At 68.4% G+C, this 57,671-nt stretch carries 46 protein-coding genes, 1 tRNA gene and 2 riboswitches (1 of these 49 running past the window's edge); of the genes, 21 read left to right on the plus strand and 26 right to left on the minus strand.

Annotated elements, in window-relative coordinates:
* The 6 genes from BTE28158_RS18230 to flhD all read right to left on the minus strand — a co-directional run.
* Positions 1-848: Hpt domain-containing protein (locus BTE28158_RS18230; protein ID WP_174919992.1), on the minus strand; the 848-nt coding region annotated here is incomplete at its 3' end.
* Positions 849-881: 33 nt separating this feature from the next.
* On the minus strand, positions 882-1,259 hold the full coding sequence (locus BTE28158_RS18235) for a response regulator (protein WP_151052560.1): 378 nt from the start codon (positions 1,257-1,259) through the stop codon (positions 882-884).
* Positions 1,260-1,283: 24 nt separating this feature from the next.
* On the minus strand, positions 1,284-2,303 hold the full coding sequence (gene motB, locus BTE28158_RS18240; RefSeq protein ID WP_151052558.1) for a flagellar motor protein MotB: 1,020 nt from the start codon (positions 2,301-2,303) through the stop codon (positions 1,284-1,286).
* Between the two features lie 13 nt (positions 2,304-2,316).
* The gene (gene motA, locus BTE28158_RS18245; protein ID WP_059601938.1) at positions 2,317-3,177 is read right to left on the minus strand and encodes a flagellar motor stator protein MotA; all 861 of its coding nucleotides are present in this window, start codon (positions 3,175-3,177) and stop codon (positions 2,317-2,319) included.
* Positions 3,178-3,368: 191 nt separating this feature from the next.
* On the minus strand, positions 3,369-3,923 hold the full coding sequence (gene flhC / locus BTE28158_RS18250; protein ID WP_059601940.1) for a flagellar transcriptional regulator FlhC: 555 nt from the start codon (positions 3,921-3,923) through the stop codon (positions 3,369-3,371).
* Positions 3,924-4,017: 94 nt separating this feature from the next.
* Complete coding sequence (gene flhD, locus BTE28158_RS18255) at positions 4,018-4,338, minus strand: flagellar transcriptional regulator FlhD (protein ID WP_059601943.1); 321 nt, start codon at positions 4,336-4,338, stop codon at positions 4,018-4,020.
* A gap of 666 nt (positions 4,339-5,004) precedes the next feature.
* On the opposite strand from flhD, the gene BTE28158_RS18260 reads away from it, so the two are divergent.
* The gene (locus tag BTE28158_RS18260) at positions 5,005-6,069 is read left to right on the plus strand and encodes a glycosyltransferase family 4 protein (protein WP_124628654.1); all 1,065 of its coding nucleotides are present in this window, start codon (positions 5,005-5,007) and stop codon (positions 6,067-6,069) included.
* 110 nt (positions 6,070-6,179) lie between these two features.
* Here BTE28158_RS18260 and BTE28158_RS18265 read toward each other — a convergent pair whose 3' ends face one another.
* Positions 6,180-6,476 (minus strand): H-NS histone family protein, encoded by a 297-nt coding sequence (locus tag BTE28158_RS18265; RefSeq protein WP_124628670.1) that lies wholly within the window; start codon positions 6,474-6,476, stop codon positions 6,180-6,182.
* Between the two features lie 298 nt (positions 6,477-6,774).
* Here BTE28158_RS18265 and aqpZ point away from each other — a divergent pair, with 298 nt between their 5' ends.
* Entirely contained in the window at positions 6,775-7,515 is a 741-nt protein-coding gene (gene aqpZ, locus BTE28158_RS18270; RefSeq protein ID WP_124628656.1) for an aquaporin Z, read from the plus strand.
* A 105-nt stretch (positions 7,516-7,620) separates the two neighbouring features.
* Here aqpZ and BTE28158_RS18275 read toward each other — a convergent pair whose 3' ends face one another.
* Complete coding sequence (locus BTE28158_RS18275) at positions 7,621-8,454, minus strand: Cof-type HAD-IIB family hydrolase (RefSeq protein ID WP_151052334.1); 834 nt, start codon at positions 8,452-8,454, stop codon at positions 7,621-7,623.
* A gap of 147 nt (positions 8,455-8,601) precedes the next feature.
* Complete coding sequence (locus BTE28158_RS18280; RefSeq protein WP_174919994.1) at positions 8,602-9,483, minus strand: glucosamine kinase nucleotide-binding domain-containing protein; 882 nt, start codon at positions 9,481-9,483, stop codon at positions 8,602-8,604.
* A gap of 141 nt (positions 9,484-9,624) precedes the next feature.
* On the opposite strand from BTE28158_RS18280, the gene BTE28158_RS18285 reads away from it, so the two are divergent.
* Positions 9,625-10,230, plus strand: coding sequence for a DNA-3-methyladenine glycosylase I (locus BTE28158_RS18285; protein WP_059601954.1), 606 nt, complete (start codon positions 9,625-9,627; stop codon positions 10,228-10,230).
* Positions 10,231-10,565: 335 nt separating this feature from the next.
* On the opposite strand, the gene rpsU is transcribed toward BTE28158_RS18285, so the two are convergent.
* Positions 10,566-10,778: a 30S ribosomal protein S21 gene (rpsU, locus tag BTE28158_RS18290; protein WP_006401410.1), complete on the minus strand. Its 213-nt coding sequence runs from the start codon at positions 10,776-10,778 to the stop codon at positions 10,566-10,568.
* 547 nt (positions 10,779-11,325) lie between these two features.
* Between rpsU and BTE28158_RS18295 the strand changes: the two genes are divergently transcribed.
* The 3 genes from BTE28158_RS18295 (at position 11,326) to fliT (ending at position 14,102) form a co-directional block, all read left to right on the plus strand.
* Positions 11,326-12,144, plus strand: coding sequence for a flagellin domain-containing protein (locus BTE28158_RS18295; RefSeq protein WP_151052362.1), 819 nt, complete (start codon positions 11,326-11,328; stop codon positions 12,142-12,144).
* A gap of 184 nt (positions 12,145-12,328) precedes the next feature.
* Positions 12,329-13,762 (plus strand): flagellar filament capping protein FliD, encoded by a 1,434-nt coding sequence (gene fliD, locus BTE28158_RS18300; protein ID WP_151052360.1) that lies wholly within the window; start codon positions 12,329-12,331, stop codon positions 13,760-13,762.
* A gap of 40 nt (positions 13,763-13,802) precedes the next feature.
* Positions 13,803-14,102 carry a flagellar protein FliT gene (gene fliT, locus BTE28158_RS18305; RefSeq protein WP_151052358.1) on the plus strand — a complete coding sequence of 100 codons (300 nt, stop codon included), beginning with the start codon at positions 13,803-13,805 and terminating at the stop codon, positions 14,100-14,102.
* Between the two features lie 166 nt (positions 14,103-14,268).
* Here fliT and BTE28158_RS18310 read toward each other — a convergent pair whose 3' ends face one another.
* The 4 genes from BTE28158_RS18310 to BTE28158_RS18325 all read right to left on the minus strand — a co-directional run bounded on the left by BTE28158_RS18310 (position 14,269) and on the right by BTE28158_RS18325 (position 21,805).
* Positions 14,269-16,758 carry a tetratricopeptide repeat protein gene (locus BTE28158_RS18310; RefSeq protein ID WP_151051963.1) on the minus strand — a complete coding sequence of 830 codons (2,490 nt, stop codon included), beginning with the start codon at positions 16,756-16,758 and terminating at the stop codon, positions 14,269-14,271.
* Positions 16,759-16,798: 40 nt separating this feature from the next.
* Complete coding sequence (locus BTE28158_RS18315) at positions 16,799-19,309, minus strand: tetratricopeptide repeat protein (protein ID WP_151051961.1); 2,511 nt, start codon at positions 19,307-19,309, stop codon at positions 16,799-16,801.
* 27 nt (positions 19,310-19,336) lie between these two features.
* Entirely contained in the window at positions 19,337-21,202 is a 1,866-nt protein-coding gene (locus BTE28158_RS18320) for an O-linked N-acetylglucosamine transferase, SPINDLY family protein (protein WP_151051959.1), read from the minus strand.
* A gap of 527 nt (positions 21,203-21,729) precedes the next feature.
* Positions 21,730-21,805: transfer RNA gene (locus BTE28158_RS18325), tRNA-Arg, on the minus strand.
* Positions 21,806-22,057: 252 nt separating this feature from the next.
* On the opposite strand from BTE28158_RS18325, the gene BTE28158_RS18330 reads away from it, so the two are divergent.
* Positions 22,058-22,957 (plus strand): c-type cytochrome, encoded by a 900-nt coding sequence (locus tag BTE28158_RS18330; protein ID WP_174919996.1) that lies wholly within the window; start codon positions 22,058-22,060, stop codon positions 22,955-22,957.
* 90 nt (positions 22,958-23,047) lie between these two features.
* Here BTE28158_RS18330 and BTE28158_RS18335 read toward each other — a convergent pair whose 3' ends face one another.
* On the minus strand, positions 23,048-25,135 hold the full coding sequence (locus BTE28158_RS18335; protein WP_059601965.1) for a UvrD-helicase domain-containing protein: 2,088 nt from the start codon (positions 25,133-25,135) through the stop codon (positions 23,048-23,050).
* A gap of 392 nt (positions 25,136-25,527) precedes the next feature.
* Between BTE28158_RS18335 and BTE28158_RS18340 the strand changes: the two genes are divergently transcribed.
* Together BTE28158_RS18340 and BTE28158_RS18345 are read left to right on the plus strand one after the other, a co-directional pair.
* Positions 25,528-26,967 (plus strand): glycosyltransferase family 2 protein, encoded by a 1,440-nt coding sequence (locus BTE28158_RS18340; protein WP_151052268.1) that lies wholly within the window; start codon positions 25,528-25,530, stop codon positions 26,965-26,967.
* A gap of 100 nt (positions 26,968-27,067) precedes the next feature.
* Positions 27,068-27,862 carry an FkbM family methyltransferase gene (locus BTE28158_RS18345; RefSeq protein WP_059601969.1) on the plus strand — a complete coding sequence of 265 codons (795 nt, stop codon included), beginning with the start codon at positions 27,068-27,070 and terminating at the stop codon, positions 27,860-27,862.
* Between the two features lie 21 nt (positions 27,863-27,883).
* On the opposite strand, the gene BTE28158_RS18350 is transcribed toward BTE28158_RS18345, so the two are convergent.
* Complete coding sequence (locus BTE28158_RS18350; RefSeq protein WP_174919998.1) at positions 27,884-28,591, minus strand: SGNH/GDSL hydrolase family protein; 708 nt, start codon at positions 28,589-28,591, stop codon at positions 27,884-27,886.
* A 243-nt stretch (positions 28,592-28,834) separates the two neighbouring features.
* On the opposite strand from BTE28158_RS18350, the gene BTE28158_RS18355 reads away from it, so the two are divergent.
* From BTE28158_RS18355 to BTE28158_RS18395, 9 genes are all read left to right on the plus strand, one after another.
* Positions 28,835-29,887, plus strand: coding sequence for an oxidoreductase (locus BTE28158_RS18355; RefSeq protein ID WP_151051395.1), 1,053 nt, complete (start codon positions 28,835-28,837; stop codon positions 29,885-29,887).
* Between the two features lie 201 nt (positions 29,888-30,088).
* Complete coding sequence (locus BTE28158_RS18360; RefSeq protein WP_124902749.1) at positions 30,089-30,457, plus strand: hypothetical protein; 369 nt, start codon at positions 30,089-30,091, stop codon at positions 30,455-30,457.
* 123 nt (positions 30,458-30,580) lie between these two features.
* Positions 30,581-30,687, plus strand: a riboswitch (glycine riboswitch).
* A 32-nt stretch (positions 30,688-30,719) separates the two neighbouring features.
* A riboswitch (glycine riboswitch) is annotated at positions 30,720-30,852 on the plus strand.
* Positions 30,853-30,936: 84 nt separating this feature from the next.
* The gene (gcvT, locus tag BTE28158_RS18365; protein WP_124627961.1) at positions 30,937-32,055 is read left to right on the plus strand and encodes a glycine cleavage system aminomethyltransferase GcvT; all 1,119 of its coding nucleotides are present in this window, start codon (positions 30,937-30,939) and stop codon (positions 32,053-32,055) included.
* 127 nt (positions 32,056-32,182) lie between these two features.
* Entirely contained in the window at positions 32,183-32,563 is a 381-nt protein-coding gene (gcvH, locus tag BTE28158_RS18370; protein WP_057926424.1) for a glycine cleavage system protein GcvH, read from the plus strand.
* 59 nt (positions 32,564-32,622) lie between these two features.
* Entirely contained in the window at positions 32,623-35,550 is a 2,928-nt protein-coding gene (gcvP, locus tag BTE28158_RS18375) for an aminomethyl-transferring glycine dehydrogenase (RefSeq protein ID WP_124902753.1), read from the plus strand.
* Positions 35,551-35,702: 152 nt separating this feature from the next.
* Positions 35,703-36,839 carry an alginate lyase family protein gene (locus tag BTE28158_RS18380; protein WP_059601981.1) on the plus strand — a complete coding sequence of 379 codons (1,137 nt, stop codon included), beginning with the start codon at positions 35,703-35,705 and terminating at the stop codon, positions 36,837-36,839.
* Between the two features lie 30 nt (positions 36,840-36,869).
* Positions 36,870-38,258, plus strand: a complete 1,389-nt coding sequence (locus BTE28158_RS18385) for an L-serine ammonia-lyase (RefSeq protein ID WP_124902755.1) — start codon at positions 36,870-36,872, stop codon at positions 38,256-38,258.
* A gap of 138 nt (positions 38,259-38,396) precedes the next feature.
* Entirely contained in the window at positions 38,397-40,100 is a 1,704-nt protein-coding gene (locus BTE28158_RS18390; protein WP_151051393.1) for a thiamine pyrophosphate-binding protein, read from the plus strand.
* On the plus strand, positions 40,097-41,191 hold the full coding sequence (locus tag BTE28158_RS18395; RefSeq protein WP_151051391.1) for a glycosyltransferase family protein: 1,095 nt from the start codon (positions 40,097-40,099) through the stop codon (positions 41,189-41,191). Before BTE28158_RS18390 ends, BTE28158_RS18395 begins: the two co-directional genes overlap by 4 nt.
* Positions 41,192-41,251: 60 nt before the next feature.
* Here BTE28158_RS18395 and BTE28158_RS18400 read toward each other — a convergent pair whose 3' ends face one another.
* The 3 genes from BTE28158_RS18400 to exaC form a co-directional block, all read right to left on the minus strand.
* Positions 41,252-42,286: a helix-turn-helix domain-containing protein gene (locus BTE28158_RS18400; RefSeq protein ID WP_059601994.1), complete on the minus strand. Its 1,035-nt coding sequence runs from the start codon at positions 42,284-42,286 to the stop codon at positions 41,252-41,254.
* Between the two features lie 185 nt (positions 42,287-42,471).
* Positions 42,472-43,014 (minus strand): hypothetical protein, encoded by a 543-nt coding sequence (locus BTE28158_RS18405; protein ID WP_151052507.1) that lies wholly within the window; start codon positions 43,012-43,014, stop codon positions 42,472-42,474.
* Between the two features lie 325 nt (positions 43,015-43,339).
* Positions 43,340-44,866 carry an acetaldehyde dehydrogenase ExaC gene (gene exaC, locus BTE28158_RS18410; protein ID WP_059602002.1) on the minus strand — a complete coding sequence of 509 codons (1,527 nt, stop codon included), beginning with the start codon at positions 44,864-44,866 and terminating at the stop codon, positions 43,340-43,342.
* 317 nt (positions 44,867-45,183) lie between these two features.
* On the opposite strand from exaC, the gene BTE28158_RS18415 reads away from it, so the two are divergent.
* Positions 45,184-45,609: a pyridoxamine 5'-phosphate oxidase family protein gene (locus BTE28158_RS18415; RefSeq protein WP_151052509.1), complete on the plus strand. Its 426-nt coding sequence runs from the start codon at positions 45,184-45,186 to the stop codon at positions 45,607-45,609.
* 272 nt (positions 45,610-45,881) lie between these two features.
* Here the strand turns inward: BTE28158_RS18415 and BTE28158_RS18420 are convergent, their stop codons facing one another.
* A complete protein-coding gene (locus BTE28158_RS18420; protein WP_174920000.1) occupies positions 45,882-47,486 on the minus strand; it encodes an MFS transporter in 1,605 nt (534 codons plus the stop codon).
* A gap of 151 nt (positions 47,487-47,637) precedes the next feature.
* Here BTE28158_RS18420 and BTE28158_RS18425 point away from each other — a divergent pair, with 151 nt between their 5' ends.
* The gene (locus BTE28158_RS18425; protein ID WP_151052679.1) at positions 47,638-48,522 is read left to right on the plus strand and encodes a LysR family transcriptional regulator; all 885 of its coding nucleotides are present in this window, start codon (positions 47,638-47,640) and stop codon (positions 48,520-48,522) included.
* A 13-nt stretch (positions 48,523-48,535) separates the two neighbouring features.
* Here BTE28158_RS18425 and eutC read toward each other — a convergent pair whose 3' ends face one another.
* From eutC to BTE28158_RS18445, 4 genes are all read right to left on the minus strand, one after another.
* The gene (gene eutC / locus BTE28158_RS18430) at positions 48,536-49,327 is read right to left on the minus strand and encodes an ethanolamine ammonia-lyase subunit EutC (protein ID WP_059602012.1); all 792 of its coding nucleotides are present in this window, start codon (positions 49,325-49,327) and stop codon (positions 48,536-48,538) included.
* Positions 49,324-50,721, minus strand: coding sequence for an ethanolamine ammonia-lyase subunit EutB (locus BTE28158_RS18435; protein ID WP_124627941.1), 1,398 nt, complete (start codon positions 50,719-50,721; stop codon positions 49,324-49,326). The genes eutC and BTE28158_RS18435 overlap by 4 nt, the downstream gene beginning before the upstream one ends.
* A 106-nt stretch (positions 50,722-50,827) precedes the next feature.
* Complete coding sequence (gene eat, locus BTE28158_RS18440) at positions 50,828-52,240, minus strand: ethanolamine permease (protein WP_151052214.1); 1,413 nt, start codon at positions 52,238-52,240, stop codon at positions 50,828-50,830.
* A 241-nt stretch (positions 52,241-52,481) separates the two neighbouring features.
* Positions 52,482-53,945 (minus strand): mechanosensitive ion channel, encoded by a 1,464-nt coding sequence (locus tag BTE28158_RS18445; protein WP_151052212.1) that lies wholly within the window; start codon positions 53,943-53,945, stop codon positions 52,482-52,484.
* A gap of 278 nt (positions 53,946-54,223) precedes the next feature.
* On the opposite strand from BTE28158_RS18445, the gene BTE28158_RS18450 reads away from it, so the two are divergent.
* Complete coding sequence (locus BTE28158_RS18450) at positions 54,224-55,054, plus strand: AraC family transcriptional regulator (RefSeq protein WP_151052210.1); 831 nt, start codon at positions 54,224-54,226, stop codon at positions 55,052-55,054.
* Between the two features lie 81 nt (positions 55,055-55,135).
* Here the strand turns inward: BTE28158_RS18450 and BTE28158_RS18455 are convergent, their stop codons facing one another.
* Positions 55,136-55,507, minus strand: a complete 372-nt coding sequence (locus tag BTE28158_RS18455; RefSeq protein WP_174920002.1) for a zinc ribbon domain-containing protein — start codon at positions 55,505-55,507, stop codon at positions 55,136-55,138.
* 10 nt (positions 55,508-55,517) lie between these two features.
* Positions 55,518-57,671: the 3' portion of a heavy metal translocating P-type ATPase gene (locus tag BTE28158_RS18460; protein ID WP_151051973.1), read on the minus strand. It continues 414 nt past the right edge of the window; 2,154 of the gene's 2,568 nt are visible here — the last part of the coding sequence; the start codon falls outside the window, past its right edge; it ends in the stop codon at positions 55,518-55,520.

Genomic DNA, 57,671 nt, shown 5'->3' on the forward strand with positions numbered 1-57,671 from the left:
GCTTGCGCGAATACCTCGACGCGTGCGGCCGGCTCCGGCGCCGCGGCCGGTTCGGGCGCGGCCGGCGCGACGGCAGGCGCCGGTGCGGCCGGCGCGGTGCCGCGCGCGATGCGGATCTGGCTGTCGTCGATCACGAAACAGCACACGGCGACGATGTCGTCGGACGGCACGTCCGATTCGAGCCACAGCGTCAGGTCCGCGCCCGCTTCCTCGCGGCCGACGATCCGGCCGAGATTGCCGAGCTCCTCGGTGAGCAGCGCCTGGTCCTTCGCATCGACGCCGACGAGCGTGATCTTCAGGTGCGGGCCGCCCGCGACGGCGTCGTCCGCCGGATGCGCGGCCGCGACGGCCTGTTCGACCACGTGATCGGGCACGCGGTCGTCGGTGGAAGGCGCCGGCGCCGGTGCGGCCGCTTCGGCTGCTGCGGCCGGCACGACGGCCGCGGCCGCATCCGCGCCGCTCTCGGCCTTCAGGCGTTCGAGCTTCGCGCAGATCGTCGCGGCAGCCGCCGCGTCCGGTTCCGCGCTCGCGCGATAGTCGACCAGCTGGTCGGACAGCACGTCCTTGGTCTCGAGGAACGCGTCGACCATTTCCTTGGTCAGCGTCAGCTCATGGTTGCGCGCGCGGTCGAGCAGCGACTCGAGGATGTGGGTCGTCTCGGTCAGCGCGGAAAAGCCGAAGGTCGCCGCGCCGCCCTTGATCGAATGCGCGGCGCGGAAAATCGCGGCCAGGTCCTCGGGGTCGGGCGAGCCGACGTCGAGGTTCAGCAGCAGCTGCTCCATCTGCGCGAGCAACTCGTCCGCTTCGTCGAAAAAGGTCTGGTAGAACTGCGTGATGTCGAGAGTCATGCCCGGTCACCGGTTGGATTCGTCGCGTTCATGTCAGGAGGCGGTCTGTTCGGACAGCGTCGCGACCAGGTCGATCAGCACGGCCGGGTCGATCGGCTTCTCGATCCAGCCGGTCGCGCCCGCGTCGCGCGCGGCGTCCTTGAAGGCATCGCTGCCTTCGGTGGTCAGCACGAGGATCGGCGTGTCCGCGTATGCCGTCAGCTTGCGCAGCGAGGCGATCACCTCGAGCCCGCTCTTGCGCGGCATGTTCTGGTCGGTCAGCACCAGGTCGTACGGCACGGTGGCCGCCATGTCGAAGCCGGCTTCGCCGTCCGGCGCCACCGTCACGTCGTAGCCGGCCTGCGCCAGTGTCGCCAGCAGCAGCGCACGCATGGTCGCCGAGTCGTCGATGGCGAGAATGGTTCGGATCATGTCTGTCTCGAAATCTGGGAAACGTCAGGGTTTCGGTGCCACGGCGACGGCGCTCGCCAGCGCCGGTCGCGCGGGCTGCGCCGGGCCGCCGAGCTGCTGGGCCAGCAGCTTCGAGCCCGCCGCGTCGGCCGACAGCGTCGTGGTCGTCGCGTCGTCGCGCATCAGCGCGTCTTCGGATTTGCGGTTCAGCACGATCACGCTGATCCGGCGGTTTTCCGGATCGAGCGGATCGGCCTTGTTCAGGTTCTGCGTCGACGCGAGGCCGAGCACGCGCAGCACCTTCGCCTCGTCCATGCCGCCCGCGATCAGTTCGCGGCGCGACGCGTTCGCGCGGTCGGCCGACAGCTCCCAGTTGCTGTAGCCGCCCTCGCCGCCCGCGTACGGCACCGCGTCGGTGTGGCCCTGGACGATGATCCGGTTCGGCACGTCGTTCAGCGTCTTGCCGATCTCGCGCAGGATGTCGCGCATGTACGGCTCGACGTGATCGCTCGACATCGCGAACATCGGCCGCTTCTGCGAATCGACGATCTCGATGCGCAGCCCCATCAGCGTCGAATCGATGCGGATCTGCTGCCTGAACTGGCGCAGCGTCGGGTTCGCCTCGATCGCCGCCATCAACTTGATCTGCAGGTCGTGCAGGCGCGTCTGCTCGAGCCGGTCCTGCGCGCCCTGCGACTGCGAGCGCGTCTTGTCGTCGCCGGCTTTCGCGACGCGGTCGGCGAGCGACGTCGTGCCGTCGGTGCGGCGCAGCGTGCCGGCGTCGAGGCTCGACAGGTCGCGGCCGCCGCCGTTGATGATGCTCGAGTCCTGCGAGCTGCGATCGCCACTGCCGAACAGCGCGGCCTTCAGCGGCGTGTTGAAGTACTCGGCGATCCCCTTCAGCTGCACCGGCGTGACCGAGCTCAGCAGCCACATCAGCAGGAAGAACGCCATCATCGCGGTCATGAAGTCCGCATAGGCGAGTTTCCATGCGCCGCCGTGGTGGCCCTTCTTCTGCGGGGCCACCCGTTTCACGACGATCGCGCGATCCTTGCTCTTGCTCATCGAACGCTCCGCGTCACTTCGCCTTCACGCGGCGCACGTGCTCTTCGAGCTCCGTAAACGACGGCCGCTCGGTCGAGTACAGCACCTTGCGGCCGAACTCGACCGCGATCGCGGGCGCATAGCCGTTCAGGCTCGCGAGAATCGTCACCTTGATGCACTGGAACATCTTGGTCGACTCGGCCACGCGCTGCTCCGCGAGGCTCGCGAGCGGCCCGATCAGCCCGTACGACAGCAGGATCCCGAGGAACGTGCCGACCAGCGCCTGCGCGATCATCGCGCCGAGCACCGCGGGCGGCTTGTCGGCGGATGCCATCGTATGCACGACGCCCATCACCGCCGCGACGATCCCGAACGCCGGCATCGCGTCGCCGACGCGCATCAGCGCGTGCGCCGGGCCCTCGCCTTCCGCGTGGTGCGTCTCGATCTCCTCGTCCATCAGGCTCTCGATCTCGAACGCGTTCATGTTGCCGCCCACCATCAGGCGCAGGTAGTCGGTCAGGAATTCGACGATGTGGCGATCGGCGAGGATCTTCGGGTATTGCGTGAAGATCGGGCTCTTGTCCGGATCGTCGATGTCGGCCTCGAGCGTCAGCGTGCCTTCCTTGCGCGCCTTCGCGAGCAGCACGTACAGGAGCGCCATCAACTCCATATAGACGTCCTTGGTGTACTTCGAGCCCTTGAAGAGCGTCGGCAGCACACGCAGCGTCCCCTTGATGGTCTTCATGCCGTTGCCGAGGATGAACGCGCCGACGCCCGCGCCCGCGATCATCAGGATCTCGACCGGCTGGATCAATGCGCCCAGATGCCCGCCTGCCAGCGCGTAACCGCCGAAGACGGACAACAGCGTCACGAGTGTTCCCACGATAATCAGCACTGCCTGTCCCTCACGAATGACCGGCGGGGAGACCGCCGTTAATCAGGTTTACGGCAGTCGGCAGGAAAACTTTCGCGGCCGCGCCGCGGCGGCGCGGCGGTGTTTACCAGCAAGCCCCGCGCGGTTCGCGCGGCGAGCGGAAGCCGTGAGGCGTCCGCTCGCGCCCCGCCCGGCCCTGCCCGGCCCGGCGCTCAGGCCGCGGCGGCGGACAGCTCGGCGCGCGCGGCGGCGGCCTTGCGGGTCTTGCCCGCGCGCGACGGCGGCTGGCACAGGCCACACACGAAACCTTGATGCGGATCATGCGCATGCGCGACGAAGTGGCCGCCGCAGCGCGTGCACGGGGTCATCTGCAGCATCCCCGAGTCGAAGAAGCGCACCAGCGTCCACGCGCGCGTGAGGCTCAGCGCGGCCTCGTCGCCGGACAACTTCACGTGCTCCTGATAGAGCCGGTACGCCTTCACGATCGACTGGATCGGCTCGCAGCGGCCGTGGTCCTGCATGAACCGGTAGATGTTGTAGAACAGCGACGAGTGGATGTTCGGCTGCCACGTCATGAACCAGTCGGTCGAGAACGGCAGCATCCCCTTCGGCGGCGACGCGCCCTTCAGCTCCTTGTACAGCTTGATCAGGCGATCGCGCGACAGGCTCGTCTCGGCCTCCAGCAGTTGCAGCCGGGCGCCCAGTTCGATCAGTTCGATGGCGAGGGTGATTTCCTTCACCTCGATCACGACGCTTTTGCTTGCCATGGTGAATAATCGTCCGCTTGACGTTGTTCGGATGAGTGGCCAAGACGCCGCCTGCCGGCGCGGCGCGCCGGGACGAACGCAAGGCGGGGAAGGATCAGCGGACGCTTTCGACCGGCTGGCCGGCCATCAGGATGGCCGAATGCGCGTGCGTGACGACGTCGCTGCGCCCCTTGTCGGCGAGCGACGACAACAACGCGTGATCGTCGAAGCGGAAGCGGCACAACATCTGGTTCGATGCGGCGAGCTTCACGGTCTGGGCGAGCGTGAGGTTCGCGAGCACATCGGCCAGTTCCTGGGACACTCCCATGCGGAACATGCCCATCGCTTTGTCTTCCCGCAGCAGGCGCTGCGCGAGGAGGAGGTACGACAGGTTGACCTCTTTGATCTCACTGAGCATTTCGCTGTTGGCGCTCATGATTCCCCCGTTAAGAGCTTTGCTTTGGCCGTTCATGTTATGAAAACGTTTGCTCGATCAGGCCCCGCTGGGCGCTCCGTCGGCACGTTTATATTCTTACAGGGCGAATTTTGGCCAAACGGCATTTATGCCGGTATCAGCGAAGTGGCGTATGCCGCGCAGGATTTGTCTGTAAACCGTGTAGGAATTTTTCCGACAAGGCGAATTGAAAGGAAACAAACGGCGGGGGGAGTGACGCGCGAATTCGTCGACGATGCGGTCCGACACGGGACGAATCCGGCTGAAGGCCTTCCGGCAAGGCTGCCGGAAAGTGAATCGGGAAAAATTATAGTGGTTTTTCACGATAGCGCAACAATTCTCGTTGCCATATCGCTTTGTGTTTCCGCACCCCTTTTATCGGGGTTTTCGCGTATTTCACGGTGTAACAAGCCTTAAGTGTTTGAAAAAACACTCGAACCCCTGAAGGCGATATCGATAATGGACTCCAATGGGCGGCGGCGTGAGCCGCGCCGGCCCGCCCCGCAGCTTGCCGCCCGGCCTCCCGCGCACCGCGCCCCGGACCGGGCCACGTACCGCAGAGCGCGTGCGTCGGCGAGTTCCGCAACCCTGCATCGGACCAGCATGCGCACTCGAGCGCCCCTCGCTGGTCGACACCGGAGAACGCCCATGCGTATTGCCCAGATCGCGCCCCTTTACGAAGCTGTCCCGCCGAAACTCTATGGCGGCACCGAGCGTGTCGTGTCCTACCTCACCGAGGCGCTCGTCGAGCTCGGCCACGACGTGACGCTGTTCGCAAGCGGCGACTCCGTCACGTCCGCGCGTCTCGAGGCGGCATGGCCGCGCGCACTGCGCCTCGACCCGTCGATCCGCGATTCGATGGCGCCCCATATGCGCCTGATCGAGCAGGTCGCCCGTGTCGCGCACGAATTCGACGTGCTGCACTTCCACCTCGACTACCTGCCGTTCTCGCTGATGTCGCGCCTCGATACGCCTTATGTGACGACGCTGCACGGCCGCCTCGACCTGCCGGAGCTGCAGCCGGTGTTCGACGCATTCCCGGACGCGCCGGTCGTATCGATCTCGAACAACCAGCGCAAGCCGCTGCCGCAGGCCGCCTGGGCCGGCACCGTGTATCACGGGCTGCCCGACACGCTGCTCACGCCGCAACCGGACGTGAAGCCCGAATACCTCGCGTTCCTCGGCCGGATCTGTCCCGAAAAGCGAGTCGACACCGCGATCCGGATCGCCGCGCAGAGCGGGCTGCCGCTGAAGATCGCCGCGAAGGTCGACAAGGCCGACGCCGACTACTTCAAGGAAGTGATCGAACCGCTGCTCGGCGAGGCGCACGTCGAATTCATCGGCGAGATCAACGAGGCGCAGAAGCCGGCGTTCCTGTCGGGCGCGAAGGCGCTGCTGTTCCCGATCGACTGGCCGGAGCCGTTCGGCCTGGTGATGATCGAGGCGATGGCCTGCGGCACGCCGGTCGTCGCGTTCAACCGCGGCTCGGTGCCGGAAGTGATCGAGGATGGCGTGACCGGCTTCATCGTCGAGGACGTGCAGGGCGCCGTCGGTGCGCTGCACCGGATCGACAGCCTGTCGCGCGATGCGATCCGCGCGCGTTTCGATACGCGTTTCAGCTCGAAAGCGATGGCGCGGCGTTATGTCGAAACTTACGAATCGCTTTGCACGGCGGCAAAACGGCCGACCTTGCGCCAGGTCGCGGGCGCCTGACGCCGAAATTCGTCAGGAAATACCCGGTAAAATTCGCGCCGAAATCGGCGTGAAAATCCCGAAAACGCCAAAGAGCCGCATCCTCGATGCGGCTCTTTATTTTTGCGCGGTCATTCGATCAGGAAACGATCGCGGTTTTTCCCGACGATCCAATTGGGCGGCTTGCCGCGCCCGCTCCAGGTTGCACCCGACTTCGGATCGCGATATTTCGGGGGCAGCGGCGCCTTTTTCGGCGGACGGCCGCGCCGCGCTCGCTCCGCGAAGCCCAGGTCCTCGGCCGTCAGGCCATATTCGGCAATCATTCGCTGGACGTCGGCAATCACCGCCGCCACTTCCTGGCGACGCACGTCCTCCGCCTGAGCCTGCAAGTCGGCGATTTGCGCCTTGAGTTTCGCGTATTGAGACATTTTTCGACTCCCCTTTTCCATGATGCGGCTCCGGCGAGTTCGGCCGGAACGCCAACATCCGTTACGTCATCGTACCGCCGCCCTGCTCTTCGAAATTAATGCTGTCATCTTTAACCGATTCGTCGATATCGAGAATGCGGACTTATTCTAATAAAAGCCATTCGCCAGCCATTCAGATTTAACAATCGTTGACCCTCTCGAACCCGATTCATTTCCTATAATCCAGACCAATTCCGGGTGTCGGAATAACTCATCCGGTCGTCCGTTTGTCTTCAACCCACTTGAACGAGGTCCTTACATGAATCTTTCTCAGCGTCTGGCTGCAGAGGCATTCGGCACGTTCTGGCTGGTGCTCGGCGGGTGCGGAAGCGCCGTGCTGGCCGCCGCCTTTCCGGGCCTCGGCATCGGCTTTGCCGGCGTCGCACTCGCCTTCGGCCTGACCGTGCTGACGATGGCATTCGCGATCGGCCATATTTCGGGCTGCCACCTGAATCCGGCGGTGAGCGTCGGCCTGACGGTCGCCGGCCGCTTCCCGGCGCGCGATCTCGCGCCGTACATCGTTGCGCAGGTGGTCGGTGCCACGCTGGGTGCGTTCGTGCTGTACCTGATCGCGACCGGCAAGCCGGGCTTCGACGTCGTCGGCAGCGGCTTTGCGACGAACGGCTTCGGCGAGCGCTCGCCCGGCCACTACTCGCTCGGCGCGGCATTCATCTGCGAAGTCGTGATGACGGGCTTCTTCCTGTTCGTGATTCTCGGCGCCACCGACAAGCGCGCGCCTGCCGGCTTCGCGCCGATCGCGATCGGCCTGTGCCTGACGTTGATCCACCTGATCTCGATCCCGGTCACCAACACGTCAGTCAACCCGGCCCGCTCGACCGGCCCGGCGCTGTTCGTGGGCGGCGAGGCGATCGGCCAGCTGTGGCTGTTCTGGGTCGCGCCAATCATCGGTGCGGCAATCGCCGGGATCGTCTACCCACTCATCGCAGGGCGCGACGATGCCGTCGGCCTGCTGCCCGCATCCGCTCGCACCAACGAATAAAACACTACGGGGTCACGCGAGCAGAGCAGCGAGCCTCACGCTGTCGAACAACATAGAGGCAGGTAATTTGGACGGGCGCCGCTGGCGCCCGTTTTTCATGGCCGCTCAGGAAGCGGCGACGCCGTCGAGGGTGTCCTCGAGCGCGAACAGCATGCGCAGGTGACGGGCGACGCCCGCGTCGAAGTTGTTGCCGATTCGCGGGATGTGCGGCAGGTGCGCGATCAGGTCGGGGTTCGCGTTGTTCATCATGAACGCGTGACCGGCCGTTTCGAGCAGATCGATGTCATTCATGTTGTCGCCGAACGCAATGCAGTGGCCGGCGTCGACGCCGAGCCGCGCGAGCACCGCACGCAGCGCGCGGCCCTTCGACACGTTGGCGGTCATCACTTCGAGACAGTCGGGCAGCGAGTACGTGACGTATAGAGCATCGCCGAACCGCACGCGCATCTGCTCGGCGACCACCGCCAGATCGGCCGGCTCGCCGATGTACAGCACCTTCGCGATATCGGCGCCGTCGTGCGCGGACATGTCGATCACGTCGTACCGGAATCCCGAATCCTGGTGGAATTCGAGCAGGTGCGGCGCGTCCCGGTCGATCAGCCAGCCGCGGTCGGTAAACAGGTTGACGATCACGCGCCCGTGCGCGCCGGTCACGCCCGGCTGCAGGAGGCCGCGGACGATCGCGGGATCGATGTCCTGCGCGTGGATCGCCGTGTCGTCCGGTGCATGCACGCGCGCGCCGTTCGACGTGATCAGGTACGGCCGAATGCCCAGCACGTCCCGAATGCCGGCGACGTCCGCGTAGTGGCGCCCCGTCGCGATCACGAACTGCAGGCCGTCGCGGTCGAGCCGGCGGACGGTCTCGATCGTGTACGGATCGAGCTGGTGGTCGCTGTTCAGCAGGGTGCCGTCGAGATCGGTGGCGATGACTTTGTACATGGGGACGGGTGAATGGCGCGCGGGACGCTGCGGAACCGCCATTTTAACGTCGTGCCCGGAGGGCCGCCGGGCGGTTGGGGAATGGAGCGGGTTTCGGGCCGTTCGGCCTGCTCGGCCCACCCACCGCACGCCGCCCACTTGAACCGCTCACCCCGCTTCCGTCGCCCTCAACACCTGCAGCGCAAGCCGCAACGCACCGTGCGCGGAATCGTCGAGCGGCGCGCGCAGCCGGGCCGCGTGGCGTGCCGGCACGGCCGGCGCCAACGCGTCGGCCAGCCCGCCGCACAGCGCGACCGGCAGCGCCCGCCGAGGATCGAGCGCGTCGATCATCTTGCCGATCTCATCGCCGGCCTGCGCGATCAGCGCCGCCGCACAAGGATGGTCGCGGTGCGCGAACACGATCGGCGCGAGGCGCGCGTAGATCGTCTGGTTCGCATCGCACGACCACTGGACGAGTGCGTCGCGATCGTGCGCGCCCGTTTCCGCGAGCAGCGCGCCGGCGAACGCGTCACGCGGCACGCGGCCGTCGAGCGCCTGCTGCGCGTATGCAAGCGCGCGCATGCCGAGCCACGCGCCGCTCGCCTCGTCGCCGGACGGAAAACCGAAGCCGCCCGCGATGCGGCAGTCGCCCGCCGCGTCGAGCGCCGCCGCGATGCTGCCCGTGCCGAGCGCGACGATGAGCCCCGGCGCGCCGCCGTGCGCGCCGACGACGGTCGTATACGCGTCGCTCTCGATCGCGAGCGCGTCGAGCGGCGCCTGCGCACGGAACGCGGCGAGCCACGCGGCATTGTTGACGCCCGCGAGCCCGCAACCGAGCGCACATTGCGACCAGTCGAACGCGAGCCCCGCCTGCGTGAAGGCGTCGGCACAGGCAGCGCCGATCGATGCCCACGCGCGCTCGATGCCGAGGCCGAGCCCCGACGGGCCGCCGCGCCCCTGCGCGAGCTCGCGCCCGTGCCGGTCGGCCAGTACCACGCGGGTGCCGGTGCCGCCGCCGTCGACGCCGATCGCAAAAAGTAGTGCCGTCATGCGTAGATCCTGCTGATTCGAACAGGCGCCAAGCTTAACCGGATCGGCGCCGCGCGCCCATCTGCCGTTCGGCCAGCTATGCCGTGAATGGGCCTTCCGCTATGCTGGCACGATCGAATCGACACTGGAACGAGGCTGACGATGTCGCAGCGGTGCAACTGGGTAAGGACGGAAGCGGATGCTCACTATCACGATACCGAGTGGGGCGTGCCGTCGCACGACGATCGCCATCTGTTCGAAATGCTGATTCTGGAAGGCGCGCAGGCGGGCCTGTCGTGGTCGACGATCCTGAACAAGCGCGCCGGCTATCGCGAGGCGTTCGCCGAGTTCGATGTCGACGCGGTCGCGCGCTTCACGCCGAAGCGCATCGAAAAGCTGCTCGAAAATCCGGGCATCGTGCGCAATCGCGCGAAGGTGGAATCCGCGGTGACCAATGCCCGGGCCGTGCAGCGCATTCGCGACGACCACGGCTCGCTCGCGCAATTCCTGTGGTCGTTCGTCGATCACACGCCGGTGCAGAACGCGTGGCAGTCGTATCGCGACGCGCCCGCGTCGACTGCCCAGTCGGATGCGCTCAGCAAGGCGCTGAAGGAGTACGGCTGCAAGTTCGTCGGCTCGACGATCTGCTACGCGCTGATGCAGGCAACCGGAATGGTCAACGACCACGAGACCGGCTGTCCGTGTCACGCCAAATGCGCGGCGCTCGGGGGCAAGCAGCAGCCGGCACGGAGCCGCAAGGCAGGTTGACGGCGACGAAACCCGCCCGGGGCGGGCCGGGGGTTGGCGCATCGGCACATCACAACGCCATGCGCGGCCCCACACACACGCGCTGCGCTTCTTCAAACTGATACCGATCCCCGTCACGCCGACGCTGAGCGTCGCGATGACGGCTTCGGAACGCGCCCGGCGGCGACTCGAAGCCGCCGGCAATCCGTCGAATCGGCCGCGTCGCCGTCAGGCGACCGCCCCGCCAAGGCTTGAAACCCGAGACCGACGCCCTTTTTCCGGCCCGGAAAAGCAAAACGGCGGAGCGGCTTCTTTCGAAGCACGCTCCGCCGTTTCGCGGCGAACCGTAGATGCTCTTAGTGGAGCTTCTTCGGCAGCATCTGGCTGCGCAGGCGCTTGTGCAGGCGCTTGACGGCTGCTGCCTTCTTGCGCTTGCGGACTGCGGTCGGCTTTTCGTAGGACTGGCGTTCGCGCAGTTCAGCGATCAGGCCATTTTTTTCGATAGCACGGCGAAAGCGGCGAATCGCCACTTCGAACGGCTCGTTTTCTTTCAGAAGAATCGTCGTCATGTCGTTCCTAAATTGCTTAAACGGTCAAAAACGTAGCGGCCAAGCGCCACGCACCGGCCATCCGGGCGTCCCCACAACAGGCGAAACGAGCGGAAATACGGCCTCGGAGGCCGGAAAAGAGAGGCACAAAGCACCGCGGGTACGCTTCACAAGCCGCGTGCAGCGCCGCGTTTGACTGCCAGCAAGAATGCCGAGACGGCACAGGCTTGACAGAAAATCTCAATTCAGCCCGCCATCATATCAGGAAATCACAGACAAAACTATCCTTTTGTCGATTCCGGCTCGCCGCCCCGCGCGGCGCGGCCGCGTACACCATCCAACGGGACCGTCGCGCAACCTGCCCGAAATCGCTGTCACCCAAGCCAGGCGCGGCCTGCGCGGCGATCGCCACCTTCCGTCCCGATTTTCCTCACACATCCCTCTAAAGTTTTCGCCGGGTGCCGCCGTCAACCAGGAAAGGCGGGCAGCGCCACTCGCGATAAAGCGCAACGCCGAAAACGAACCTGATCCTGTCTGAACTCAGGCATTTTCCAAAACGAGGAAGCAAATGCTGAACATCAACACCAACATCCTTTCGCTGTCGACGCAGACGAATCTGTCGGGCTCGCAAAACGCGCTGTCGCAAGCGATCAACCGCCTGTCGTCGGGCAAGCGCGTGAACAGCGCAGCGGACGACGCAGCGGGCCTGGCAATCGCGACGACCCAGACGGCCGCAATCAACGCGCTGAACCAAGGCGTGTCGAACGCGAACAACGGCATCTCGATGGTCCAGACGACGGCCGGCGCACTCCAGTCGATCGTCGACAACCTGCAGCGTATCCGCCAGCTGGCAGTTGAAGCAGGCGACGGCTCGCTCGACTCCAACGCACGTGCAAACCTGCAGTCGGAAGTCTCGACCCGCCTGACGGAAATCACGCGCGTCGCAACGCAAACGACGTTCAACGGCCAGTCCGTCCTGCAAGGCCTGAGCACCGTCAGCTTCCAGATCGGCGCAATCAACGGCCAGACGATCGCCGCGAACTTCGGCACGCAGAGCTGGGACTCGGCAAACCTCGGCCTCTCCGCGCTGACGGTTTCGAGCGTCACGGATTCGCAAGCCGCGATGGGCTCGATCGACGCAGTGCTGACGAAGGTCAACACGTTCCAGGCAACGCTCGGCGCAACGCAGAACACGTTCCAGTCGGCCATCACGAACACGCAGACGCAATCGACGAACATGTCGGCAGCGCGTTCGCAGATCACCGACGCGGACTTCGCGACGGAAACGGCGAACCTGAGCAAGGCGCAAGTGCTGCAGCAAGCAGGCATCTCGGTGCTGGCACAAGCAAACTCGCTGCCGCAGCAGGTTCTGAAGCTCCTGGGTTAATACCCCACGACCGGCGGCGCGCGTCTCGCGACGCGCCGGCCGCCGGCACGGGCGCCGCGACCTGGGTCCGGCGCCCGCGCCTTTTCATCGCGCACCCGGGAGGCTCACCTCCCGTTGCGCGCGTGTTCGACACCGACGCGCGATTCGCCCGAACCTGTCCGGCGACGCGAACCGGAGCCCCCGAATGACCTCGACGACCACCACCACCACGTCCACCAGCGACCTGAACACCGCGCTCCAGCAGGCTGCGCAGTCCCTCATCAGCGGCTCGACGAAGTCGTCGCTCGACGTCAATTCGCTCGTCTCCGCGCTCGTCACCGCGAAGACCACCGCGCAATCGACCGCACTCGCGAACAAGCAAGCGTCCGACAACACCGAACTATCCGCGATCGGGCAGATCAAGTCGCAGCTCGCGGCGCTGCAAACGGCGCTGACGGGCCTCACCGACGGCACGGCGCTGTCGGCACTGACCGCGACGGCCAGCGGCTCCGGCCTCACCGCCACCACCGCGAGCGGCGCGGCGGCCGGCACGTACACGGTGAAAGTCAATGCCGTCGCGACCGCCAACTCGATTTCGTCGCCGGCGCTCACGTCGTCCGACACGATCGGCAGCGGCACGCTGACCGTCGGCGTCGGCAGCGGTTCGATGCAGGTGTCGGTCTCGTCGACCGATACGCTCGCGACGATCGCCGCGAACATCAACAAGGCCTCGAACAACCCGGGCGTGACGGCCACGGTGATCAATGCGTCCGACGGCCAGCACCTGGTGCTCTCCTCGAACAACACGGGGGCGACGAACACGGTGTCGATCACCGCGGGTGCCGGCCTGAACAGCAAGCTCGACTCGACCCAGTCGACCTACAACACGGTGACGCCCGCCGCGGATGCCAACATCACGATCGCCGGCAGCACCGTGACGAGCGCGACGAACCAGATCTCCAACGCGCTGACCGGCGTCACGCTGAACCTGACGGCAGCCGCGGTCAACACGACGCAGACGCTCACGATCGCGCAGGACACGACCGGCATCACGACGGCGATCAACAATTTCGCGAAGGCGTATTCGAGCTTCGTCACGACGGCATCGAGCCTGTCGTCGTACACGAGCACGTCCTCGGGCTCGACGGCCGGCCCGCTGCTCGGCGACGCGATGCTGAACTCGATCACGAACGGCCTCGCGACCGCGCTCAGCGGTGGCGTCACGACGGGAGGCAAGACCTACAGCCTGTCGTCGATCGGCCTCAACCTGAACACCGACGGCACGCTGACGGTCGACAGCACGAAGCTGCAGACCGCCCTCACGACCAACGGCTCGGCCGTCTCCGCGATCTTCAACTCGACGAACGGCGTCGGGGTCGCGCTGAACAACTTCGCGAATTCGTACTCGCAGACGGGCGGCCTGATCGACCAGCGCACGGCCTCGCTGAACAAGGACCTGTCGAACCTGCAGGATCAGGCGACGCAGCTGAAGAACTACCAGACCGCGCTCACGGCCCAGTACAACGCGCAGTTCACCGCGCTCAACACGCTGATGACGCAGATGCAGAACAACCAGCAGTACCTGACGCAGTTGTTCGGCGGGTCGAGCAGCGCCGGCACGCTTGCCACCAACAAGTGACGGACCGGCACCCGGCCACCGCCCACGAGGACTTCTCGCCATGGAACACACTTCGCTCACACGCGCGCTGGCGCTCACGCACGCGCTCGCGGACGCCGTCTCGCACGACGCATGGGAGCGCGCCGCCGCGCTCGTGAACGAACGCGCCGCGCTGCTGACGTCGCTCGACGCTGACCAGACGCCGGATGCGCTCGCGATCATCCGCGAGATCCAGCGGCTCGATGCGATCATCACCGAACAGGCGATGGCCGGCCGCGAGCGGCTGATGACGAATCATCGGCTGGCGCTGCAGCGCATCGACGCGGCATCGCGTTATCAGTCGACCGGGATGCTCGGCTGAACCGCACCGACGCAGATCGAACAAGAACAACAACGACGCCCGCGAGGGCGCCCTCCTCGAAGAGCCGCAGCGATGCGGCTTCTTTTTTTTGGGGGACGCCGCAACCGCGCCCCCACCGCACCGCGCCGCGATGCCCGGCGGCACGGCGCCCGTCCGGCCGCGGCCGTTACCGCGCCGGCACGTCGCCCGGGGTGCCGGCGAGCCATGCGTCCCACATGCCGTGGAACGCGTCCTCGAGGTGGCGGGCGAACCGCTTCGCGTCGCCGAGCGGCGAACGCTGCATCTGCTGGCGCAATCCGGCACGCATCGCCGCGAGCTCGCCGCGATCGCGGGAGAACGCGACGGCCTTCGCAATGTAGTCCGCTTCGTCGCTCGCGATCCAGTCGCCGAGACCGGCCGCATGCAGCAGGCTCTCGCAGATGTGCGTGACGAACCGCTCTCCCTTCATCCCGAGCACCGGCACGCCCATCCACAGCGACTCGGCCGTCGTCGTGCCGCCCGGGTACGGGAACGGGCTCAGCATCACGTCCGCGCGGTTGTACGCCGCGAAGTACGCGTCGCGCGACGAGCCCGGCTCGAGGATCAGCCGGTCGGCGTCGATGCCGTGCGCCGCGAAGCGCGCGCGCGTTGCATCGCGGATGTCCTCGACCGCGAGTTCGTACGCCTTGAGCAGCAGCTTCGCGCCCGGCACGGTGTGCAGCAGGCGCGACCAGACGTGCACCACCTCGTCGGTCACCTTCACGAGCTTGCCGAAGCAACCGAACGTGATGTGCCCGTTGCGCAGCATCGGCAGCGGGCCGACCTGCACGTCGTACGGCGGCGGCGTGAAGCACAGGTAGCTGTCCGGCAGGCGCCACGGCCGCTCGACGAAGTGCGCCTCCTCGGCGGCCGGCAGCACGTGCGCATCGCCGAGGAAATAGTCCATCTCCGCGATGCCGGTCGACGCGAAAAAGCCGAGCCAGCTCACCTGGATCGGCGCCGGCTTCCACGCAAAGGCAGGCAGCCGGTTGTGCGCCGTATGCCCGGCCAGATCGACGAGCACGTCGATCCGCTCTTCGTGGATGCGCCGGGCCGTCTGCTCCGTCCCGAGATCCGTGATGCGATGCCAGCCGTCGAAATGCGGCTTCAGCCGCGCGGTGTAGTCGTCCTCGGTGTCGAACGTCGTGAACGCGACGAGCTCGAGCCGCGACCGATCGAGATGCGCGACGACGCTTTCGAGAAAGATGCCGACCGGGTGCCGCCGGAAATCGCCCGACACGAAGCCGACACGCAACCTGCGCCCGTTCAGCGGCGCCGGCCGGTGCCGCCACGGCTGCGCGTGCATCGACATGCGCGCGCCGAACACGCGCGCATCCGCCAGGTACGCATCCGGGTCGAAGGCGGTCTGGCCCGCGAGGCAGAACAGCAGCGACGTGTAGGTACCCGGATTGTCGGGATCACACTCCAGCGCGCGGCGATAGCACTTGATCGCCGCGTTGACGTCGCCGGTCTTGCGCAGCACGTCCGCGAGATGCGCATACCGGCGCGCGGTGCCGGGTTCGAGTGCCACGGCGGCATGCGCGCTCTCCAGCGCTTCATGAACACGCCGCGCCTGGCACAGCGCGATCGAAAGGTTCTGGTGGATATCCGCCGAATCCGGATCGAATTCGAGCGCGTGCCGGTACTGCACGATCGCGTCGTCGACACGGTCCAGCCAGTAATACGCGTGGGCCAGGTTCACATAGCCCTCCGCCCGGCGCGGATCCAGCTCGATGGCCCGCTTGCCGGCCTCGACGGACTCCTCGATGCGGTTCTGGCTCTTCAGCGCCCGGCTCAGGTTGAGGTGTGCGTCGACGTCGCCGCCGGACAGCTCGATCACCCGTTCGAAATGCACGATCGCTTCGTCGTTCCGACCCGCTTCACGCAGCGCGCTGCCGAGACAGTTGTGGACCTGCGGATCCCGCGGATCGAGTTCGACTGCCCGGCGCAGCGTCGCGATGGATTCGTCGAGGTCGCCACGCGCGAGCAGCGCGGTGCCGAGATTGCCGTGCACGATCGCCCGGCCCGGGTTCAGCGCGACGGCCGCGCGATAGCTGTCCACCGCCGCGTCGAACTTGCGCTGCGTCGTCAGCACGTTGCCGAGATTGTTGTACGCGTCCGCGTAGCGCGGATCGTGTTCGATCGCCTTTCCGTATGCGAGCACCGCCGCGTCCGCCTGCCCCAGATCCTTCAGCGCGTTGCCCAGGTTGTTGTATGCCTGCGCATAGTCCGGCCGCAGCGCGATCGCCTGCGCGCAGTGCTGCATCGACGCATCCGGCTGCCGCGCCTCGCGCAGCGCATCGCCCAGGTTGTTGTGCGCTTCCGCGTAGTCCGGCTGCCGCCGCACCGCTTCGCGGTACTGCGCGATCGCATCGTCGAGCCGGCCGCGCTCGCGCAGCGCGTTGCCCAGGTTGTTGTGATAGATCGCGCTCGGATACGCGTCGATCGAGCGGCGCATCAGCGCGATGCCTTCTTCCGGCTGCCCTGCCTGACAGGTCAGCAGTCCGAGGAAATGCAGCGCGTCCGGGTGCGCGGGCTCCGCCGCGAGCAGCTGCTCGTAGCCCGCCTTCGCGTCGCTCAGCCGGCCCGCCTGGTGATGCGCCAGTGCGGCGCCGAGAATGTCCGTGGTCTGTTGCATGTCGTCGTTTCGTCGTTCGCGCGCCACCCTGCCGGGCGGCTCAATTCGGTTCGTCGCCCGCCGCGGCCCGCTCGTCGGCGCCGGCGTTCGTCCTGTCCATCCACATCCCGTAAAACGCCTCCTCGAGATGTTTCGCGAAGCGCGGCGCGTCGGACAGCGGCGACGCGAGCAGCTGCGCGCGCAATGCCTGCCGCAGCGCACCGAGCCGCTGCGGATCGGCCGCAGCGGCCACGGCCTTCGCGACGTAGTCGTCTTCGTCGCGCGCGATCCAGTCGGCCAGGCCGACCGTCTGCAGCACGCTCTCGCAGATGTGCGTGACGAATCGCTCGCCTTTCATCCCGAGCACCGGCACGCCCATCCACAGCGACTCGGCCGTCGTCGTGCCGCCCGGGTACGGAAACGGGCTCAGCATCATGTCGACGCGGCGGTAGGCCGTCAGGTAATCGGCGCGCGGCGAGCGGCCTTCCATCACCAGCCGGCTCGCGTCGATCCCGTTGCGGGTGAACCGCTCGGCCGTGCGGCGCACCGCATGCGCGTCGTCGAGCTCGCCCGCCTTCAGGAACAGCCGCGCGCCCGGCACCGCGGCAAGCACCCGCGACCACACGCGCACGACCGCATCGTTCATCTTCCCGAGCTTGCCGAAATAGCCGAACGTCATCACACCGTTCTCGCGTTGCGGCAACGGACCGACGTCGAGCGCCGGATGCGGCGGCGTGAAGCACAGATAGCTGTCGGGCAGCCGCCACGGCCGCTCGACGAAATGCGCTTCCTCGCCGGCAGGCAGCACGTGCCGGTCGCCCAGTACGTAGTCGATCGCGCGCAGCCCCGTCGAGGCGAAGAAGCCGATCCACGTGACCTGCACCGGCGCGGGCTTCCATGCGAACACGCCAAGCCGGTTTAGCGCCGTGTGGCCCGACAGGTCGACGAGGACGTCGATGCCGTCCGCGCGAATCCGCTGCGCCGCCTGTTCGTCCGACAGGTCGAGAAGCGAATGCCATGCGTCGAAGTGCGGCTTCAGGCGCGCGGTCGTGTCGTCTTCCGCCGCCGACGTCGGATAGGCGATCAATTCGAGCCGGTGTCGATCGAGATGCGCCAGCACGCCTTCGAGGAAAATGCCGACCGGATGCGTCACCAGGTCGCCCGACACCCAGCCGATGCGCAGCCGTCCACCCGACGGGCGCGAGCCGGTGTCGGTATGCGCGAGCGGCCGCGCATCGGCTTCGACGTATTCGCCGAAATGCCGCGCAGCCCTGAGCGTCTCTTCCTGGTCGATCGATGGATGCGTGGCGAGCGCGAAGACCAGCCGGTCGTGCAGGACCGCGTTGGTCACGTCGAGTTCGACCGCGCGGCGGTAATGCGCGAGTTCGCCATCCACGTCGCCGAGCATGCCGAGCACGTCACCGAGCGTCATGTGCGCGGGCGCGGCCCGGTCGTTCAATGCGAGCGCCGCGCGCGCATGATGCAGCGCGTCGTCGGCACGGTTCTGCTTCAGCAGCACGATCGCGCAGCGATGATGTGCGTCGACGTCGTTCGCATCGAGTTCGGTCGCGGCCCGGTAGCACATGACCGACGCGTCGTACTTGCCCAGGTCGTGATACATGTCGCCGAGCATGCGATAGGCGGGACCGTGAGCGGGCGCCAGCTCAAGCGCGCGCGTCATGCACTCGGCCGCACGCGCCGTCTGCCGCCGGCGGTACAGCACCTCGGCAAGGCCCGCGTGCGCGTCGGCGCGCATCGGCGACAGTTCCGCGGCTCGCTCGAACTGTGCGATCGCCGCGTCGGCCTGCCCTGCGTCGCGCAGCGCGACGCCGAGGTCGACACGCGCCTGCGCATCGGCAGGCGCCAGTTCGACGAGACGGCGCAGGGTCGCAATCGCCTCGTCGCGATCGCCGCGGGCGAGCAGCGCCGCACCGAGATTGCGGTGCGCGATCGGGTTGGACGGGGCCAGCGCGACGGCCGCGCGATAGCTGTCCGCCGCCGCGTCGAACTTGCGCTGCGTCGTCAGCACGTTGCCGAGATTGTTGTACGCGTCCGCGTAGCGCGAATCGTGTTCGATCGCCTTGCCGTATGCGAGCACCGCCGCATCCGCCTGCCCCAGATCCTTCAGCGCGTTGCCCAGGTTGTTGTATGCCTGCGCGTAGTCCGGCCGCAGCGCGATCGCCTGCGCGCAGTGCTGCATCGACGCATCCGGCTGCCGCGCCTCGCGCAGCGCATCGCCCAGGTTGTTGTGCGCTTCCGCGTAGTCCGGCTGACGCCGCACCGCTTCACGGTACTGCGCGATCGCATCGTCGAGCCGGCCCCGCTCGCGCAGCGCGTTGCCCAGGTTGTTGTGATAGATCGCGCTCGGATACGCGTCGATCGAACGGCGCATCAGCGCGATGCCTTCTTCCGGCTGCCCTGCCTGACAGGTCAGCAGTCCGAGGAAATGCAGCGCGTCCGGATGCGCGGGCTCCCGCGCGAGCAACTGCTCGTAGCCCGTCTTCGCGTCGCCCAGCCGGCCCGCCTGGTGATGCGCCAGTGCGGCGCCGAGAATGTCCGTGGTCTGTTGCATGTGGTCGTTTCGTCGTTCGCGCGCGGTTCAGTCGATGCGTGAGTCGTGCGGGCCGGCGACGTTGCCGGCCTGGCCCGTGCGACGGGCCCACATTCCGTGGAACGCGTCCTCGAGATGCCGCGCGAAGCGCGGCGCATCGCACAGCGGCGATGCGATCAACTGCATGCGCAGGCCGGTCCGCAGCAGGCGCAGTTGCGCCGGATCGGTCGCGAAGGCCACGGCCTTCGCGACGTAGTCGTCTTCGTCGCGCGCGACCCAGTCGGCCAGGCCGACCGTCTGCAGCAGGCTTTCGCAGATGTGCGTGACGAACCGGTCGCCCCGGATGCCGAGCACGGGCACGCCCATCCACAACGCATCGGCGGTCGTCGTGCCGCCCGAATACGGAAACGGGCTCAGCATCATGTCGACGCGACGGTACGACGCCAGGTATTCGCCGCGCGGCGCATTCGGCTCGAGCAGCAGCCGCGCCGGATCGATGCCGTGCTGCGCGAACCGCTCGCGCGTGCGGCGCACCGCGTATGCGCCGGCCAGCTCGCTCGCCTTGAGCAGCAGCCGCGATCGAGGCACAGCCGCGAGCACCCGCGACCAGACGCGCACGACCGCGTCGCTCATCTTGCCGAGCTTGCCGAAATAGCCGAACGTCACCGCGCCGCCGGCCAGTTGCGGCAGCGGGCCCGGCACGATCGCGTCGCGCGGCGGCGTGTAGCACAGGTAGCTGTCGGGCAGGCGCCACGGACGCTCGACGAAATGCGCTTCCTCGTCGGCCGGCAGCACGTGGCGATCGCCCAGCACGTAATCGATCGCGTCCAGCCCGGTGGTCGCGACATAACCGATCCACGAAACCTGCACCGGCGCCGGCTTCCACGCGAACAGCGCGAGCCGGTTGAAGATCGTGTGGCCCGCCGCGTCGACCAGGATGTCGACCGCATCGTCGCGAATCCGCCGGGCCGCGGCCTCGTCGCTCAGCGCGGCGAGACTCGTCCAGCCCGCGAACAGCGGGCGCAGCCGCTGGGTCAGGTCGTCCTCGACATCGCGGGTCGGATACGCGACGAACACGACGCGCGTGCGATCGGTCGCGCGCAGCACGCTTTCGAGGAAATAGCCGACCGGGTGATGCTTCAGGTCGCCCGATACGACGCCGACCCGCAGCGGTCTCGCGCCGTCGGCCGTCGGCCACGAGCGGTACGGCACCGCTCGCGCGGCGGCCTGCGCGCCGTAGCGCCGCGCGGCATCGAAATGAACGTGCGGCGCGGCGGCCGCGCTGTAATTCAACGCGAACAGCAGGTTGTCGTGCGGCTCGAGAAGATCCGGCCGCAACGCGATCGCGGCGCGGTAGCCTTCAAGCGCGGCCTCCAGTTCGCCCGCATCGAGCATCGCGTTCGCGAGATTGTTGTAGGCCTGCGCATGGTCGGGCCGCAGCCGGATCGCCGTGCCCAGCGCCTCCACCGCGCCTTCGCAATCCTTCAGCGTTCGCAACGCGTTGCCGAGGTTGTTGTACGCATCGGCATCGTCCGGTTGCAGCGCGAGCGCCTGCCGGAAGCACTCGGCCGCCGCCGCGGGCCGGTTGTGCGCGGCCATCACGGTGCCCAGGTTGTAGTAATAGCGTGCCTGCGGATCGCGCCGGATCGCATCCGCGATCGCCGCGACGGCCCCGTCGAAGTCCCCGCGGCGAAACGCGACCAGCCCGTGAACGTGCAGCGCCTCGGCCCGCTCGGGCTCGCGCTGCCGCACCTGCCGGCACAGATCCTCGGCAGCGTCGAGACGGCCCGCGTCGTAATGTTCCAGCGCGCACGCCAGCAGCGCCTCGACCGGCGTGTCCGCGCCGGACAGTCCGTCGGACCGTTCACGTACGCCGCCGGACGGGTGTCCGCGTTCGAGGAGGTTTTCGTTCATAGGCCGGGCTTCCGCTGGGTCCGCTGGGTCTGCTGGGTGTGCGATAGGCATGGATGACGAACCGGCCGCCCCGGGGCGACTGGCCCGAACGATGCCGGGACGGCGCTTTCGGCGCGCGACAACCGGCGCCCCCGCCATCAGGCCGAGCGCGCCGGGTCGCATGAAAGGCGGGCGCGGACATGCCGGCGCGTCGGCGCCGACGGCAGGAAACTCGCGGATATTGTCGCGACGTTCGCTGTGTTTCGAAGGGACGATCAGTCGAGCAAAACACCCGCAATTCGTCGCATCGCGCGACGGGGCAGTGGCGCGACCCGGATCAGATCGTTTCAGCGCTCGGGCGCCTTGCGCTGGCGGCCGCCGTGATCGACGCCGGGATTGATGTTGCGAGGGGCATCCCTCGCATCACGGAGTTGCGGCGAAACGGCGCGGGAAAACCTCGCGGACTCGACCGCATGCGCGATGCAACGCGACGCTTCAGCGAATTCGGAAAATGGATCGGGAAATTCAGTGCCTGGAATCAGGCTATTTGGCGCGCCCGGCTGGGATCGAACCAGCAACCCCTGCCTTCGGAGGGCAGTACTCTATCCATTGAGCTACGGGCGCATGTGACAGTGAAACGACCCCAATAAACCGGCCGCCCACCATTGGCAAGACGGCAAGGATACCCGGTTTCCCATGAAGCGTCCACCTTGCCTGCAGAATCCCCGTCAGGCCCCCATTCGTGCGGGTAAACACGCGCCTTCGCACCGCTCGCCGTGATGTAAACGTTCCGTCTATAATCGTCCGTGCTTCATTGGACTGCCATTTTGCCGTTGCACCGCGCTCACAATTCCTATTCACGGAGACGAGGCAAGCATGAGCGAAGCACCCCACGAATCTCCCGTCAAAACCCCCGGGCAGCTGATTGCCGTCGTCATCGCATCATTCGCGATTCCGATCGCCCTGATCGTCCTGTTTGCCACCTATGCCAACCATGCGTTCCGCTCGGGCGCCGGCACGGACGCGCTATCGGACGAACAGGTCGCCGCGCGGATCGCACCGCTCGCGAAAGTCGACGTGAAGGACGCCAACGCGCCCCGCACGTACAAGACCGGCGAGGAAGTCTACAAGGCCGTGTGCGTGACCTGTCACGGCACGGGCGCCGCCGGCGCGCCGAAGTTCGGCAACAAGGACGACTGGGCACCGCGCATCTCGCAGGGCTTCGACACGCTGCTGAAGACGGCGCTGTCGGGCAAGGGCGCGATGCCGCCGCGTGGCGGCACGAATCCCGACGACGTCAGCGACTATGAAATCGCGCGCGCGATCGTCTACATGGCGAACAACGACGGCGCGAACTTCCCCGAGCCGGCTGCCCCGGCCGCCAATGCGGCGCCGGCGGCGAGCGGCGCGGCGGGTGCGGCAGGCGCGTCGGGCGCCGATGCGTCGAACGCGCAGGCCGCCGCCGCAATGGCCGCGATCGCCGCGATTCCGAAGGCCGGCGAAAAGCCCGCGGCTGCGCCGACCAGCGCCGACGCCGCATCGGCCGGCAAGGCGCTGTACACGCAGGTCTGCCAGGCATGTCACGCGGCCGGCGTGCTCGGCGCGCCGAAGTTCGGCAGCAAGGAGGACTGGGCGCCGCGCCTGAAGGACTCGATGGATATCGTCTACAACTACGCGCTGCACGGCAAGGGCGCGATGCCGCCGAAGGGCGGGTCGAGCGCGTCCGACGCCGACGTGAAGGCGGCCGTCGACTACATGGTCAACGCGTCGAAGTAACGTCTGCCGGCCAGAAAAAACCCCCGCGGCGCACGCGCATCGCGGGGGTTTTCCTTTGTCGGGACGGCGGCGCCGGCCGCCTTTCGCACGTCACTTCTGCAACAGCGCCTTCAGGCTCGCGAGCCGGTCCTTCGGCGTCATCGGGGCTTCCTCCGGCGTCGGCGGCGGCGCTTCGTCGAGGCCCATCTCGGGGATGAAGCGAGACGGCTCGCACACGACCGTCTCGCGCGCCCGCTTGCGCTTCTTGCACCAGTTCAGATGCAGGCTGCGCTGCGCGCGCGTGATCGCGACGTACATCAGCCGGCGCTCTTCCTCGATCCGCTCGTTGTCGATGGGGCCGTCGTCCTCGCTGCCGCCGCGATGCGGCATGATCCCCTCCTCGACGCCGACCAGGAACACGTGCGGATACTCGAGCCCCTTCGACGCATGGACGGTCGACAGCCGCACCGCGTCCGGATCCTCGTCCTTGCCTTCGAGCATCGACATCAGCGCGACGGTCTGGATCAGGCCGAGCAGGTTCTTGCCGGTGTCCGCCAGCCCGTCGGCGTTGTGGAACCCGTCGGCCTCGCCGTCGACGGCTTCCGTCTCGGGCTTGGTGCCCTTGCGCTTCAGCCATTCGAGGAATTCGAGCACGTTCTGCCACTTCGACTGCGCCTGCCGCTCGTCGAACGCGTCGTACAGATAGGCCTCGTAGTGGATGGCCTCCATCATGTCGTCGAGCACGACGGTCGCGGGCTCCTTGTCCGCGCGATCGGTCAGGCGCTGGATGAAGTCGCAGAACATCCTGAGCGGCTCGACCTGGCGCGCGGACAGCCGCGCCTCGATCCCGCCCATGTACACGGCCTCGAACAGCGACACCTTCGCCTGGCCCGCAAACGAGCCGAGCGCTTCCAGCGTCGTGTTGCCGATCCCGCGGCGCGGCGTCGTGACCGCGCGGATGAACGCGGGATCGTCGTCGGCGTTCGCGATCAGGCGCAGGTACGCGCACAGGTCCTTGATCTCGGCCTTGTCGAAGAACGACTGGCCGCCCGACAGCACGTACGGGATCCGCTCACGCCGCAGCACCTGCTCGAAGATGCGCGCCTGGAAGTTGCCGCGATACAGGATCGCGTAGTCGCGGAACTGCGTGCGCCGCTCGAACTTGTGCGCGGACAGCCGGAACACGACCGATTCGGCTTCGTGCTCCTCGTCGTTGCACGGCGTGACGGTGATCGAGTCGCCCATCCCGTGCTCGGACCACAGCTTCTTCTCGAACAGTTTCGGGTTGTTCGCGATCACGTTGTTCGCGGCGGTCAGGATCCTCACCGTCGACCGGTAGTTCTGCTCGAGCTTGATCACGTGCAGCTTCGGGAAATCCTTGCCGAGCTGCGCGAGGTTCTCGAGCGTCGCGCCACGCCAGCCGTAGATCGCCTGGTCGTCGTCGCCCACCGCCGTGAACGCGGCGCGCGGGCCGGCGAGCAGCTTGAGCAGCTCGTACTGGCACGCGTTGGTGTCCTGGTATTCGTCGATCAGCAGGTAGCGCAGCTTGTTCTGCCAGCGGTCGCGCACCTGCTCGTTCTTCGCGAACAGCTCGGCCGGCAGGCGGATCAGGTCGTCGAAGTCGACCGCCTGATACGCGTGCAGCGTCGCGACGTAGTTGCGGTAGACCAGCGCGGCCTGGTGCTCGTCCTCGTTGGCCGCGATCGCCATCGCTTCATCGGGCATGATCAGGCCGTTCTTCCACAGCGAGATCGTGCTCTGGATCTTGCGGATCAGGCCCTTGTCGGTGGTGCCGATCTGCTCCTGGATCATCCCGAAGCAGTCGTCCGAATCCATGATCGAGAACTGCGGCTTCAGGCCGACGTGCTCGGCCTCCTGGCGCAGGATCTGCACGCCGAGCGAGTGGAACGTGCACACGGTGAGCTGGTTGACGGGCACCTTGCGGCCTTCCTTGCCGGGCGTGGTGAGCGTCTTGCCCTCCAGCAGCTTCGACACGCGCTCGCGCATTTCGGCCGCGGCCTTGTTCGTGAACGTGACGGCCGCGATGTGGCGCGGCTCGAAACCTTTCGCTTCGATCAGGTGCGCGATCTTCTGCGTGATCACGCGGGTCTTGCCGCTGCCCGCGCCGGCGAGCACGAGGCAGGGACCGTCGAGGTAGCGCACCGCTTCGTTCTGAGCGGGGTTGAGGCCTGCGGACATGATGACGGATGATGTTGCGGTTGACGGCGGAACGCCGGGAGGATGCCGCGCGCGGCAGGCCTGGAATGCAGGCGGACACGCGGGGCAGGACGCGCATGTTAACACGTCGGCGGCAGCCGGCGGATGACGATGCCGCCGGGTGGCGACGCGCGACACCGGCGGGCTTCGCGCCCCTTTTTCTGCGCCCTTTTCCTGCCCCCTTTCCCCGCGCGCTTTCCGCGCGCTGCCCGCGCCGGTGGGCGCGCCGGTGGACGCGCGCCGAACATCCGAACAGGCAGCAAATCTCCCCTCTGTTTGATCCATGACCGCGCGGCCCCCGGCGGCAAGATACGCGAAACGTCGGCGAGTACGCGCCGCCGCCCCTTCATTCGCCGTCATCGACTTCCGCCGCCATGAATGACACCGTCACCGCCGCCCCCGTTTCCGAGGCCGAGCTGGCCCACGCCGCCGCGCTTCACGCCGCCGGCTCGCTTCAGGACGCGGAGCAGGCCTACCGCCAGATCCTGCAAGCGCATCCCGAACATGCCGATTCTCACCTCCGCCTCGCGACGGTGCTCGAACAGCTCGACCGGCGCGACGCCGCGCTGCGGCACTTCCGGGCCGCGGTGGCGACCGAGCCGTCGCAGCGGCGCTACTGGATCGCGTGCATCGACGCGCTGACGCGCGACAACCAGATGGATGCGGCGCGCGCGCTGGTCGCGCAGGCCCGCACGCACGGCATCGACGCGCTGTCGCTCGAACTCGCGGCAGCCGATGCGCCGTCGGCCTCCGCCGACGAGCTGGCGGCCGTCCTCTCAGAATTCATGAATACGCTCGCGGCGCTGCTCGACAAGCGGCAATTCGCGCAGGCCGAAGGCATCGCGACCCAGCTGACCGAATGGATGCCCGACATCGGGCTCGGCTGGCGGGCGCTGGCCGTCACGCTGGTTCAGCAGGAGCGTCACGCGGAGGCGCTCGCGCCGATGCGCAAGGCCGCCGCGCTGATGCCCGACGACGCCGACACGCGGCAGGACCTCGCCGACCTCGAGGCGCATGTGATGCAATCCGCGCCGGCGCCGCAGCCCGTCGCGATGCCGCTGGTGCCGAACGCGACGCTCTGCACGACGCTGCCGGGCAGCCGTCAGTTCCGGCATTTCGCGGGCGGCCTGGTCGCCACGGTGCCGGTGCTGATCCCGACCTTCAACAATCCGACCTATACGCGCCGGATGGTGGCCCAGCTGAAGGCCCGCGGCCTGCGCAACATCGTGATCGTCGACAACGCGTCGAGCGCGCCGGACATGCTCGCGTTCCTGGAAAGCGTGCAGGACGACGTGACCGTCGTGCGCCTCGATCGCAACGCGGGTCCGCGCGACCTGTTCCTGTCGGACGCGAACTACGCGCGGCTGCCGGAGCTCTTCTGCGTCACCGATCCGGACCTCGAACTGAACGACGCGCTGCCGCCCGAATTCCTGTTCGAGCTGATCGATGCGACCGAAGCGTTCCAGACCGGCAAGGCCGGCTTCGCGCTCGACATCTCGCAACCCGAGCTGATGAAGGAAACGACGCTCTTCTGCGGCGACCGCCAATACACGACGCTCGAATGGGAGGCGAACTTCTGGCGCCACCAGATCGGCAGCACGGCGGGCGGCGACCCGATCTACAACGCGCCGATCGATACCACGTTCGCCGTCTACAACAAGCGCTACTTCCGCCGCGAATCGCATCTCTGCGGCGTCCGGTTCGCGGGCCGCTACACCTGCAAGCACGTGCCCTGGTACAAGGAGACCGGCCTGACGGACGCGGAGGAACAGTACTACCGCGAACACCAGAAGTGGTCGAACTACCTGGCCTGACACGCGGCGGCCGGCATCGGCGCATCGCAGCGCCGTGCATGCACGCCGCCCTTCTCGCCCTCTTCGCCCTCTTCGCCCGACAACCCTGACACCTCGCGCCATGCTACCCAGAGTCAACCTCGTCAAGACCGACAACGCCGATTACCTGCTGTTCGCAACCCGGGACGCGATTTCGGCGAACCTCTATTACAACGGCTCGTGGGACGCATCGCTGCTGACCATCAGCCAGATGTTCTACGCGAACGAGGAGGCGCCGCTGGTGCTCGACATCGGCGCGAACCTCGGCGCGTACGCGGTGCCGGTCGCCAAGAGCATCGCCGCGCAGGGCGGCATGGTCTACGCGTTCGAGCCGCAGCGCATCGTCTATTACCAGCTGTGCGGCAACGTGTTTCTGAACCGGCTCGAGAACGTGCACGCGTTCAACGTCGCGATCGGCAACCAGGACGGCATCATCCCGCTGCCAGCGATCGACTATTCGCGCTCGATCAACATCGGCGGCTTCTCCCTCGACGAGCAGTTCAACCTGCGTCGCAACTCGGTCGAGACCGTCGCGAGCCAGCAGCCGAGCGACGTGCCGATCGCCCGGCTCGACACCCTCAACTTCCCGAAGTCGCCGGCGCTGATCAAGATCGACGTCGAAGGGCTCGAACTCGACGTGCTGAAAGGCGGCACGGCTTTCCTCGAACGGCACGGCTTTCCGCCGCTGCTGCTCGAGGCCTGGAACCTCGAATGGTTCTCGGAAAAGCGCGCCGCGCTGCTCGACTACCTGAAGACGCTCGGCTACACGTGGTTCGCGATGGGCGACGAGCTCGTCGCGCAGCATCCGTCGTTCGCGCGGCAGGTCAGCTTCGAGACGGGCGCCGACGGCGTGATCCGGATGAACCGCACCCGCTGACGGTTCGCACCCGGCGCAACGTCACGCGCGCAGGCGCTGCCTGAGCGCGTCGGCGGCCTGTGCGGCCCAGGCGGCGCACGCGGCCGCGCCGGGATGAAAGCCGTCCGCCGCCATCAGGTGCGGCTCGAGCGGCAGCGCGACGCGCAGGAACGTACAACGCGATTGCGTCGCGGCCCACTCGGAGAGCGTCGCGTTGAGCCGCTTCGCGCGCAGGCCGAGATACCACGCAAGGGGCTGCGGCAGCGCCGGAAAGCGCTCGATCGGCGGCACCGCCGACAGGATCACGTGCGCGACCCCGAATCGCGCGGCGAGCAGGTCGACGAGCGCCGCCTGCGCGGCGCGCCAGCGCGCCGGCGACACGCCGCCCGTCACGTCGTTCACGCCGAGCGACGTCACTGCCACATCGAACGGCTGCGCCGGCTCGGCGGCAAGCCAGTCGACGAGGTCCTCGGCGGTCAGCCCCGTGCGCGCCAGCAATTTCCAGCTCACGCGGTGCGATGCCGCAAGCGCGCGGGCGAGCTGCCCCGACAGCGCGTCGCGCTGCGACGCGACACCGACGCCCGCAGCAGCCGAATCGCCCAGCACCAGCACGCGCAGCGGCGGCCCGTCGCCGGCCGTGCCATCGCGCGGGCCGGCCGCCTCGGCGAGCCGCGGCGTGACGCGGCGGACACGACGCCCCTGCATCAGCAGCAACGGGCCCAGGGCGGCGGTGGCGAGCGGATATCCCATGGTTTCGATCCGGTAACGGGGCAAGCAGGCGACGCGGGACACGCGCCGGAACAGCCCCCATTGTGTCGGATTCGCGCGCCGGCGAGCGCGATCCGGCCATTCGGCCGAGGTCGTGCGCACGCGCAGCGGTTCCTTGTCCGTTCGGCCAACGCCCGCTCGCGCGCGTGCCGCCGTGCCACAATAGCCGTCCGCGCGGCCGGTGGCCGCAGCGCTTTGCCCTTCGTACGCAGCCAAGGATTTGCCATGTCGTCATTGCTCAGGATTGGTTTGATGGGTTTCGGTTTCGCCGGCGCGACGTTCCACGCGCCCGTGATTGCCACGAGCGGCCGCACCGAGATCGCCGCGATCGCGACGGGGCAGCCCGATCGCGCGCGCGCCGCATACCCGGGCGCACGCATCGTCCCCGATCTCGACACGCTGCTCGGCCTCGACGACATCGACTGCGTGGTGATCGCCACGCCGAACGACACGCACTTCACGCTCGCCCGCCAGGTGCTCGAAGCCGGCCGCCACGTCGTCGTCGACAAGCCCGTCACGCTCACGGCCGACGAAGCGCTCGCGCTCGCGCGGCTCGCGAACGCGCGCAGCCGCCTGTTCGCGCCGTTCCACAACCGCCGCTGGGACGGCGACTTCCTCACCGTGCGGCGCATCGTCGAATCCCGTGAGCTCGGGCGGCTCACGTATTTCGCGTCGCACTTCGACCGCTTCCGGCCGACCCCGCGCACACGCTGGCGCGAGGAGCCCGCACGCGGCGGCGGCCTGCTACTCGACCTCGGCCCGCACCTGATCGACCAGGCGCTCGCGCTGTTCGGGCTGCCGGAAACGGTCAGCGCCACGGTCAAGACGCGCCGCGACAACGGCACGGCGCCCGATTTCGTGCATCTGCTGCTCGGCTATCCGGACAAGGACGTCGCGCTGCACGCGAGCGCGCTGTCGGCGATCGAGCCCGCGCGCTTCACGCTGCACGGCACGCGCGGCAGCTACCAGAAGTTCGGGCTCGACACGCAGGAAGATCAGTTGAAGGCAGGCCTCACGCCGGACCACGTCGAGTTCGGCGGCGGCAACCCGCCCGGCGTGCTGCGCGTGCTCGACGGCGAAGTCGAGGTCGAGCGGCCGGTGCCGACGCTCGACGGCCAGTACGCGGAGTTCTACCGCGCGCTCGCCGCGTCGGTCCACGACGGCGCGCCGTTCCCGGTCACGCCGCAGGACGCCGTCGACGTGATGACGATCATCGAGCTCGCCGCGCAAAGCGAGCACGAAGGCCGCCGGGTACCGTTCGTGCGCCGCATCGTCTAACCGCCGGCCGGGTCGGCACCGTCCCGGCCTCGGCCGCTACCCCGCGCCGCGCCGTCCCCGGCAGCGGCCACGCGTCAGCCGCCGCGACGGCACGGTCCCGAACATTCCGTTACAAATGGTGCGGGAACGAAAGTCATCGGTCGCCCAGTCTGATGCGTTTCTCAAAAAGTCGATCCGACACCAAACCGTCAGGAGAATGTGATGCAACGGTTGATTCGCGCAGCGGTATGCTGCGTCCTGGTTTCCTCGCTCGCGGCCTGTATCGTGCAGCCGCAGCGGCCGGCCCGACAGGCGCCTCCGCCCCCGCCGCGGCCAAATCCGCAGGTCGTCGCGAACGATCGCCTGCTGGAGGTCCAGGGCCGGATCGACAACCTGCACCGCCGGATCGACTCACGCGTCAACGGCGGCTACTATCCGCCGCCGTACGGCGCGCAGCTGCACCACCGGCTCGACGTGATCCGCCAGGAAGCGAACGACATGTCGGCGCAGCACAACGGCGGCCTGTCCGGCGACGAGCAGCGCGTGCTGAACCAGGAACTCGACACGGCCGCGCGCGCGATCGGCGAGTAATACCGGCCCTGCCGGGACGGGCCGGTGCCGGCAAACGCGGCGGCGCCCCTCGCGCCGCCGCTTGTCGCGAAGCGACATTCTTTTGCTCAAATTGACAACGCCCACCCGCTCGCGTACAGTCGCCCGCACGCGTCGGGAGAGCGTGTGACCGCGTAGCAACTCGCAACGCCGGTCGCGCCGCCGAAGGGGCACACCCGCAAACTCTCAGGCAAAAGGACCGACCGCGTCGGGGAATCCCGTCCGCGCTTCGCGCGGGCCGCACTCCCCGCACTCTGGAGAGCGGCAGTAGCCCGCTGCGCGATTGCAGCGCGGGCAGGCTGCCCACCGAAGGGGCGCGCGTTCGCCGGCTTTGCCCGCGGCGCAATCTCTCAGGTATCGAGGACAGAGGGGCATGTATCGCATCGCTCGCAGGCCCAAGGCCGCGGCGGTCGGCACATGGCCGTTCTGACCCGCGCGCAAGCGCCTTGCCTGAGGCCTCGATGACTGCACTGAATCAAACCCCGCTCAACGCCGCGCACCGCGCGCTCAATGCCCGCATGGTCGACTTCGGCGGCTGGGACATGCCCGTCAACTACGGCTCGCAGATCGAAGAACACGAAGCCGTGCGCACCGACGCCGGCATGTTCGACGTATCGCACATGTGCGTCGTCGATTTCACCGGCAGCCGCGTGCGCGCGTTCTTCGAACACGCGATCGCGAACAACGTCGGCAAGCTCAAGACCCCCGGCAAGGCGCTCTACTCGTGCCTGCTCAATCCGCAGGGCGGCGTCGTCGACGACCTGATCGTCTATTACTTCACCGAAGACTTCTTCCGCGTCGTCGTCAACGCCGGCACGGCCGAGAAGGACATCGCGTGGTTCAACCAGCTCAACGAACAAGGCGGCTACGGCCTGACCATCGCGCCGCGCCGCGATTTCGCGATCGTCGCCGTGCAGGGCCCGAACGCCCGTGAAAAGGTCTGGACGACGGTGCCCGCCGCGCGTGCCGCGACCAGCGAACTGAAGCCGTTCAACGCCGCGCAGGTCGCCGGCACGCCGTTCGGCGATCTCACCGTCGCGCGCACCGGCTACACCGGCGAAGACGGCTTCGAAGTGATCGTCCCGGCCGTGCACGTCGAAGCGCTGTGGGCCGCGCTGCAGCAAAACGGCGTGCGCCCCTGCGGGCTCGGCGCGCGCGACACGCTGCGCCTCGAGGCCGGCATGAACCTGTATGGCCAGGACATGGACGACACCGTGTCCCCGCTCGACGCGGGCCTCGCATGGACGGTCGACCTGTCGGCGCCGCGCGAGTTCGTCGGCCGCGCCGCGCTCGAGCGCGACGGCTCGCGCGCTGCGTTCGTCGGCCTGATCCTGCAGAAGGAAAACGGCAAGGCGGGCGGCGTGCTGCGCGCGCACCAGAAGGTCGTCACGCCGCACGGCGAAGGCGAGATCACGAGCGGCACGTTCTCGCCGTCGATGCAGGAATCGATCGCGTTCGCGCGCGTGCCGGCGGCCGTCCAGGTCGGCGACACCGTTCATGTGCAGATTCGAGACAAGCAACTTCCCGCGCGCGTGGTAAAACTGCCGTTCGTGCGCAACGGCAAGGTCCTCGCTGCGTAACGACCGAGAGGCGACCGGGAGGCCGCCTCCCGGGGAAGCCGGGAAATGGCGCCCGGCGCAACCACACCCGGCGCGCCCCGGCGGCGCGCCAGCATAACGAACACACCCTTTTATCCAGGAGCATCCGATGAGCAACGTCCCGGCCGATCTGAAGTACACCGACGAACACGAGTGGATCCGCACCGAAGCCGACGGCACGCTGACGGTCGGCATCACCGATCACGCGCAGAGCACGCTCGGCGACATCGTCTTCCTCGAACTGCCGCAAGTCGGCAAGTCGGTGAACGCGGGCGACGCCGTCGGCGTCGTCGAATCGGTGAAGGCGGCATCCGACATCTACTCGCCGGTGTCCGGCGAAGTCGTCGCCATCAACGAAGAAGCCGCCGACTCGCCGGAAGAAGTGAACAGCGACGCATACGGCACGTGGCTCTTCAAGATCAAGCTCGCGGCCGGCGCCTCGACCGACAAGCTGATCGACGCTGACGCCTACAGCAAGCTGATCGACTAATTTTCCCTACCCGAACCGCGCGGCCGGCCAGCCGGGCCGCGCGGGACCAGAGTCACGCCATGAAGCTCGAACACCCGGACCGCCTGATGAACCGCACGCCCCTCTCGCTCGCCGCGCTCGAAACGCACGACGCGTTCGCCGAACGCCACATCGGCCCCGATGCCGCCAGCCAGCAGGCCATGCTCGACACGCTCGGCTTCGCGTCGCGCGCCGCCCTGATCGACGCCGTGATCCCGGCCTCGATCCGCCGCGCCGAAACGCTGCCGCTCGGCCCGTTCGCGCAACCGAAGAGCGAGGCCGAAGCCCTCGCCGCGCTGCGCGCCCTCGCGGACAAGAACCAGGTGTTCCGCTCGTATATCGGCCAGGGCTATTACGACTCGCACACGCCGGCCGTGATCCTGCGCAACGTGCTCGAAAACCCGGCGTGGTACACGGCCTACACGCCGTACCAGCCCGAAATTTCCCAGGGTCGCCTCGAGGCGCTCCTGAACTTCCAGCAGATGGTCGCCGACCTCACGGGCCTCGCGATCTCGAACGCGTCGCTGCTCGACGAAGCAACGGCCGCGGCCGAAGCGATGACGCTGCTGCAGCGCACCGGCAAGCCGGCGTCGAACGTGTTCTACGTCGCCGACGACGTGCTGCCGCAGACGCTCGAGGTGATCCGCACGCGCGCGCTGCCGATCGGCATCGAGGTCAAGACGGGCCCGGCGGCCGACGCCGCGCAGGCCAACGCGTTCGGCGTGCTGCTCCAGTACCCGGGCGTCAACGGCGACGTGCGCGACTACCGCGCGCTCACCGAAGCGATCCACGCGGCGGGCGGCCATGTCGTCGTCGCGGCCGACCTGCTCGCACTGACCGTGCTGACGCCGCCGGGTGAATGGGGCGCGGACGTCGCGGTCGGCAACACGCAGCGCTTCGGCGTGCCGATGGGCTTCGGCGGCCCGCACGCCGCCTACATGGCCGTGCGTGACGAATTCAAGCGCCAGATGCCGGGCCGCCTCGTCGGCGTGACCGTCGACGCGCAGGGCAAGCCCGCGCTGCGTCTCGCGCTGCAGACCCGCGAACAGCACATCCGCCGCGAGAAGGCGACGTCGAACGTGTGTACCGCGCAGGCGCTGCTCGCGATCATGGCGAGCATGTACGCGGTCTACCACGGCCCGCACGGGCTGAAGACGATCGCGCTGCGCGTGAACCGCATCGCGGCGCTCGTCGCCGCCGGCGTGAAGCAGCTCGGCTTCGCGACCGTCAACGACACGTTCTTCGACACGCTGACGATCGACACCGGCGCGCGCACCGCGCAGGTTCACGAATTCGCGAAGGCCAAGCGCATCAACCTGCGCCGCGTGAGCGACACGCAAGTCGGCGTGTCGGTCGATGAAACGACGACCCGCGACGACCTCGCCGATCTCCTCGCCGTGTTCGCGCAGGCCGCGGGCGGCACCGCGCCGACCGTCGACGCGCTGGACGCGGGCCTCGCCGGCGTCGCCGCGCTGCCGGCCGGCCTCGAGCGCACGAGTGCGTACCTGACGCACCACGTGTTCAACCGCCACCATTCCGAAACCGAAATGCTGCGCTACCTGCGCAGCCTGTCGGACAAGGATCTCGCGCTCGACCGCTCGATGATCCCGCTCGGCTCGTGCACGATGAAGCTGAACGCGACGTCGGAAATGCTGCCGGTCACGTGGCCCGAATTCGGCCGGATCCACCCGTTCGCGCCGGCCGAGCAGACCGTCGGCTACCGCGAGATGATCGACCAGCTCGAGCAGATGCTGGTCGCGGCCACCGGCTACGCGGCCGTGTCGCTGCAGCCGAATGCCGGCTCGCAGGGCGAGTACGCGGGCCTGCTGATCATCCACGCGTATCACGCTTCGCGCGGCGAAGCCCATCGCGACGTGTGCCTGATCCCGGCATCCGCGCACGGTACGAACCCGGCGTCCGCGCACATGGCCGGCATGAAGGTCGTGGTCGTCGCCTGCGACGCGCAGGGCAACGTCGACATCGCCGACCTGAAGGCGAAGGCCGAGCAGCACGCGAACGACCTCGCGGCGATCATGATCACGTATCCGTCGACCCACGGCGTGTTCGAGCAGAACGTGCGCGAGATCTGCGAGATCGTGCACGCGCACGGCGGCCAGGTGTACGTCGACGGCGCGAACATGAACGCGATGGTCGGCCTGACCGCGCCGGGCCAGTTCGGCGGCGACGTGTCGCACCTGAACCTGCACAAGACCTTCTGTATCCCGCACGGCGGCGGCGGCCCGGGCGTCGGCCCGGTCGCGGTCGGCGCGCACCTCGCGAAGTTCCTGCCGAACCAGCGTTCGACCGGCTACGCGCGCGCGGAAGACGGCATCGGCGCGGTGTCGGCCGCACCGTACGGCTCGGCGTCGATCCTGCCGATCTCGTGGATGTACATCGCGATGATGGGCGCGAAGAATCTGACCGCCGCCACCGAAACCGCGATCCTCAACGCGAACTACATCGCGAAGCGCCTCGCGCCGCACTACCCGGTGCTGTATTCGGGCCCGGGCGGGCTGGTCGCGCACGAGTGCATTCTCGACCTGCGTCCGCTCAAGGAAACCAGCGGCATCAGCGTCGACGACGTCGCGAAGCGCCTGATGGACTACGGCTTCCACGCACCGACGATGAGCTTCCCGGTGCCGGGCACGCTGATGGTCGAGCCGACGGAATCGGAATCGCAGGAAGAACTCGACCGTTTCATCGCCGCGATGATCGCGATCCGCGATGAAATCCGTGCGGTCGAGGAAGGCCGCGCCGATCGCGAGGACAACCCGCTGCGTCACGCGCCGCACACGGCAGCAGTCGTCACCGCGAACGAATGGCCGCACGCGTACTCGCGCGAGCAGGCCGCGTACCCGGTCGCATCGCTCGGCACGAACAAGTACTGGCCGCCGGTCGGCCGTGCGGACAACGCCTACGGCGACCGCAACCTGTTCTGCTCGTGCGTGCCGATGTCGGAATACGCATAACGCCCGTCGCGCACCGGAGTCCGGCCGTGACCACACCGCACGCAACCTCCGGTTGCGTGCGGTTTTTGCGTTCGCCGCCAGCCCGATCGATTCACGCTTGCCCCCCAATCCGGCTAACATCACACGCGATCCAGCCAATCAAGGAGTTCCGCATGGTGCGTCCGATGTTTCCGGGCCATGGTGCAGCGCACGAGCGGCCGCGCACGCGCCGCTTCGTGCCGCTGCTCGTCGCGTCGCTGTCGTTTGCCGTCGCCGGCCTTGGCACGCCGGGCAGCGCAGGCGCGGCGATGAATTTCTGCGCGGCGCCCGCGTTGCAGGCGAGCGAGACGACGCAGGCCGAGCCGGGCGTGCAGGCGCTGATCCGCAGCGTCGACGCGCGTATCGGCGAGCAGCCGAAGGCGTTGGCGCGCGTGCACACCGAAGGCACGCTGCCGCACGAAGGCATCTACGACCAGAGCGCCGACGCGCTGAAGGACATGGAGCTGATGCGCGACGCCGCGCTCGCGTGGCGCGTGACCAATGCGCCGCGTTACCTGCAGCTCGTCGACCGCTTCCTGTCCGCGTGGGTCGCGACCTACCAGCCGAGCTTCAACCCGATCGACGAGACGCGCTTCGACAGCCTGATCGTCGCGTACGACATGACGGCGAGCGCGCTGCCGGTGAAGACCCGCAACGCGACGGCGGCGTTCATCGCGAAGCTCGGCGCCGGTTACGTCGCGCAGATCGACGCGCAGAAGCGCCCGCTCACCGGCACCTGGCGCAACAACTGGCAAAGCCACCGGATCAAGCTGATTGCGCTGTCCGCGTTCACGCTCGGCGACCGCAAGATGATGAACGCCGCGCAGCGGCTGTTCGTCGAGCATCTCGCCGACAACATCGGCCCGGACGGCAAGACGTGGGACTTCGAGGAACGCGATGCGCTGCACTACGCGGTGTACGACCTCCAGCCGCTGGTGACGGCCGCGCTCGCCGCGCGCCGCTTCAACCGCAACTGGCTGCGCGAGCGCGGCGCGAACGGCGCGACGCTCGCGGCCGCGCTCGACTGGCTCGTGCCGTACGCGCTCGGCGAGAAGACGCACGAGGAATTCGTGAATTCGCCGGTGCCGTTCGACGCGAAGCGCCGCGAAGCCGGCTTGCCGGGCTACACGGGGCAGTGGGACCCGAAAAACGCCACTGAACTCTTTCATCTGGCCGCGCGGCTCGACGGGCGTTATGCCCGCGTCGCGCGGCAGCTCTCCCCCATGCCGCCCGCATGGCTCGCCGCGTGCCTGCCATTGCAGGCGCGTTAGCACTATTCTCAAAGCAAGGCAGGAATCGAAATGGCAGTCAGCGTGTTTGACCTCTTCAAGATCGGCATCGGCCCGTCCAGTTCGCATACGGTCGGACCGATGCGCGCGGCGCTGATGTTCGTCCAGGGCCTCGAGCGCGACGGGCTGCTCGACGCGACGGCCCACGTGAAGGTCGAGCTGTACGGCTCGCTCGGCGCCACCGGCAAGGGCCACGGCACCGATCGCGGCGTGATGCTCGGGCTGCTCGGCGACGCGCCCGATACCGTCGATCCCGACACGATCGACGCGCGTCTGGAGGACGTCCGCACGTCGAAGAAGCTCGCGCTGCTCGGCACGCATCCGGTGCCGTTCGTGCTGAAGGAGAACATCGCGTTCTACCGCCAGGCGCTGCCCGAGCACCCGAACGGCATGAAGCTGCGCGCGTCCGACGCGAACGGCGCGGTGCTGGTCGAGCGCACCTACCTGTCGGTCGGCGGCGGCTTCGTCGTGACGGCCGGCGCGCCGAACACGAAGGTGCTGAGCGCGGCCGAGCAGATGACGCATCCGTTCCGCACCGGCGCCGAGCTGCTCGCGCTGACCGAGTCGACCGGCAAGTCGATCGCGCAGCTGATGTGGGAAAACGAGCGCGCGTGGCACACCGAGGAAGAGACGCGCGACGGGCTGCTGAAGATCTGGGCCGTGATGCAGTCGTGCGTGTCGCGCGGCTGCGGGATCGGCAACCCCGACGCCGACGGCAACCTGCCCGGTCCGTTCCAGGTCAAGCGCCGCGCGCCGCAGCTGTACCGCACGCTGACGGGCAGCCCGGAGCGCGCGCTGCAGGATCCGCTGTCGATGATCGACTGGATCAACCTGTATGCGATCGCCGTCAACGAGGAAAACGCGGCCGGCGGCCGCGTCGTCACCGCGCCGACCAACGGCGCGGCCGGCATCATCCCGGCCGTCCTGCACTATTACACGCGCTTCACGCCGGGCGCGAACGAACAGGGCGTGATCGACTTCCTGCTGACCGCCGCCGCGATCGGCATTCTGTACAAACTCAACGCGTCGATTTCCGGTGCGGAAGTGGGTTGCCAGGGCGAAGTGGGCGTCGCGTGCTCGATGGCGGCCGGCGCGCTCGCGGCCGTGCTCGGCGGCACGCCGCGCCAGGTCGAGAACGCGGCCGAGATCGGGATGGAGCACAACCTCGGCCTCACCTGCGACCCGGTCGGCGGGATGGTGCAGATCCCGTGCATCGAGCGCAACGCGATGGCATCGGTGAAGGCCGTCAACGCGGCGCGCATGGCGCTGCGCGGCGACGGCTCGCACTACGTGTCGCTCGACTCGGTGATCAAGACGATGCGCGAGACCGGCGCCGACATGAAGACGAAGTACAAGGAAACGTCGCGCGGCGGGCTGGCGGTGAACATCGTCGAATGCTGATGCGATGACGGCGGGCGGGCGCACGCGCCGAGGCGCGCCGCCGCCCCGCTCGTTCCGACACTTTTCACCGGCCGGCGTACCGGCGCCCCGCCGACAGGCGTAAGCTGTACGTCCCGCTACCCAGGGAGACGGCAGCCCATGTCGCATTCCAAGGATCTCGAGCCGCGCGCCACCACCGGCGCGCGACTGCTCGTCGATGCGTTGCTCGCCAATCACGTCGAACGCGTGTTCTGCGTGCCGGGCGAGAGCTTCCTCGCCGTACTAGATGCGCTGGCGGACGACACCGCGCGCATCCAGACGGTCGTCTGCCGCCACGAGGCGGCCGCCGCGAACATGGCGGAGGCGGTCGGCAAGCTGACCGGCCATCCCGGCATCGCGTTCGTCACGCGCGGGCCCGGCGCGACCCACGCGTCGATCGGCGTGCATACCGCGTTCCAGGATTCGACACCGATGATCCTGTTCGTCGGCCAGTGCGCGCGTGAGCACCTCGACCGCGAAGCCTTCCAGGAAATCGACTACCGCCGGATGTTCGGCCAGATGGCGAAATGGGTCGCCCAGATCGACGACCCGCGCCGCATTCCCGAATACCTGAGCCATGCGTTCCACGTCGCCATGTCGGGCCGTCCGGGCCCGGTCGTGCTCGCGCTGCCCGAGGACGTGCTGTCCGAAGCCTGCGCACCGCAGCCCGTCGTGCCGGCCGCGAAGCGCATCGCGGCCTCGCCGTCGGCCGCGCAGGTCGACGAGCTGCGCGAACGGCTCGCGCGCGCCGAGCGGCCGTTCGCGATCGTCGGCGGTAGCGGCTGGACGCCCGACGCATGCGCGAACCTGCGCACCTTCGTCGAGCGGTGGCAGTTGCCGGTCGCGTGTGCGTTCCGCTACCAGGACACGATCGACAACGCGCACCCGAACTACGCGGGCGACGTCGGGCTCGGGATCAACCCGGCGCTCGCGAAGCGCATCCGCGACGCCGACCTGCTGCTCGTGATCGGACCGCGCCTCGGCGAAGCAACGACCGGCGGCTACACGCTGCTCGACATCCCGAAGACGCGCCAGACGCTGATCCACGTGCACCAGGGCGCGGACGAGCTCGGCCGCGTGTATGCGGCCGACCTGCCGATCGTGTCGGGCATGCCTGAGATCGCGGCGCCGCTCGCCGCGCTCGAACCGCCGGCGCAGCCCGCGTGGGCCGGCACGGCCGCCGACTCGCACCGCGCATACCGCGAATGGCATGCCCCGCTGCCGATGCCCGGCGACGTCCAGCTCGGCGACGTGATGGTGCAGCTGCGCGAGCGCCTGCCGCACGACGCGATCCTGACCAACGGCGCCGGCAATTACGCGATCTGGCTGCATCGCCACTTCGCGTACCGGCACTTCCGCTCGCAGCTCGCGCCGACCAGCGGCGCGATGGGCTACGGGCTGCCCGCCGCGCTCGCCGCGAAGTCGCTGTATCCGTTGCGAACCGTCGTCGCGCTCGCCGGCGACGGCTGCTTCATGATGGCCGGCAACGAACTCGCGACCGCGATGCAGTACGGGCTGAACATCATCGCAATCGTCGTCAACAACGGGCATTTCGGCACGATCCGCATGCATCAGGAGCGCAACTATCCCGGGCGCGTGCATGGCACCGGGCTCACGAATCCCGATTTCGCCGCGTATGCGCGCGCGTTCGGCGCGCATGGCGAGACGGTCGTGCGCACCGCCGACTTCGCGCCGGCACTGGAGCGCGCACTGACCTGCGGGCTGCCGGCGCTGATCGAGATCCGCATCCCGCAGGACGCCAGCACGCCGGCCGCGACGCTCGAGCAGATCCGCGAACAGGGTCGCCGCGCGCGCGGCGCATGACCGTGGAACTGCGCACCGCACCGGCCGGCCTCGCGCTGTCGCGCGACGACGCGCTCGCCCACCCCGGCACGCTGCTCGCGCCGGACGGCACGCTCGTCGCGCCGTACGACCTCGAGCACGGCGGCGGCCCCACGGAGGGCCATGTGCCGGCCGCGCCGGCGCTCGGCCTGCTGCACGCCGCCCACCAGCCGTTCCGGCTCGACTACGACCGCATGACGGACGTGTACGTGATCAACGGAATGGGCGTCACGCTCGGCGACTCGGTGATCGGGCTGACCGCGCTCGCCGCGCTGCGCGCGATGCATCCCGGCCTTCGCTTCACGCTGTTCCGGCCGGCCCGCGCGCCGCGCTACGTCGACGCGCTGTATGCGCTCGCGGCTGACGTCGTCGCGCCGTCGCATGCGCTGCCGTGCGCCGCCGATGCACTGCCCGCGCACGCGCCGTGCGTCGATCTCGGCAATCACCTGTACTGGCCCGCGTTCGCGCGGCAGCCGATGATCGACTTCTTCCTTGACGCGCTCGGCGCGGATCCGGCCACGGTGCCGGCCGCCGCGAAGCGCAACCGCTGGCTCGCGCGGCTACGGCTGCCCGAGCTGCCGGCCGAATGGCGGCGGCCATACGTGCTGTTCTGCCCGACCGCGAGCACCGCGGTGCGCAGCGTGCCGCCCGCGCTGCACGCGACGTTCGTCGAGCGACTCGCGCAGCGTTACGGGCTGCCGGTGGTCGGCTTCGGCCCGGTCGCGCATCCCGCCTACGTCGACGTGAGCCGCTACGCGGCCGATACCGCGCACTTCATTGCCTGGGTCGAGGGTGCGAGCATGCTGTTCGCGCCCGATACGTCCGCGCTGCATCTCGCCGACGGCTTCGACGTGCCGACGCTCGCCTGTTTCACGACGATCGGGCCGGCGCTGCGGGTGCGCGACTATCCGCACTGCGTGCCGGTCGCGCTCGACGTGCCGGACGAATTGCACGGGCTGCATCGCAGCGAGCGACCGGGCGATCTCGCGGCGGTCGAAGCCGCTTACCGGGCGATCGACTGGGATGCCGTGCCGTGGCCTGCACCACGCGACGCGGCGGCTATGTCCGGATAGAACAACGAAAATCGCCCGAAAGATCGGGCGTGCAGCGGCAGCCACGTACCGCGGCGCGGCTCATCCGGCCGTCACCGTCACCGCCCGCTCGCGCAGCGTCTCCGACGGCCGTTTGCCGAACAGCCGCCGGTAGTCGGTCGCGAACTGGCTCAGGTGCCAGAAGCCCCACGCCTCCGCGACGTCCTGCACCGAACCGGCCGCCCGCCCGCACAGATCACGGCGCGCGCCGTTCAGCCGCAGCGTCCGCAGGTAGGTCGCGGGCGCCATGCCGAGCACGTCCTGGAAGCAGTACTGCAGCGTGCGCCGGCTCACGTGCAGTTGCTCGCACAGCTCGGGCACGCCGACCGGGCGCGTGCGGTGCGCGAGCACGTACTCGCGCGCCTGCTCGACGATCCAGCGCCGCGTCGACGGTGCGCCGCCGGCGCCATCGTCCGCCGGTTGCGCGCACGCATCGAACAGCGCGGCCAGCACCTCGGCCTGCAGGTCGTCGCGCTGCGCGTCGGGCAGCGGCCCGCCCACGGCCGCCGCGCCGTCGAGCCGGCGGCCGAGCAGCGCGCACAGGCGCGCGAGCCGCGTATCGCCGACCTGGATCACGTGCTGCGTAAACAGCCGCTCGTCGAGCGCGCGGTGTTCGACTTCCTCCGCGTAGCGGCGCAGCACGTCGCCGCGCACGACCACGCCGTAGATCGAGAACTGCGCGGGCGTCAGCAATTCGAATTCGACGTTGCCGGGCCGGAACGCGAGCGCACCGGGCCCGATGCGGCACGCATCGACGCGCGCGGTGCCGTCGCTGACCAGCGGGATGCCGAACCAGTACGCGTCGCCGCGCACCTCGCATGCCTGACGCAGCAGGTGGCTGGTCGATTCGCGAAACAGCTTCATCGTGTCGAGCGGCAGCTCGGTCAGCGTGCCGACGAAGCGGCCGGCCGCGAGCTGGTCGTAAGTCTGCCGCCAGCCGATCAGGTTGCGCGCCTGCTCGTCCGCGTCATGCGCAACGCTGACCACGGCCTGGCCGGCGAGCGCGTCGTCACCCTGCGCGCTGCACCGCGTGTCCTCGGCCGTCGGCTCGGCCATGCACTCCAATCGTTGACCCATCGTGTTCTCCTCACCTGCCCGGAACCGCGTCCAACACGCAAGTCCCGTGCCGAACCGCGCGGCCCGGCGACAAGCCCGTCATTGCACGCCGTGCGGCCGCCGCGCGCCATGAGGGCGCACCCGGAGGCGGCATGCCACGCACCGTGCGGGTGCGGCTTGCGCGCCGCGGTCAGCCCGGCGACGCGCTAGGCGCCCGGCCGCAACCGCACGACCCGCGTGCCGCAATTGCCGTACGCCTGCGCGACCGCCAGCTCGATGATCGGGCTGCCGGCCAGCCAGGGCGCGGCATCCGCTGCCGGCAGATCGGCGCGCAACGTCGCGCGGCCGTTGATCCGATAGCGGATGCCGCGCACGAAATCGATGAACAACAGCCCGATGCCGCTGCCGTCGCACGCGAGCGCATCGATCCGGCCGCCGTCGCCGCGCGTCGGCAGCGCGAAGCGCAGCGTCTTCGTGTCGATCACGCGCACGACCGGCCACAGGTCGCCGTTCGCGTCGCGCATGCCCTGCACGATGTCGCAGGTCACGCGCGCCGGGTCGCCGCGCGTCGTGCCGACGAACATGAACGGCTGCGATTCGACGAACTGGCGCACGCCGATGCTCAGCCGCGTCGTGATGACGTCGCTCATGCGCTCGGCTTCGTCGGCGACGCCGAACCGGTGCTGCGCGTCGAGCTCGCCCGCGTGAAACACGGGGTGACGCGGCCAGGATCGAGGCGGATCTGCCATGCTGGTTTCCGTCGGGGCCATCGGTGCGCGATGCGGGCGCGACCGCGCGACAGCCGATGCGGTTGCCGAGGCGGGCCGTCGGCGACGCGCAGCCGACGCCGCGTATCGAATGTCGAAAGGCGAAAAAAGCGAAGTGCCGGACGATCGGCCGCAAGCGCGCTGCCGCGCCGCGCGCACCGCCCGACGGCCGGGCAGCCATCGCCCGACCGTCGAACGCTGCCCGGCAATCCGGTTCCGGACACGCCGCCGTCCGGCACCGGTTGCCGTACCGGGCAGCGTCGCGCTGCCGCCCGGCCGGCCCGGCACTTCGCCCCTGCTGCGGCGATCAGAAGAACCCGAGCGCCTCGGCCTGGTAGCTGACCAGCAGGCACTTCGTCTGCTGGTAGTTCGACAGCGCCATCTTGTGCGTCTCGCGACCGATGCCCGACTGCTTGTAGCCGCCGAACGCCGCATGCGCGGGGTACAGGTGGTAGCAGTTGGTCCACACGCGGCCAGCCTCGATCTCGCGGCCCATCCGGTACGCGCGCGTGCCGTTGCGCGTCCACACGCCGGCGCCGAGCCCGTAGAACGTGTCGTTCGCGAGTTCGATCGCTTCCTGCTCGTCCTTGAACGTCATCACCGACGCGACCGGCCCGAAGATCTCTTCCTGGAACACGCGCATCTTGTTGTTGCCGAGCAGCATCGTCGGCTTCACGTAGTAGCCCGTGCCGAGGTCGGCGGCCGGTGCCGTGCGCTCGCCGCCCGTCAGGCATTGCGCGCCTTCGTCGCGGCCGATGTCGATGTACGACAGGATCTTGTCGAGCTGCTGCTGCGACGCCTGCGCGCCGATCATCGTCTGCATGTCGAGCGGATGGCCGGCCTTGATGCGCTCCACGCGCGCGACGGCCTTCTCGATGAAGCGTTCGTAGATCGATTCCTGGATCAGGATCCGCGACGGGCACGTGCACACCTCGCCCTGGTTCAGCGCGAACATCGCGAGCCCTTCGAGCGCCTTGTCGAGGAACGCATCGTCCTGGTCGAGCACGTCGGCGAAGAAGATGTTCGGGCTCTTGCCGCCCAGCTCGACCGTCGACGGGATCAGGTTCTCGGCCGCGGTGCGCAGGATGTGCTTGCCGACCGGCGTCGAGCCCGTGAACGCGATCTTCGCGATCCGCTTGCTGGTCGCGAGCGCCTCGCCCGCTTCCTTGCCGAAGCCGTTGACGATGTTGATCGTGCCGGCCGGGAACAGGTCGCCGATCAGTTCCATCAGCACCAGCACCGACGCGGGCGTCTGCTCGGCCGGCTTCATCACGACGCAGCAACCGGCCGCGAGCGCCGGCGCGAGCTTCCATGCGGCCATCAGCAGCGGGAAGTTCCACGGGATGATCTGGCCGACGACGCCGAGCGGCTCGTGGAAGTGATACGCGACGGTGTTGTCGTCGATTTCCGAAATGCCGCCTTCCTGCGCGCGGATGCAGCCCGCGAAATAGCGGAAGTGGTCGATCGCGAGCGGCAGGTCGGCCGCCATCGTTTCACGCAGCGGCTTGCCGTTGTCGATCGTCTCGGCCACCGCGAGCAGCTTCAGGTTCTTTTCCATCCGGTCGGCGGCGGCGAGCAGGAGGTTCGCGCGCTCGGCGACCGACGTCTTGCCCCACTTGCGGCGCGCAGCGTGCGCGGCATCGAGCGCGACCTCGATGTCGTCGGCGCCCGAGCGCGGCACGCGGCAGAACGGCTTGCCGTTGATCGGCGACACGTTCTCGAAATACTCGCCCTTCACCGGCGGAACCCACTTGCCACCGATGTAGTTGTCGTACTGCTGACGATACGGATATTCGACGTCGAGGCCCAGTTGTTTCAGGTCAAACGGGTTCATACATGTCTCCTGTTCATCGTGCTTGTGTGAATGCAGCGCCGGTTGGATCGCGCTACACGGTTTACGCAACATGCGTGCCAAACCGGCCGAAAACCGAACAGGAGCGGTGCGTCCGGCCGCCCGCCGCGGACGGCGCCGGCGCACGAAAAACGAGTGTCCCGATTCTGAACATCGCGACGGCACAGCCGGCACGGCGGGTGTTCTGATTTTCCACAGCGCACCCGCGCACGCTTCGCCGTGCACCGCGCTCGCAGCGTGGCATGTCGCTTGCATGCGCAACGCGGATCCGCACGCACCGGCCACGCGCCGACCGAACCATGAACCCGGGCCCCCTCGGCGACGATGCCGTCGCGTTCATCCATGAACAGGCATTCCTGATCGTCGCGACCGCGAACGCGGCGGGCGACAGCGACTGCTCGTATCGCGGCCGGCAGCCGCGCGCGGACGGTTCGTTCGCCTCGCTCGTCGACCTGCCCGACCGTCGTACGCTCGTGCTGCCCGATTTCGCGGGCAACAACCTGTTCAACACGATCGGCAACCTGCTCGTGAATCCGGCGATCGCGCTGCTGTTCGTCGACTTCGTCCGGCAGACGACGTGGCTCGTGCAAGGTCGCGCGGCGATCGATGAAGATGCCGGAAGTCGCGCGCACCTGTGGCCCGATGCGCTGCGCTATGTGGTCGTCGATGTGGAAAGCGCGCAGGCACGGGCCGATGCGGGATTGCCGCCGCTCGTGCTGGCGTGATGCGCGGCACCCTTTCGTCGTCGGCACAAGGCGGGCAGGCAATGCCCGGTGCGGTGCTGCGCACGCTTGTGCAAGCGTGCTGCATCGAGCCAGTCGTAGGTGCCGGAGCACGCCGGCGCCATTCCCACAGGACGCGTGCCCTGCGGGCGACGCAACGCTCCACGCTCATTCGCGCGCGGGGCCGATCGTCGGTACACGGATTCGCGTGATCGCAACATGCGCGGGCACGCTGCCCGCGATCGTCGACCTGCGCGCCCCCTGAGACGCCCCGCTCACCGCCCGCTTGCCTCCGTGCAAGCCGGTTCGGTTCGGCTGCGCGCCGGCGCGCCGGGATGCGCAGTTTCACCATCGTCGCCGCGCGCTTCCGTCACCCCGGGCCGCGCACCGAGAAATGCGAACACCACCCCCGCACACAGCACCGTGACGATCGCGAGCCCGATCAGCAGCCGATCGAACGCATGCGTATAGCTCGCGAGCAGCGCCGTACGCTCGACGCCCGGCAATACGGCCGCCGCGCCCGCGAGATCGCCGGTGGCGAGCCGCGCGGCCGCGCGCAACGCTGCGTCGGACGCGCCGGCCGCCCGCCGCAGATCGGTGTGCGCGAGCGTCGCCAGCACCGCGCCGGCGATCGCGAGCGCGATCCCCTCGCCCGCCACGCGCGTCGTGCTGAAGATCCCGGTCGCCATCCCCGCGCGCTCCTTCGGCACGACGCTGACCGACAACCCGTCCATCAGCCCCCACGGCATGCCGGCCCCGACGCCGATCGCGAGCATCGGCGCGATCGCCGTCGGCCCTGCGCCGCCGCGCAGCGCGACGCCCAGCCACACGAGGCCCGCCGCCGCGAGCAGGAGCCCGAGCCCCGAGATCACGCCGGCCGACAGCCAGCGCGTGAGCGTCGCCGCGACGAGCGGCACGACGAGCATCGGCGCGGAAATCGCGAGCATCAGCCAGCCTGCGTCGATTTCGCTGAAGCCGTCGATGCCGATGAAGCGCAGCGGCAGCACGACGAGCAGGACGATGTAGCAGCAGCAGGTCGACACCGGCAGCACCTGCACGCCGACGAAGCGCGGAATCCGGAACAGCGACAGGTCGAGCATCGGCCGCGCGACGCGCGTCTCGATCGCGACGAACGCGCATGCGCCGAGCGCCGCAGCCGCCAGCAGCGCGACGACGAGCGGATGCGCCCAGCCGCGCGCGGGCGCCTCGATCACGCCGAACGTGAACAGCGTGAGCGCGGCGGTGAACGCGGCCGTGCCGGGCCAGTCGAGCCCCGTCGCGTGCGGATCGCGCGACTCGTGCATGCGCGGCAGCCCGAACGCGAGCGACAACGCGCCTGCCGCCGCGCCCGTGACGAAGATCGCGCGCCAGCCGTAGTGCGCGATCAGGCCGCCGGCGAGCACGGGCCCGAACGCGAGCCCGATCCCGAACGTCGTGCCGAGCAGGCTGAATGCGCGCGTGCGCGCCGCGCCGTCGAACTCCTGCGCGAGCGCGGCCGTGCCGCCCGCGAGCGCCGCGGCCGCCGCGAGCCCCTGCGCGGCGCGCAGCAGGTCGACCGCGAGCATCGACGGCGCGAACGCGAGCGCGACCGACATCAGCGTGAAGCCGCCGACGCCGATCGCGAACACGCGCTTGCGGCCGAACTGGTCGGCCAGCGCGCCCGCCGCCATCAGGAAACTGCCGAACGCGAGCATGAACGCGTTGGTGATCCAGTTCATCGCGACCGGGCCGCCGTGCAGGTCGCGGCCGATCGCGGGTGTCGCGACAGCGCCGCCCGAAAACGACAGCGGCAGCGCGACCGCGGCCATGCAGACGGCGGCCAGCACCCACGCGCGCCGACGCGCCGACGTGGCTGAACCGGGTGAAAACGGGTGATCCATCATCGCTCCTCGAAAAGCCGGCGCGGATGCGCCTCAAGCGCGATCAAGGATAATTTCGATTCAATCTTAGAAAAACAACGCGAAGCTCCGCATATAACGGACTAAAATTCTTCAATTCAACGCTTCGCGCCCCGCTCGCCCGTCTACGTCGATGGAAAACCTGAACGGCATCGCCGCCTTCGTCCGCACCGCCGAAGCGCTCAGCTTCGTCGCGGCCGGCCGCGCGCTCGGCATCTCGGCCTCCGCCGTCGGCAAGACGATCGCGCGGCTCGAGCAGTCGCTCGGCGTGCGCCTGTTCAACCGCACGACGCGGCGCGTCACGCTGACCGACGAAGGGCGCCATTTCTACGAACGCTGCCAGCGGATCCTCGAGGATTTTCGTGATGCGGAGGCGACCGTGACGGCCTCCGCGCAGCGCCCGCGCGGCAAGCTGCGCGTGAGCCTGCCGGTGATCGGCTACCGGTTCCTGCTGCCGGTGCTGCCCGAATTCAGGTTGCGCTATCCGGACGTCGAGCTCGATCTGGATTTCAACGACCGGATGGTCGATGTCGTCGAAGGCGGCTTCGACGCGGTGATCCGCAGCGGCCCGCTGTCGGATTCGAGCCTGATGTCGCGGCGGCTCGGCCCGTTCGCGTTCGTGCTGTGCGCGACGCCCGCGTATCTCGCGCTGGCCGGCACGCCGCGGGCGCCGCACGATCTCGAAACCCACGATTGCGTGCGCTACTGTTTCCCGACCACCGGCAAGCTGCAGGACTGGGCGCTTGCCGCCGACGACGGCACGCCGCTGAAGCTGCGCACCGCGATGACCTGCAACAACATGGAAGCGCTGCGCGGCGCGGTAATGGCGGGGCTCGGCATCGGCTACATGCCCGACTTCCTCGCGCGCGACGCGCTGGACACGGGCGCGCTCGTCACCGTGCTCGACGACTACCGGATCGCGCCGGGGCAGTTCTCGATCGTGTGGCCGTCGAGCCGGCAACTGTCGCCGAAGCTGCGCGTGTTCGTCGACTTCCTGTGCGAGCGGCTGTTCCGATAGACGGTCGGCCCCGTCACGCCGCGCCGATCCGCTCCGCTTCCGCCTGCGGCAACAACGAATCGCTGTCGTCCTTCAGGCCGACGCCCGTCAGCTTGAGCCTGCGCGCATGCGTCATCAGGTAATGCAGCTTGTGCGCGGCGGCGGCATGCGGCAGCCCTTCGGGCCGCACGTTCGAGATGCAGTTGCGCAGCGCGTCGTGACAGCCGACCTTCGGCGCCCACGTGAGGTACACACCGAGGCTGTCCGGCGAGCTGAGCCCCGGCCGTTCGCCGATCAACATCGCGACGACCTGCGCGCGCAGCAGTTCGCCGATCTCGTCGCCGAGCGCGACGCGCGCCTGCGTCGCGACCACCACCGGGCCGACCCGCCAGCCGTCCGCGTCGAGCCGCGGCCGCACCGCCTGCAGCAACGGCAGCGCCTGCTTCGCGGCCGCGAACGCCGACAGCCCGTCGCCCACCACGAACACGACGTCCGGCGCATCGTCGAGCGCCGCGCCGTAGCCGGCCAGCAGCGCGCGTCCGCCGTCGGACAGCTTGCGGCCGAGATCGGGCCGGCGCAGGTAATGCTGGCGGTCCGGCGCCGCGCTCTGCACGCCGAGCGTCGCGAAGCCGGCCGCGTCGATCTGGCGGCGCAGCGCGTCCGCGTCGAGCGGCTGATGCACGGCGTCGCGCGCCTGCGCGTGCGACAGGTTGAACGCGAGCAGCGGCGCGGTCGGCAGGCTGCTGCCCGCGCGGCCGAGCGCGATCCGCGCGTTCGTGAACGCCTTCAGCTGCGCCCACGGATTCTTTTCGACGGCGTCGCTCATGCCGAAATCCCCATCCAGTCATTCGCGCCCGCGAGCAGCGGCACGCGCGCGTTCGCGGCGCGCAGCGCGCCGCGCGCGTCGGCGATCTCCATCGTCTCCAGCCATTCCTCGAACTCGGGCGCGCGGCGCAGGCCGAGCACCTCGCGCACGTAGAGCTGGTCGTGAAACGACGTGCTCTGGTAGTTCAGCATCACGTCGTCCGCGCCGGGAATCCCCATGATGAAGTTGATGCCGGCCGCGCCCAGCAGCGTCAGCAGCGTGTCCATGTCGTCCTGATCGGCTTCCGCGTGATTCGTGTAGCAGATGTCGCAGCCCATCGGCACGCCGAGCAGCTTGCCGCAGAAGTGATCCTCGAGCCCCGCGCGGATGATCTGCTTGCCGTCGTACAGGTATTCGGGCCCGATGAAGCCGACCACCGTGTTCACGAGGAACGGATCGAACTTGCGCGCGACCGCATAGGCACGCACCTCGCAGGTCTGCTGGTCGACGCCGAAGTGCGCGTTCGCCGACAGCGCGCTGCCCTGGCCCGTCTCGAAATACATCAGGTTGTTGCCGACGGTGCCGCGCTTCAGCGACAACGCGGCCTCGTGCGCCTCGCCGAGCAGCGCGAGCGAGATCCCGAAGCTCGCGTTCGCCTTCTCGGTGCCCGCGATCGACTGGAACACCAGGTCGACCGGCGCGCCCTTCTCGATCGCCGCGATCGTATTGGTCACGTGGGTGAGCACGCACGACTGCGTCGGCACGCCGTAGCGCTCGCGGAACCCGTCGATCATCGCGAGCAGCTTCACGATCGCCGCGAGGCTGTCGGTCGCCGGGTTGATGCCGATCATCGCGTCGCCGCAGCCGTACATCAGCCCGTCGAGCATCGACGCGGCGATGCCCTTCACGTCGTCGGTCGGATGATTCGGCTGCAGCCGCACCGACATCCGGCCGGGCAGCCCGACCGTGTTGCGAAAGCGCGTGACGACGCGGCGCTTGCGCGCGGCCGCGATCAGGTCCTGGTTGCGCATCAGCTTCGACACCGCCGCGACCATCTCGGGCGTGAGGCCCGGCGCGATCCGTTCGAGCGCGGCGCCGTCGGCCGCGGGCGACAGCAGCCAGTTGCGGAAGTCGCCGACGGTGAGGTGAGAGATTTCCGCGAACGCGGCAGCGTCGTGATCGTCGACGATCAGGCGCGTGACCTCGTCGTCTTCATACGGAATCACCGCTTCATTCAGGAACGCCTTCAGCGGCACGCCCGCGAGCGCGATCTTCGCGGCGACGCGCTCCTCCTCGCTCGCCGCCGCGACGCCGGCGAGCTGGTCGCCGGAACGCAGCGGGCTCGCCTTCGCGAGCAGCGTCTTCAGGTCCGCGAAGCGGTACGTGCGCGGGCCGATCGTCTCCGTGTAGGACATCGTTCGAATCTCCTTGCCAGTCCTTGCCTTGCATAACGCCGACGGCGCGCCCGTTCGACGGGGCGCGCCGGATGCCGTCACCAACGGCCGTTCGGGTCCACCATCCTCATTCCTCCAGCAGCACGTCGGCCGGCGCGCTCGCACGCTGCGAACGGGTCGCGAGGAAGTACGCGTAGCCGAGCGCGAGGAACGCGACGAACACCATCGCCACCAGCCCGTTGAAATACACCATCGTCGCGAGGCAAATCAGGGCCGCAACGATCGCGAATGCCGGGAAGAACGGGTACAGCGGCGCGCGGAACGGCCGCGCCATGTTCGGCTGCGAACGGCGCAGCTTGAACAGCGCCGCCATGCTTACGATATACATCACGATCGCGCCGAACACCGACATCGTCACGATGTTCGCGGTGAGCGTCTGGCCGCCGAACTGGATCAGCTCGTCGCTGTAGATCGCGGCAATGCCGACCACGCCGCCCGCGAGGATCGCGCGATGCGGGGTCTTGAAGCGCGGATGCACCTTGCCGAGCCACTCCGGCAGGTAGCCTTCGCGGGCCAGCGCGAAGATCTGGCGCGAATAGCCGAGGATGATCCCGTGGAACGACGCGACCAGCCCGAACAGCCCAAGCCACACGAGCATGTGCATCCAGCCGCTGTTCGCGCCGACGATGTATTTCATCGCCTGCGGCAGCGGGTCGTTGATGTTCGCGAGCTTGGTCCAGTCGCCCGCGCCGCCGGCGAACACCATCACGCCGATGGCCAGCGTGACGAGCGTCAGGATGCCGGCCACGTATGCGATCGGGATCGAGCGCTTCGGGTTCTTCGCCTCCTCGGCGGCCATCGCGACGCCTTCGATCGCGAGGAAGAACCAGATCGCGAACGGGATCGCCGCGAACATGCCGTGGAATGCGCCGACGCTGAAATGATCGGCGCCCGACCAGCCGCCCTTCATGAAATTGCTCCACGCGAAGCCCGGCGACACGACGCCCATGAACACCAGCAGTTCGAAGATCGCGAACAGCGTGACGACCAGCTCGAACGTCGCGGCAATCTGCACGCCGACGATGTTCAGCGCCATGAACACGAGATACGCGCCCATCGCCGCGTGTTTCGGTTCGAGCCCCGGGAACTGCACGTGCAGGTACGCGCCGATCGCGAGCGCGATCGCGGGCGGCGCGAACACGAACTCGACGAGCGTCGCCGCGCCGGCGAGATAGCCGCCCGCCGGGCCGAACGCGCGGCGCGCATACGCGAACGGGCCGCCCGCGTGCGGGATCGACGTCGTCAGTTCGGTGAAGCTGAAGATGAAGGTGGTGTACATCGCCGCGACGAACAACGCGGTGACGACGAAGCCCAGCGTGCCCGCACTCGCCCAGCCGTAGCTCCAGCCGAAGTATTCGCCTGAAATCACGAGGCCGACCGCGATGCCCCACAGTTGCCAGGTCCCGAGCGTCTGCTGCAGCGCGTGCTGGCCGGACGACTTGGCGCCGGCGGCGGGCCGGCCATTCGACTCTGCTTTCATCGGATTCTCTCCTCAAATGCGCCGGGCCTGACGGCCTGCGCGACTGAGAATCGATGCTAGAGAGTCATTAAACGACGTGTTATCGAAATTCGGCAAAGATGACGGCTGACGTTTCGCTGACGGAAATGCCGGCCCGGCCGGCCATGCGACGCGCATCGATGTGCCGGGCGCGCACGCCCGACCGCCCCCTGCGGGCACCACCGCCGGCCGCGCGAAGCGGCCGGACGGGCACGCGGCAGGCTTACTGCCCGCCGCCGCGCTGGTTGAACCAGCGATCGAGCAGCTTGCCGGCCGCTTCGCGGCCGCCGAGCCCGAACGACAGCGCGACCGCCACCGCGATCGCGCCGAGCACGAGGCCGAACGCGAGCTGCACGATCTCGTTGGCGATGCCCATCGCACGCAGCCCCATCGCGAATACCAGGCCGAGGATCGCGAATTGCGCGATGCGCGCGAACAGCACGCTGTGCTCGCGGTCCGCCTGCTCGATCACGCGGCGCGCGAGGCCCGCGAGCCACACGCCGATCACGAGGATCACGCCGCCCATCAGTACGTGGCCGCCGAATTCGATGAACAGCGTGACGACGTCGCGCACCTGCGTGAAGCCGAGCCGGTTCGCGGCCTCGACCGACGCGAACAGCATCGCGAAGAACACGATCAGCCGCGCGACCAGCACCGACGGCTGCAGGATCCCCGAGAACACGCGCTCGACGCCGAGCACGGCCGGCAGCCCGTCGACGCCGGCGGCTTCCAGCAGCTTCTGCGCGAGCGATGCGACGAAGCGCGCGAAGTAGAACGTGACGAGCACGATCACGATCGCCGCGACGATGTCCGGCACCGCGCCGAGGAACTGGTTCAGCATGTTGGTGGCCGGAATCGAGATCGCGTCGATCTTCAGCGCGTCGAGCGCGGAGATCAGCGTCGGCACGAACACGAACACGTAGACGATGGTGCCGACCAGGCTCGATACGCGCACCGGCGTCGGGCTGTCGAGGCTTTGCGTCAGGCGATCGGCGCCGGCGGCGACGAGCAGGTTCGTCACGAGACCGCGCAACACGCGCGCGACGATCCAGCCGACGATGCCGATCACCGCGGCAGCGAACAGGTTCGGCACGATCGCGAGCAGCTTGTCGACCATCCCCTGCACCGGCGACAGCAGGCCGGACAGCGCGAACGACGCGAGAATCGCGGGCAGGAACATCAGGATCACGAGCCAGAACAGCACGTCGCCGAGATAGCCGCTCATCGGCTGCATGCCTGCGCTTTCGGACAGCTTGTCGTCGACCTTGCTCGCCTTCAGCGCGCGGTTCGCGAGGCTGCGCAGCAGCGATGCGATCAGCCACGCGATCAGCGTCAGCGCCGCGCCGCCGATCAGGTTCGGCAGGTAGTTGACGATGTGCGTGACGAGCAGCGAGAACGGATTGGACACCGCGTACAGGTTGAGCACGTTGAAGATGCCCACCGCGGTGACGAGCAGCACGAGCCAGAACAGGCCGCCGGCGATGATCCGCTCGACGTACGCGCCCTGGCCGGTGCTTTCGCTGATCCGCTGATCGACCTTCAGCGCGTTGAGCAGCCGGAGCGCGCCGGCACGCACCGCCACGGCGATCAGCCAGCCGATCACCAGGATGCCGATCGCGCCGGCGATCTTGGGCAGGTATCCGCCTAGCGTGGTCTGCAGCGACGTGATGAAGCTGGAAGCATCCATTTCTTCTTCTCCCGAAAAACGTGGCGTTGCGATTGAACATCGACGAACTACCTGCGTACTTCGAAAACCGTGCGTTGCCGTGCGAGCAACTTACCCGAGAAAAATGACGCGATCATACGATTTCACCGTCTTTAACTTTAGTCGTAGATCGCAGGGGGGCAAGACCCCATTTCGTCATAATAAAAAGGGGCCGGATTTGTCGGCCTCCTACGCATTTCCGCAAGATTTATCAATTCGGCCCGTGCTACCGTGACGTCGGTTCCCGCCCGGACACGCCGATGACCGTCGAAACGAAACCCGACCAGCTCGCCTGGATCCGTTACGCGGCCAGCGTGGCGCGCGTCCACGAATACATTCGCGCGCACCTCGACGGCCCGCTCGACCTGAACCGGCTTGCCGAAGTCGCGTGCCTGTCGCCGTATCACTGGCAGCGCGTCTATCACGCACTGTATGGCGAGTCGGTCGTGCTGACGGCGCGGCCGATCGACGAGATCGCACGGCGCGCGGGCTACGGTTCGACGCACGCGTTCACGCGGGTGTTTCGCGACGCTTACGGCGTGCCGCCGGTGCAGCACCGGCGCACGGGCAGCCACCGGCCCATCTATCCGTTACAGCGAGGAGAAGAAGACATGTTCAAGCATGAAGTCGAAATCCGGCAGCTGCCTGAACTGCACGGCTATGCGATAGCGCACACCGGTTCGTACTTGAAGGTCAGCGAGGCGTTCATGCGGATCGGCGCGTGGGTCGGGCAGCACGGGTTGATCGGCCCCGGCGCGAAGATGATCGGCATTTTTTACGACGATCCGGACACCACGCCCGAAGCGCAGTTGCGCGCGAAGGCCTGCTTCATGCCCGCCGACGGTGCGCCGGACGTCGAGCCCGTGCCGCCGGTGGAGCACGTGATAGTGGCGGGCGGCGAATATGCGGTGCTGTTGCATACGGGGCCGTATGCGGACCTGAAGACGGCCTACCAGTGGCTCTACGGCGACTGGCTGCGTCACTCGGGCCGAGAAGCCGCCGACGCGCCGCCGTTCGAGCTGTACCTCAATACGCCGATGAATGCGGCGCCGGCCGACCTGCGCACCGAGATCTACCTGCCGCTGCGCTGATCGAAAGACGGGTGTGCCTGCACCTGAAACGAAGCGCGCCGGCCGGCGTTCAGACGCCGCCGGCGCGGATGGCCGACGAACTTACGCAGCCTGTGTCCCGCACCCGGGACAGAACCGGGCGTCGGCCGCCAGCGCAGAATGGCAGCGGCTGCAGGACTTGCCGCGTTGCGCGGCACCGCACTGCGCGCAGAAACGCGCATCCGACGCATTGAGGGCGCCGCAGCCCGCGCACGCGAGCTGGCGCAGCGGCATGTTGCCGCCCGGCGCGTCGGTCGACGGCTGCCGGCCCCAGCCGTAGCCGTCGCGGCCGCGCGCATCGTGGCCGCCGTGACCGTCGCGTTGCTGCCCGCCGTGATGCCCGCCGCCACCGTGGCCGCCGCCCTGCCCGCTGCCGTGGCCACCTCCGCCGTGACCACCTCCGTGGCCGCGCAGGATCCGTTTCAGAAAGCTCACAGCCCGCTCCTCATCGCTTCGCCGTCGCGCCGTCGAACACGCTCGTCTTCGACAGCAGCCGCAGCCCGTTGCCGACGACGATCAGGCTCGCGCCCGCATCGGCAAACACGGCCATCCACATCGTGCCGAGCCCCGCGACCGTGAGGCCCAGGAACACGATTTTCACGCCGAGCGCGAAGCCGATGTTCTGCACCAGCACGCGGTGCGTCGCGCGCGACAGCCGCACGAACGCGGGGATCTTGCGCAGGTCGTCGTCCATCAGCGCGACATCGGCCGTCTCGATCGCCGTGTCGGTGCCCATCGCGCCCATCGCGAAGCCGATGTCGGCACGCGCGAGCGCCGGTGCGTCGTTGATGCCGTCGCCGACCATGCCGACCGCGCCCGCACCGCCCGCCGACAGTTCCTCGACCGCCGCGAGCTTGTCCTCGGGCAACTGGTTGCCGCGCGCATCGTCGATGCCGGCCTGCCGCGCGATCGCCTCCGCGGTGTGCGGGTTGTCGCCGGTCAGCATCGCGGTGCGGATGCCGAGCGCGTGCAGGTCGGCGATCGCCGCGCGGCTGGTGTCCTTGATCGTGTCGGCCACCGCGAAGATGCCGAGCACGCGCGTGTCGTCGACCAGCATCACCACGCTCTTGCCCTGCCGCTCGAGCGCGTCGAGCTTCGCCTCCAGCGCCGGCGAGCAGCGTTCGAGCTCCTCGACGAGCCGGTGGTTGCCGAGCCAGTAGCGCACACCGTCGATCGTGCCGCGCACGCCGCGCCCGACGAGTGCTTCGAAGTCCTCTACATCGGCGAACGCTGCCGTCTGCGTGTCGCGGGCCGCGACGGCGATCGCCTGCGACACCGGGTGATCGGAGCGCGCCGCGAGGCTCGCGCCGAGGTGACGCACGCGCGCCGCGTCGACGTCCGTCGCATGCAGGTCGAAATCGGTCTGCACGGGCTTGCCGTGCGTGATCGTGCCGGTCTTGTCGAGCGCGAGCCACGCGAGCTTGCGGCCTTCTTCCAGATAGACGCCACCCTTCACGAGAATCCCGCGCCGTGCCGCGGCTGCGAGCCCCGACACGATCGTCACCGGCGTCGAGATCACCAGCGCGCACGGGCACGCGATCACGAGCAGCACCAGCGCGCGGTAGATCCAGTCGTGCCACGCGCCGCCCATGACGAGCGGCGGCGCCACCGCGACCAGCAGCGCGACCGCGAACACGATCGGCGTATAGACGCGCGCGAACTGGTCGACGAAGCGCTGCGTCGGCGCCTTCGCGCCCTGCGCTTCCTCGACCGCGTGGATGATCCGCGCGAGCGTCGAGTTGGCGGCAACCGCCGTCACGCGATAGTCGAACGAACCCGCTTCGTTGATCGTGCCCGCGTACACCGCGTCGCCTGCCGTCTTGTCGACCGGCAGGCTCTCGCCGGTGATCGGCGCCTGGTTCACCGTCGAGCGGCCCGCGATGACCTCGCCGTCCAGCCCGATCCGCTCGCCCGGCTTCACGCGCACGATCGCGCCGAGCGCGACCTGCGCGGCCTCGATCGTGCGCCACGTGCCGTCGGCGTCCTGCACGGTCGCGGTGTCCGGCGCGAGCTGCATCAGGCCCTGGATCGCGTTGCGCGCGCGGTCGAGCGACTTCGCCTCGATCAGCTCGGCGATCGTGAACAGCACCATCACCATCGCGGCTTCCGGCCACTGGCCGATCGCCATCGCGCCCGTCACCGCGATGCTCATCAGCGCGTTGATGTTCAGGTTGCCGTTGCGGATCGCGATCCAGCCCTTCTTGTACGTGGTCAGCCCGCATGCGAGCACCGCCGCGAGCGCCAGCACCGCCGACAGCCACGTCGGCAGACCGGCCCAGCTCACCGCCTCGGATGCGATCGCGGCGACGGCGGCCAACGCAAGCGGCCACCACGGCTTCGCGGGCGGCGGCGCGACGGATGCTGCCGGTGCGTCGGCCGACGCGGCCTCCGGCGTCATCCCGAGCGTGCGGATCGCGCTTTCGATCGCCGGTTGCGCACCGGGCACGTGTTCGACGGTCAGCATCCGCTGCATCAGGTTGAATTCGAGCGCGGACACCTGCTCCATTCCGCCGAGCTTCTTGCGAATCAGGGTTTCTTCGGTCGGGCAGTCCATCTGCATGATGCGGAACGCCGAGCGGACGTGACCCGACGCGGTCGC

It is taken from the genome of Burkholderia diffusa, from assembly GCF_902499115.1.
GTDB classification, from domain to species: Bacteria; Pseudomonadota; Gammaproteobacteria; order Burkholderiales; family Burkholderiaceae; genus Burkholderia; species Burkholderia diffusa.

What these genes read in the sequence shown, in the direction of transcription:
- BTE28158_RS18275 (WP_151052334.1), bottom strand. Translation starts at nt 8,454, where the DNA reads ATGTACAAAGTCATCGCCACCGATCTCGACGGCACCCTGCTGAACAGC.
- gcvH (WP_057926424.1), top strand. Translation starts at nt 32,183, where the DNA reads ATGAGCAACGTCCCGGCCGATCTGAAGTACACCGACGAACACGAGTGG.
- BTE28158_RS18260 (WP_124628654.1), top strand. Translation starts at nt 5,005, where the DNA reads ATGCGTATTGCCCAGATCGCGCCCCTTTACGAAGCTGTCCCGCCGAAA.
- BTE28158_RS18420 (WP_174920000.1), bottom strand. Translation starts at nt 47,486, where the DNA reads ATGGATCACCCGTTTTCACCCGGTTCAGCCACGTCGGCGCGTCGGCGC.
- BTE28158_RS18415 (WP_151052509.1), top strand. Translation starts at nt 45,184, where the DNA reads ATGAACCCGGGCCCCCTCGGCGACGATGCCGTCGCGTTCATCCATGAA.
- BTE28158_RS18450 (WP_151052210.1), top strand. Translation starts at nt 54,224, where the DNA reads ATGACCGTCGAAACGAAACCCGACCAGCTCGCCTGGATCCGTTACGCG.
- BTE28158_RS18390 (WP_151051393.1), top strand. Translation starts at nt 38,397, where the DNA reads ATGTCGCATTCCAAGGATCTCGAGCCGCGCGCCACCACCGGCGCGCGA.
- BTE28158_RS18330 (WP_174919996.1), top strand. Translation starts at nt 22,058, where the DNA reads ATGAGCGAAGCACCCCACGAATCTCCCGTCAAAACCCCCGGGCAGCTG.
- exaC (WP_059602002.1), bottom strand. Translation starts at nt 44,866, where the DNA reads ATGAACCCGTTTGACCTGAAACAACTGGGCCTCGACGTCGAATATCCG.
- flhD (WP_059601943.1), bottom strand. Translation starts at nt 4,338, where the DNA reads ATGAGCGCCAACAGCGAAATGCTCAGTGAGATCAAAGAGGTCAACCTG.
- aqpZ (WP_124628656.1), top strand. Translation starts at nt 6,775, where the DNA reads ATGAATCTTTCTCAGCGTCTGGCTGCAGAGGCATTCGGCACGTTCTGG.
- BTE28158_RS18435 (WP_124627941.1), bottom strand. Translation starts at nt 50,721, where the DNA reads ATGTCCTACACGGAGACGATCGGCCCGCGCACGTACCGCTTCGCGGAC.
- BTE28158_RS18350 (WP_174919998.1), bottom strand. Translation starts at nt 28,591, where the DNA reads ATGGGATATCCGCTCGCCACCGCCGCCCTGGGCCCGTTGCTGCTGATG.
- eutC (WP_059602012.1), bottom strand. Translation starts at nt 49,327, where the DNA reads ATGAGCGACGCCGTCGAAAAGAATCCGTGGGCGCAGCTGAAGGCGTTC.
- BTE28158_RS18400 (WP_059601994.1), bottom strand. Translation starts at nt 42,286, where the DNA reads ATGGGTCAACGATTGGAGTGCATGGCCGAGCCGACGGCCGAGGACACG.
- BTE28158_RS18335 (WP_059601965.1), bottom strand. Translation starts at nt 25,135, where the DNA reads ATGTCCGCAGGCCTCAACCCCGCTCAGAACGAAGCGGTGCGCTACCTC.
- BTE28158_RS18445 (WP_151052212.1), bottom strand. Translation starts at nt 53,945, where the DNA reads ATGGATGCTTCCAGCTTCATCACGTCGCTGCAGACCACGCTAGGCGGA.
- BTE28158_RS18380 (WP_059601981.1), top strand. Translation starts at nt 35,703, where the DNA reads ATGGTGCGTCCGATGTTTCCGGGCCATGGTGCAGCGCACGAGCGGCCG.
- BTE28158_RS18235 (WP_151052560.1), bottom strand. Translation starts at nt 1,259, where the DNA reads ATGATCCGAACCATTCTCGCCATCGACGACTCGGCGACCATGCGTGCG.
- BTE28158_RS18405 (WP_151052507.1), bottom strand. Translation starts at nt 43,014, where the DNA reads ATGGCAGATCCGCCTCGATCCTGGCCGCGTCACCCCGTGTTTCACGCG.
- BTE28158_RS18425 (WP_151052679.1), top strand. Translation starts at nt 47,638, where the DNA reads ATGGAAAACCTGAACGGCATCGCCGCCTTCGTCCGCACCGCCGAAGCG.
- BTE28158_RS18310 (WP_151051963.1), bottom strand. Translation starts at nt 16,758, where the DNA reads ATGCAACAGACCACGGACATTCTCGGCGCCGCACTGGCGCATCACCAG.
- fliD (WP_151052360.1), top strand. Translation starts at nt 12,329, where the DNA reads ATGACCTCGACGACCACCACCACCACGTCCACCAGCGACCTGAACACC.
- BTE28158_RS18355 (WP_151051395.1), top strand. Translation starts at nt 28,835, where the DNA reads ATGTCGTCATTGCTCAGGATTGGTTTGATGGGTTTCGGTTTCGCCGGC.
- BTE28158_RS18360 (WP_124902749.1), top strand. Translation starts at nt 30,089, where the DNA reads ATGCAACGGTTGATTCGCGCAGCGGTATGCTGCGTCCTGGTTTCCTCG.
- BTE28158_RS18295 (WP_151052362.1), top strand. Translation starts at nt 11,326, where the DNA reads ATGCTGAACATCAACACCAACATCCTTTCGCTGTCGACGCAGACGAAT.
- BTE28158_RS18340 (WP_151052268.1), top strand. Translation starts at nt 25,528, where the DNA reads ATGAATGACACCGTCACCGCCGCCCCCGTTTCCGAGGCCGAGCTGGCC.
- gcvP (WP_124902753.1), top strand. Translation starts at nt 32,623, where the DNA reads ATGAAGCTCGAACACCCGGACCGCCTGATGAACCGCACGCCCCTCTCG.
- fliT (WP_151052358.1), top strand. Translation starts at nt 13,803, where the DNA reads ATGGAACACACTTCGCTCACACGCGCGCTGGCGCTCACGCACGCGCTC.
- BTE28158_RS18345 (WP_059601969.1), top strand. Translation starts at nt 27,068, where the DNA reads ATGCTACCCAGAGTCAACCTCGTCAAGACCGACAACGCCGATTACCTG.
- flhC (WP_059601940.1), bottom strand. Translation starts at nt 3,923, where the DNA reads ATGGCAAGCAAAAGCGTCGTGATCGAGGTGAAGGAAATCACCCTCGCC.
- BTE28158_RS18320 (WP_151051959.1), bottom strand. Translation starts at nt 21,202, where the DNA reads ATGAACGAAAACCTCCTCGAACGCGGACACCCGTCCGGCGGCGTACGT.
- BTE28158_RS18285 (WP_059601954.1), top strand. Translation starts at nt 9,625, where the DNA reads ATGTCGCAGCGGTGCAACTGGGTAAGGACGGAAGCGGATGCTCACTAT.
- motB (WP_151052558.1), bottom strand. Translation starts at nt 2,303, where the DNA reads ATGAGCAAGAGCAAGGATCGCGCGATCGTCGTGAAACGGGTGGCCCCG.
- eat (WP_151052214.1), bottom strand. Translation starts at nt 52,240, where the DNA reads ATGAAAGCAGAGTCGAATGGCCGGCCCGCCGCCGGCGCCAAGTCGTCC.
- BTE28158_RS18280 (WP_174919994.1), bottom strand. Translation starts at nt 9,483, where the DNA reads ATGACGGCACTACTTTTTGCGATCGGCGTCGACGGCGGCGGCACCGGC.
- BTE28158_RS18315 (WP_151051961.1), bottom strand. Translation starts at nt 19,309, where the DNA reads ATGCAACAGACCACGGACATTCTCGGCGCCGCACTGGCGCATCACCAG.
- BTE28158_RS18265 (WP_124628670.1), bottom strand. Translation starts at nt 6,476, where the DNA reads ATGTCTCAATACGCGAAACTCAAGGCGCAAATCGCCGACTTGCAGGCT.
- rpsU (WP_006401410.1), bottom strand. Translation starts at nt 10,778, where the DNA reads ATGACGACGATTCTTCTGAAAGAAAACGAGCCGTTCGAAGTGGCGATT.
- BTE28158_RS18395 (WP_151051391.1), top strand. Translation starts at nt 40,097, where the DNA reads ATGACCGTGGAACTGCGCACCGCACCGGCCGGCCTCGCGCTGTCGCGC.
- gcvT (WP_124627961.1), top strand. Translation starts at nt 30,937, where the DNA reads ATGACTGCACTGAATCAAACCCCGCTCAACGCCGCGCACCGCGCGCTC.
- BTE28158_RS18385 (WP_124902755.1), top strand. Translation starts at nt 36,870, where the DNA reads ATGGCAGTCAGCGTGTTTGACCTCTTCAAGATCGGCATCGGCCCGTCC.